General features: G+C 65.4%; 63 protein-coding genes and 1 tRNA gene (2 of these 64 running past the window's edge). 36 read left to right on the top strand and 28 right to left on the bottom strand.

Annotation, left to right across the window (positions count from 1 at the left end; genetic code table 11):
- The 3 genes in view from EJO66_RS09310 to EJO66_RS09300 are tightly spaced (at most 38 nt apart) and all read left to right on the top strand, a layout consistent with a single transcriptional unit that may run on beyond the window.
- Positions 1 to 71: the 3' portion of a hydroxymethylglutaryl-CoA lyase gene (locus EJO66_RS09310; protein ID WP_125965117.1), read on the top strand. The gene continues 877 nt to the left of window position 1, outside the view; the window shows 71 of its 948 coding nt (coding positions 878-948); the start codon falls outside the window, past its left edge; the stop codon is at positions 69 to 71.
- Positions 68 to 1,273, top strand: coding sequence for a CaiB/BaiF CoA transferase family protein (locus tag EJO66_RS09305; RefSeq protein ID WP_125965116.1), 1,206 nt, complete (start codon positions 68 to 70; stop codon positions 1,271 to 1,273). Before EJO66_RS09310 ends, EJO66_RS09305 begins: the two co-directional genes overlap by 4 nt.
- Before the next feature lie 38 nt (positions 1,274 to 1,311).
- Positions 1,312 to 2,298, top strand: a complete 987-nt coding sequence (locus EJO66_RS09300; RefSeq protein ID WP_124961434.1) for a tripartite tricarboxylate transporter substrate binding protein — start codon at positions 1,312 to 1,314, stop codon at positions 2,296 to 2,298.
- A 9-nt stretch (positions 2,299 to 2,307) separates the two neighbouring features.
- Here EJO66_RS09300 and sugE read toward each other — a convergent pair whose 3' ends face one another.
- The 5 genes from sugE to dnaG form a co-directional block, all read right to left on the bottom strand.
- Positions 2,308 to 2,628, bottom strand: a complete 321-nt coding sequence (gene sugE, locus EJO66_RS09295; RefSeq protein WP_125965115.1) for a quaternary ammonium compound efflux SMR transporter SugE — start codon at positions 2,626 to 2,628, stop codon at positions 2,308 to 2,310.
- 19 nt (positions 2,629 to 2,647) lie between these two features.
- Positions 2,648 to 3,781 carry an HPP family protein gene (locus EJO66_RS09290; protein WP_124961432.1) on the bottom strand — a complete coding sequence of 378 codons (1,134 nt, stop codon included), beginning with the start codon at positions 3,779 to 3,781 and terminating at the stop codon, positions 2,648 to 2,650.
- 4 nt (positions 3,782 to 3,785) lie between these two features.
- Positions 3,786 to 5,021, bottom strand: a complete 1,236-nt coding sequence (locus EJO66_RS09285) for a multidrug effflux MFS transporter (protein WP_125965114.1) — start codon at positions 5,019 to 5,021, stop codon at positions 3,786 to 3,788.
- A gap of 100 nt (positions 5,022 to 5,121) precedes the next feature.
- Positions 5,122 to 7,473 carry an RNA polymerase sigma factor RpoD gene (gene rpoD, locus EJO66_RS09280; protein WP_125965113.1) on the bottom strand — a complete coding sequence of 784 codons (2,352 nt, stop codon included), beginning with the start codon at positions 7,471 to 7,473 and terminating at the stop codon, positions 5,122 to 5,124.
- A gap of 296 nt (positions 7,474 to 7,769) precedes the next feature.
- Positions 7,770 to 9,749, bottom strand: coding sequence for a DNA primase (gene dnaG, locus EJO66_RS09275; RefSeq protein WP_125965112.1), 1,980 nt, complete (start codon positions 9,747 to 9,749; stop codon positions 7,770 to 7,772).
- An 82-nt stretch (positions 9,750 to 9,831) separates the two neighbouring features.
- Between dnaG and EJO66_RS09270 the strand changes: the two genes are divergently transcribed.
- A complete protein-coding gene (locus EJO66_RS09270) occupies positions 9,832 to 10,773 on the top strand; it encodes a YihY/virulence factor BrkB family protein (protein ID WP_124961428.1) in 942 nt (313 codons plus the stop codon).
- Here the strand turns inward: EJO66_RS09270 and EJO66_RS09265 are convergent.
- On the bottom strand, positions 10,721 to 11,479 hold the full coding sequence (locus tag EJO66_RS09265) for a 3-hydroxyacyl-CoA dehydrogenase (RefSeq protein ID WP_125965111.1): 759 nt from the start codon (positions 11,477 to 11,479) through the stop codon (positions 10,721 to 10,723). The two genes, EJO66_RS09270 and EJO66_RS09265, sit on opposite strands and share 53 nt — an antisense overlap.
- A 132-nt stretch (positions 11,480 to 11,611) precedes the next feature.
- Positions 11,612 to 12,163, bottom strand: a complete 552-nt coding sequence (locus EJO66_RS09260; RefSeq protein ID WP_021006486.1) for a phasin family protein — start codon at positions 12,161 to 12,163, stop codon at positions 11,612 to 11,614.
- A 189-nt stretch (positions 12,164 to 12,352) separates the two neighbouring features.
- Here EJO66_RS09260 and EJO66_RS09255 point away from each other — a divergent pair, with 189 nt between their 5' ends.
- Positions 12,353 to 13,279, top strand: coding sequence for a histone deacetylase family protein (locus tag EJO66_RS09255; protein WP_206168841.1), 927 nt, complete (start codon positions 12,353 to 12,355; stop codon positions 13,277 to 13,279).
- On the top strand, positions 13,276 to 13,719 hold the full coding sequence (locus tag EJO66_RS09250; RefSeq protein ID WP_125965109.1) for an acyl-CoA thioesterase: 444 nt from the start codon (positions 13,276 to 13,278) through the stop codon (positions 13,717 to 13,719). Before EJO66_RS09255 ends, EJO66_RS09250 begins: the two co-directional genes overlap by 4 nt.
- Before the next feature lie 68 nt (positions 13,720 to 13,787).
- On the opposite strand, the gene EJO66_RS09245 is transcribed toward EJO66_RS09250, so the two are convergent.
- Positions 13,788 to 14,195: a hypothetical protein gene (locus EJO66_RS09245; protein WP_125965108.1), complete on the bottom strand. Its 408-nt coding sequence runs from the start codon at positions 14,193 to 14,195 to the stop codon at positions 13,788 to 13,790.
- A gap of 37 nt (positions 14,196 to 14,232) precedes the next feature.
- Complete coding sequence (locus tag EJO66_RS09240; protein ID WP_124961423.1) at positions 14,233 to 14,466, bottom strand: CsbD family protein; 234 nt, start codon at positions 14,464 to 14,466, stop codon at positions 14,233 to 14,235.
- A 176-nt stretch (positions 14,467 to 14,642) separates the two neighbouring features.
- On the opposite strand from EJO66_RS09240, the gene pncB reads away from it, so the two are divergent.
- Genes pncB through EJO66_RS09215 form a run of 5 tightly spaced genes read left to right on the top strand, consistent with a single transcriptional unit; the run spans position 14,643 to position 20,863 of the window.
- Entirely contained in the window at positions 14,643 to 15,863 is a 1,221-nt protein-coding gene (pncB, locus tag EJO66_RS09235; protein WP_125965107.1) for a nicotinate phosphoribosyltransferase, read from the top strand.
- A gap of 25 nt (positions 15,864 to 15,888) precedes the next feature.
- Positions 15,889 to 17,301: a sodium:proton antiporter gene (locus tag EJO66_RS09230; RefSeq protein WP_125965106.1), complete on the top strand. Its 1,413-nt coding sequence runs from the start codon at positions 15,889 to 15,891 to the stop codon at positions 17,299 to 17,301.
- A gap of 14 nt (positions 17,302 to 17,315) precedes the next feature.
- Positions 17,316 to 18,302, top strand: coding sequence for a 2-hydroxyacid dehydrogenase (locus tag EJO66_RS09225; RefSeq protein ID WP_124961420.1), 987 nt, complete (start codon positions 17,316 to 17,318; stop codon positions 18,300 to 18,302).
- Between the two features lie 33 nt (positions 18,303 to 18,335).
- A complete protein-coding gene (locus EJO66_RS09220; protein WP_125965105.1) occupies positions 18,336 to 19,703 on the top strand; it encodes a DNA recombination protein RmuC in 1,368 nt (455 codons plus the stop codon).
- Positions 19,700 to 20,863, top strand: coding sequence for an MFS transporter (locus EJO66_RS09215; protein WP_125965104.1), 1,164 nt, complete (start codon positions 19,700 to 19,702; stop codon positions 20,861 to 20,863). The genes EJO66_RS09220 and EJO66_RS09215 overlap by 4 nt, the downstream gene beginning before the upstream one ends.
- Before the next feature lie 45 nt (positions 20,864 to 20,908).
- On the opposite strand, the gene EJO66_RS09210 is transcribed toward EJO66_RS09215, so the two are convergent.
- The 4 genes from EJO66_RS09210 to earP form a co-directional block, all read right to left on the bottom strand.
- A complete protein-coding gene (locus EJO66_RS09210; RefSeq protein ID WP_124961458.1) occupies positions 20,909 to 21,772 on the bottom strand; it encodes an LOG family protein in 864 nt (287 codons plus the stop codon).
- Between the two features lie 62 nt (positions 21,773 to 21,834).
- Positions 21,835 to 22,614, bottom strand: coding sequence for a crotonase/enoyl-CoA hydratase family protein (locus tag EJO66_RS09205; protein WP_124961417.1), 780 nt, complete (start codon positions 22,612 to 22,614; stop codon positions 21,835 to 21,837).
- A gap of 88 nt (positions 22,615 to 22,702) precedes the next feature.
- On the bottom strand, positions 22,703 to 23,257 hold the full coding sequence (gene efp / locus EJO66_RS09200) for an elongation factor P (protein ID WP_012746921.1): 555 nt from the start codon (positions 23,255 to 23,257) through the stop codon (positions 22,703 to 22,705).
- A gap of 189 nt (positions 23,258 to 23,446) precedes the next feature.
- Entirely contained in the window at positions 23,447 to 24,544 is a 1,098-nt protein-coding gene (earP, locus tag EJO66_RS09195) for an elongation factor P maturation arginine rhamnosyltransferase EarP (protein WP_240648553.1), read from the bottom strand.
- Between the two features lie 141 nt (positions 24,545 to 24,685).
- On the opposite strand from earP, the gene uvrC reads away from it, so the two are divergent.
- Genes uvrC through EJO66_RS09180 form a run of 3 tightly spaced genes read left to right on the top strand, consistent with a single transcriptional unit; the run spans position 24,686 to position 28,158 of the window.
- Entirely contained in the window at positions 24,686 to 26,647 is a 1,962-nt protein-coding gene (gene uvrC / locus EJO66_RS09190; RefSeq protein ID WP_124961415.1) for an excinuclease ABC subunit UvrC, read from the top strand.
- A gap of 60 nt (positions 26,648 to 26,707) precedes the next feature.
- Positions 26,708 to 27,274 carry a CDP-diacylglycerol--glycerol-3-phosphate 3-phosphatidyltransferase gene (pgsA, locus tag EJO66_RS09185; protein ID WP_124961414.1) on the top strand — a complete coding sequence of 189 codons (567 nt, stop codon included), beginning with the start codon at positions 26,708 to 26,710 and terminating at the stop codon, positions 27,272 to 27,274.
- Positions 27,271 to 28,158, top strand: coding sequence for a DMT family transporter (locus EJO66_RS09180; RefSeq protein ID WP_125965102.1), 888 nt, complete (start codon positions 27,271 to 27,273; stop codon positions 28,156 to 28,158). The genes pgsA and EJO66_RS09180 overlap by 4 nt, the downstream gene beginning before the upstream one ends.
- A 23-nt stretch (positions 28,159 to 28,181) precedes the next feature.
- Here EJO66_RS09180 and EJO66_RS09175 read toward each other — a convergent pair whose 3' ends face one another.
- Positions 28,182 to 29,144, bottom strand: coding sequence for a LysR substrate-binding domain-containing protein (locus tag EJO66_RS09175; protein ID WP_125965101.1), 963 nt, complete (start codon positions 29,142 to 29,144; stop codon positions 28,182 to 28,184).
- Positions 29,145 to 29,214: 70 nt separating this feature from the next.
- On the opposite strand from EJO66_RS09175, the gene EJO66_RS09170 reads away from it, so the two are divergent.
- From EJO66_RS09170 to EJO66_RS09150, 5 genes are all read left to right on the top strand, one after another.
- Complete coding sequence (locus EJO66_RS09170; protein WP_124961411.1) at positions 29,215 to 30,129, top strand: alpha/beta fold hydrolase; 915 nt, start codon at positions 29,215 to 29,217, stop codon at positions 30,127 to 30,129.
- Entirely contained in the window at positions 30,126 to 31,211 is a 1,086-nt protein-coding gene (locus EJO66_RS09165) for a tartrate dehydrogenase (RefSeq protein ID WP_124961410.1), read from the top strand. Before EJO66_RS09170 ends, EJO66_RS09165 begins: the two co-directional genes overlap by 4 nt.
- 215 nt (positions 31,212 to 31,426) lie before the next feature.
- Positions 31,427 to 31,699, top strand: a complete 273-nt coding sequence (locus tag EJO66_RS09160; RefSeq protein WP_007830705.1) for an HU family DNA-binding protein — start codon at positions 31,427 to 31,429, stop codon at positions 31,697 to 31,699.
- Between the two features lie 29 nt (positions 31,700 to 31,728).
- A tRNA-Val gene (locus EJO66_RS09155) sits at positions 31,729 to 31,804 on the top strand.
- Positions 31,805 to 31,974: 170 nt separating this feature from the next.
- A complete protein-coding gene (locus tag EJO66_RS09150) occupies positions 31,975 to 33,099 on the top strand; it encodes a site-specific integrase (RefSeq protein WP_125965100.1) in 1,125 nt (374 codons plus the stop codon).
- On the opposite strand, the gene EJO66_RS09145 is transcribed toward EJO66_RS09150, so the two are convergent.
- A complete protein-coding gene (locus EJO66_RS09145; RefSeq protein ID WP_164547800.1) occupies positions 33,064 to 33,300 on the bottom strand; it encodes a helix-turn-helix domain-containing protein in 237 nt (78 codons plus the stop codon). The genes EJO66_RS09150 and EJO66_RS09145 overlap by 36 nt on opposite strands.
- Positions 33,301 to 33,392: 92 nt before the next feature.
- On the opposite strand from EJO66_RS09145, the gene EJO66_RS09140 reads away from it, so the two are divergent.
- Entirely contained in the window at positions 33,393 to 34,058 is a 666-nt protein-coding gene (locus tag EJO66_RS09140; RefSeq protein ID WP_125965098.1) for a hypothetical protein, read from the top strand.
- A 59-nt stretch (positions 34,059 to 34,117) separates the two neighbouring features.
- Here EJO66_RS09140 and EJO66_RS09135 read toward each other — a convergent pair whose 3' ends face one another.
- The 11 genes from EJO66_RS09135 to EJO66_RS09095 form a co-directional block, all read right to left on the bottom strand.
- Positions 34,118 to 35,032, bottom strand: coding sequence for a DNA cytosine methyltransferase (locus EJO66_RS09135; RefSeq protein ID WP_125965097.1), 915 nt, complete (start codon positions 35,030 to 35,032; stop codon positions 34,118 to 34,120).
- The gene (locus EJO66_RS09130) at positions 35,029 to 35,757 is read right to left on the bottom strand and encodes a deoxynucleotide monophosphate kinase family protein (RefSeq protein WP_125965096.1); all 729 of its coding nucleotides are present in this window, start codon (positions 35,755 to 35,757) and stop codon (positions 35,029 to 35,031) included. Before EJO66_RS09130 ends, EJO66_RS09135 begins: the two co-directional genes overlap by 4 nt.
- Before the next feature lie 22 nt (positions 35,758 to 35,779).
- The gene (locus tag EJO66_RS09125; RefSeq protein WP_125965095.1) at positions 35,780 to 36,121 is read right to left on the bottom strand and encodes a hypothetical protein; all 342 of its coding nucleotides are present in this window, start codon (positions 36,119 to 36,121) and stop codon (positions 35,780 to 35,782) included.
- Positions 36,118 to 36,285 (bottom strand): hypothetical protein, encoded by a 168-nt coding sequence (locus EJO66_RS32525; RefSeq protein ID WP_164547799.1) that lies wholly within the window; start codon positions 36,283 to 36,285, stop codon positions 36,118 to 36,120. Before EJO66_RS32525 ends, EJO66_RS09125 begins: the two co-directional genes overlap by 4 nt.
- Positions 36,282 to 36,404 (bottom strand): hypothetical protein, encoded by a 123-nt coding sequence (locus tag EJO66_RS33190; RefSeq protein WP_276311966.1) that lies wholly within the window; start codon positions 36,402 to 36,404, stop codon positions 36,282 to 36,284. Before EJO66_RS33190 ends, EJO66_RS32525 begins: the two co-directional genes overlap by 4 nt.
- Positions 36,405 to 36,452: 48 nt before the next feature.
- Positions 36,453 to 36,725, bottom strand: coding sequence for a hypothetical protein (locus EJO66_RS09120; RefSeq protein ID WP_125965094.1), 273 nt, complete (start codon positions 36,723 to 36,725; stop codon positions 36,453 to 36,455).
- Positions 36,722 to 36,946: a hypothetical protein gene (locus tag EJO66_RS09115; protein WP_125965093.1), complete on the bottom strand. Its 225-nt coding sequence runs from the start codon at positions 36,944 to 36,946 to the stop codon at positions 36,722 to 36,724. The genes EJO66_RS09120 and EJO66_RS09115 overlap by 4 nt, the downstream gene beginning before the upstream one ends.
- On the bottom strand, positions 36,943 to 37,137 hold the full coding sequence (locus EJO66_RS09110; RefSeq protein ID WP_125965092.1) for a hypothetical protein: 195 nt from the start codon (positions 37,135 to 37,137) through the stop codon (positions 36,943 to 36,945). The genes EJO66_RS09115 and EJO66_RS09110 overlap by 4 nt, the downstream gene beginning before the upstream one ends.
- Positions 37,134 to 37,484, bottom strand: a complete 351-nt coding sequence (locus tag EJO66_RS09105; RefSeq protein ID WP_125965091.1) for a hypothetical protein — start codon at positions 37,482 to 37,484, stop codon at positions 37,134 to 37,136. Before EJO66_RS09105 ends, EJO66_RS09110 begins: the two co-directional genes overlap by 4 nt.
- Positions 37,485 to 37,488: 4 nt before the next feature.
- Entirely contained in the window at positions 37,489 to 37,683 is a 195-nt protein-coding gene (locus tag EJO66_RS09100; RefSeq protein ID WP_125965090.1) for a hypothetical protein, read from the bottom strand.
- A gap of 173 nt (positions 37,684 to 37,856) precedes the next feature.
- Positions 37,857 to 38,528, bottom strand: coding sequence for a helix-turn-helix domain-containing protein (locus EJO66_RS09095; RefSeq protein ID WP_164547798.1), 672 nt, complete (start codon positions 38,526 to 38,528; stop codon positions 37,857 to 37,859).
- Between the two features lie 100 nt (positions 38,529 to 38,628).
- Between EJO66_RS09095 and EJO66_RS09090 the strand changes: the two genes are divergently transcribed.
- Positions 38,629 to 38,868, top strand: coding sequence for a transcriptional regulator (locus EJO66_RS09090; RefSeq protein ID WP_125965088.1), 240 nt, complete (start codon positions 38,629 to 38,631; stop codon positions 38,866 to 38,868).
- 112 nt (positions 38,869 to 38,980) lie between these two features.
- Here EJO66_RS09090 and EJO66_RS09085 read toward each other — a convergent pair whose 3' ends face one another.
- Together EJO66_RS09085 and EJO66_RS32520 are read right to left on the bottom strand one after the other, a co-directional pair.
- A complete protein-coding gene (locus EJO66_RS09085) occupies positions 38,981 to 39,289 on the bottom strand; it encodes a hypothetical protein (protein ID WP_125965087.1) in 309 nt (102 codons plus the stop codon).
- A 277-nt stretch (positions 39,290 to 39,566) separates the two neighbouring features.
- Positions 39,567 to 39,860, bottom strand: coding sequence for a hypothetical protein (locus EJO66_RS32520; protein ID WP_164547797.1), 294 nt, complete (start codon positions 39,858 to 39,860; stop codon positions 39,567 to 39,569).
- On the opposite strand from EJO66_RS32520, the gene EJO66_RS09080 reads away from it, so the two are divergent.
- The 15 genes from EJO66_RS09080 to EJO66_RS09010 form a co-directional block, all read left to right on the top strand.
- Entirely contained in the window at positions 39,859 to 40,389 is a 531-nt protein-coding gene (locus EJO66_RS09080) for a phage regulatory CII family protein (protein ID WP_164547796.1), read from the top strand. The genes EJO66_RS32520 and EJO66_RS09080 overlap by 2 nt on opposite strands.
- Before the next feature lie 40 nt (positions 40,390 to 40,429).
- On the top strand, positions 40,430 to 41,359 hold the full coding sequence (locus EJO66_RS09075) for a helix-turn-helix domain-containing protein (protein ID WP_125965085.1): 930 nt from the start codon (positions 40,430 to 40,432) through the stop codon (positions 41,357 to 41,359).
- Entirely contained in the window at positions 41,350 to 42,135 is a 786-nt protein-coding gene (locus EJO66_RS09070) for a hypothetical protein (protein WP_125965084.1), read from the top strand. Before EJO66_RS09075 ends, EJO66_RS09070 begins: the two co-directional genes overlap by 10 nt.
- Positions 42,136 to 42,247: 112 nt before the next feature.
- A complete protein-coding gene (locus EJO66_RS09065; protein WP_125965083.1) occupies positions 42,248 to 42,760 on the top strand; it encodes a hypothetical protein in 513 nt (170 codons plus the stop codon).
- A complete protein-coding gene (locus EJO66_RS09060; protein ID WP_125965082.1) occupies positions 42,757 to 44,892 on the top strand; it encodes a phage terminase large subunit family protein in 2,136 nt (711 codons plus the stop codon). Before EJO66_RS09065 ends, EJO66_RS09060 begins: the two co-directional genes overlap by 4 nt.
- The gene (locus EJO66_RS09055; protein WP_125965081.1) at positions 44,886 to 45,188 is read left to right on the top strand and encodes a Mor transcription activator family protein; all 303 of its coding nucleotides are present in this window, start codon (positions 44,886 to 44,888) and stop codon (positions 45,186 to 45,188) included. Before EJO66_RS09060 ends, EJO66_RS09055 begins: the two co-directional genes overlap by 7 nt.
- A 275-nt stretch (positions 45,189 to 45,463) precedes the next feature.
- Positions 45,464 to 46,039 carry a DUF4145 domain-containing protein gene (locus EJO66_RS09050; protein WP_164547795.1) on the top strand — a complete coding sequence of 192 codons (576 nt, stop codon included), beginning with the start codon at positions 45,464 to 45,466 and terminating at the stop codon, positions 46,037 to 46,039.
- Positions 46,040 to 46,131: 92 nt separating this feature from the next.
- Positions 46,132 to 46,878: a toll/interleukin-1 receptor domain-containing protein gene (locus EJO66_RS09045; RefSeq protein ID WP_125965079.1), complete on the top strand. Its 747-nt coding sequence runs from the start codon at positions 46,132 to 46,134 to the stop codon at positions 46,876 to 46,878.
- Positions 46,879 to 47,038: 160 nt separating this feature from the next.
- Positions 47,039 to 47,584, top strand: coding sequence for a hypothetical protein (locus EJO66_RS09040; protein ID WP_125965078.1), 546 nt, complete (start codon positions 47,039 to 47,041; stop codon positions 47,582 to 47,584).
- Complete coding sequence (locus tag EJO66_RS09035; RefSeq protein WP_125965077.1) at positions 47,581 to 49,116, top strand: phage portal protein; 1,536 nt, start codon at positions 47,581 to 47,583, stop codon at positions 49,114 to 49,116. The genes EJO66_RS09040 and EJO66_RS09035 overlap by 4 nt, the downstream gene beginning before the upstream one ends.
- A 155-nt stretch (positions 49,117 to 49,271) precedes the next feature.
- The gene (locus EJO66_RS09030; RefSeq protein WP_206168840.1) at positions 49,272 to 51,032 is read left to right on the top strand and encodes a phage major capsid protein; all 1,761 of its coding nucleotides are present in this window, start codon (positions 49,272 to 49,274) and stop codon (positions 51,030 to 51,032) included.
- 3 nt (positions 51,033 to 51,035) lie between these two features.
- A complete protein-coding gene (locus EJO66_RS09025) occupies positions 51,036 to 51,323 on the top strand; it encodes a head-tail joining protein (RefSeq protein WP_125965075.1) in 288 nt (95 codons plus the stop codon).
- Between the two features lie 2 nt (positions 51,324 to 51,325).
- Positions 51,326 to 51,733, top strand: coding sequence for a hypothetical protein (locus tag EJO66_RS09020; RefSeq protein ID WP_125965074.1), 408 nt, complete (start codon positions 51,326 to 51,328; stop codon positions 51,731 to 51,733).
- 20 nt (positions 51,734 to 51,753) lie between these two features.
- Positions 51,754 to 52,542 carry a phage tail tube protein gene (locus EJO66_RS09015; protein WP_125965073.1) on the top strand — a complete coding sequence of 263 codons (789 nt, stop codon included), beginning with the start codon at positions 51,754 to 51,756 and terminating at the stop codon, positions 52,540 to 52,542.
- Positions 52,543 to 52,656: 114 nt separating this feature from the next.
- Positions 52,657 to 53,566, top strand: partial view of a phage tail tape measure protein gene (locus EJO66_RS09010; protein ID WP_125965072.1) — the beginning only. It continues 1,808 nt past the right edge of the window; the window shows 910 of its 2,718 coding nt (coding positions 1-910); it begins with the start codon at positions 52,657 to 52,659; its stop codon lies off the right edge, out of view.

Raw genomic sequence — 53,566 nt, 5'->3', positions numbered from 1 at the left:
CGCTGCAGGGCACCGTCTGGCGCGCGGGCTTTCCGAAGACCTTCGCGGCGACTGCCGGAGTGCCCGCATGAGCGCGGCGGCCGAAGAAAAACGCCTGCCGCTCACGGGCATCCGCGTGGTCGAGTTCACCCACATGGTCATGGGCCCGACCTGCGGCATGGTGTTGGCCGACCTCGGCGCAGAGGTCATCAAGGTCGAGCCGATCGACGGCGACCGCACACGGCACCTGCTGGGCGCGGGCGCCGGTTTCTTCCCGATGTTCAACCGCAACAAGAAGAGCATCGCGCTCGACCTGCGCCACCCGCGGGGGCTCGAAGCGGCGCTGCGCCTGTGCGCCACCGCCGACGTGGTGGCGCAGAACTTCAGGCCCGGCACCATGGACAAGTACGGCCTCGGCCATGCCGCGCTCGGCAAGCTCAACCCACGCCTGGTGTACGTGAACCACACGGGCTTCCTGCCCGGCCCCTACGAGCACCGCACGGCCCTGGACGAGGTGGTGCAGATGATGGGCGGCCTGGCCTACATGACGGGCCGCCCCGGCGATCCGCTGCGCGCGGGCACCAGCGTGAACGACATCATGGGCGGCATGTTCGGCGCCATCGGCGCCATGGCCGCGCTGATGCAGCGTGCGCAGACCGGCAAGGGGCAGGAGGTGCAGTCCGCGCTGTTCGAGAACAACGTGTTCCTGGTCGGCCAGCACATGCTGCAGTACGCGATCACCGGCCAGGCCGCCGCGCCGATGCCCGAGCGCATCTCGGCCTGGGCGCTGTACGACGTGTTCACCGTGAAGAATGGCGAACAGATCTTCCTGGCCGCGGTGAGCGACGCGCAGTGGACCGTGTTCTGCGACGCGCTGGGCTTCGACGACCTGAAGGCCGACCCGACCCTGCGCACCAACAACGACAGGGTCCGCCTGCGCCCCACGCTGCTGGCGGACCTGCGCCGGCGCCTGGCCGACCGTTCGGCCGCCGAACTGTCGGCGATCTTCGAGGCGCGCGGCCTGCCGTTCGCGCCCATCGTGCGGCCCGAAGACCTCTACGAGGATCCGCACCTGAAGGCGACCGGCGGCCTCGCCGACATTCGCCTGCCCGACGGCGAGCGCGCCGGCCAGAGCGCGCAGACCACGCTGTTCCCGATCACGCTCGCCGGCGAGCGCCTGGGCGTGCGCCTCGATCCGCCGACGCTCGGCGAGCACACGCGTGAACTGCTCGCCGAGCTCGGCTACGGCGACGCGCAGGTGGCCGCGATGCAGGCCGAATCGGCTGTCGCCTGAACGCCTTTTCCAAGAACCATAAAGAGAGAGACAAGACCATGCACACGATCCTTCCTCCGATGACCCGACGCGCCCTCCTGGGCTTCGGCACCTGCACCGCCGCGCTGGCGGCATGCCCCGCGTTCGCACAGGGCTCCGACAAGCCCGTCCGCTTCATCCTGCCGATCAGCGCCGGCTCGGGCGTGGACGCCATCGCGCGCGCGGCTTCGGTCGCGCTCGGCAAGGCCTTCGGCCAACCGGTGGTGATCGAGAACCTGCCCGGCGCGGGCGGCATCACCGGCACCTCGGTCGTCGTCAAGGCCGCACCCGACGGGCTCACGCTCGGCATGGTGTCGAACAACCACGTCATCAATCCGGCCGTGTACAAGAAGATGCCCTTCGACGCCCTCGGCGACGTCACGCCGATCAGCGTGGTGGGCGCGACGCCGCTGGTGCTGGTGGTGAACCCCAAGCTGCCCGCGAAGAACGTGAAGGAACTGGTGGCGCTGCTGCGCGCCAGGCCCGAGAGCTACAACTACGCCTCGTCGGGCAACGGCACCATCATTCACCTGGCCGGCGAGATGTTCATGGAAGAGGCCGGCGTGAAGGCGCGGCACATTCCCTACAAGGGCACGGGCCCGATGGTCACCGACATGATCGCGGGCCAGGTCGAGATGGGCGTGGTGGCGCTGCCCGCGGTGCAGCCGCACCTCAAGAGCGGCGCGTTGCGCGCCATCGGCCTGTGCGGCCCCGCGCGCTCGCCGGCCGCGCCCGACATTCCCACCATCGCCGAGCAGGGCCTGCCCAACTACGCCGTGGAAGGGTGGTTCGCGGTGATCGGGCCGCCGAAGATGCAGGCCGCCGACGTCCAGCGCGTGCACGACGCCGTGGCCGCGGCCTTCACGAGCGCCGAGGTGCGCGAGGCCATGGACAAGCAGGGCAACATCATCAAGCCCACCTCGCCCGAGCAGGCCGCGAGCTACTTCCGCAGCGAGGCGGCGCGCTATGCGGCGCTGGTGAAGAAGGCGAACGTCGTGCTGGAATGACGCACGGATTCAGGCCGGGCTCGTGAGCTTGAGCCCGAGAATGCCCGCGACGATCAGGCCCACGCAGATGAGCCGCGCCCCGTTGGCGGGCTCCTGGAACAGCACGATGCCCAGGATCACCGTGCCCACGGCGCCGATGCCGGTCCACACGGCGTAGGCCGTGCCCACGGGCAGCGAGCGCATCGCCCAGCCCAGCAGCACCACGCTGAGCACCATCGAGATCGCAGTGCCGACAGAAGGCCAGAACCTCGTGAATCCTTCGGTGTACTTGAGTCCGATGGCCCAGCCCATTTCGAGCAGGCCCGCCACCAGCAAAACGATCCACGCCATGCGCGCTCCTTGAAAGGTTTCAGTTCTCCGGCCGCACGGCACGGTAGAGGGCGCGCACGAAATCCGACTGCGTGATCATGCCGGTGAGCCGCTTTTCATGGTCGATGATGGGGATATGGTGGTGGCCGCCCTCGGAGAACAGCGGCACCAGGTCGACCACCGGGCGGTCCGCGCTGGCCACGCGCACCTGGCGCGTCATGATCTGTCCCACCACCTCCGGCTTGTTCGACACCACGGTGCGCGTGGCGCGGATCAGGTCGCGCAGCCGGCCGGCAATGCCTTCGTGGTGCTCCAGGTCGAGCTGGCGGAAGAAGTCGGCCTGCGTCACGATGCCGACCACGCGGCGCGTGCGGTCGGTGACGGGCAGCGCCTTGATGCGGCGCTGGTTCATCAGCATCCAGGCTTCCTGCAGCGGCGTGCCGAACTCCACCGACACGGGGTCGCGCGACATGATGTCGGCGCAGTGCAGGGTGCCGAGCCGGCGCTTGTACGACTCGAGCTCGGTCTGCTGGATCAGCGACTCGAGGTCGTCGCGGCTGATGTCCAGCACCTGGTTGTAGCGCGCCAGCACCGCATCGATGTCGGCCTGGCTGAAGCGGGCGTCCGCCGAGGGCGGCCGCACCACCTGCACATGCGGATAGCGCCTGCCCGTGAGCGTGTTGTAGGCCACGCCTGCCAGCACCAGCAGCAGCGAGTTCGCGAGGGTGGGGAACAGGGCCGCCGAGAAATCCGTGGTGTGCGTCAGCACCGCCAGCAGCGCCGCGGCACCGCCCGGCGGATGCAGGCTGCGCGTGGCGAACATCAGCCCGATGGCGGCGCCAACGGCCAATGCCGCGGCCCAGGCCGCATCGGGTATCCAGTGGACGCAGGCAATGCCCACCAGCGTGGACAGCGTGTTGCCGACGATGACCGACCAGGGCTGTGCCAGCGGGCTTGCGGGCACGGCAAACACCAGCACCGCGCTCGCGCCCATCGGTGCGATCAGCCAGACGCTGATGCCTGCCGCCTGCGCCATCCAGCGGCACAGCAGCGCGGTGATCACGATGCCGATGGCCGCACCGGCCACGGCGCGCATGCGCTCGCGCGCGTCGACGGTGTTGCGGCCCGGCAGCCAGGCGCGCGCGTGCGTCAGCAAGGCGGAAAGCTGGGTCATCGCGTCAGGCCTCTGCAGCCACCCGGCGGCCGATCTCGGGCCACCGCCCGTGCAGCCAGACCCAGGCGACAAGGCCGATGCCCAGCATCAGCGTCGAGGTCAGCGCCAATGCCAGCGTGGAATGCATGACCAGCGGCGCCACCACGCCGGCCACGATGCCGTTGGCGGTGGAGCCGATCACGGCCTGCAGCGACGAGGCCATGCCGCGTCGCTCCGGATGGAGGTCGAGCACCAGCAAGGTGACGACCGGCACCATCAGCGCCCAGCCGAACGCGAACACCGCCAGCGGCCACAGCGCCCAGACCGCGTGCGCGGTGAACAGCGCGTTGGCCACGACGTTGACCAGCGAGGTCACCAGCATGATCAGGAAGCCGTCGCGGATCTGCCGCTTGGGCGCCACCTTGCCCGCCATGCGGCCGCTGGCCCAGGCGCCGGACATGATGCCGCCGATGGTCAGCAGGAAGAACCAGAAGAACTGCGTTGGCGCCAGCGCCAGGTGGTCGCCGAGAAAGGCCGGCGCGGCCAGCACGTAGAGGAACATGCCGTTGAACGGAACGCCGCTCGCGAACGCGAGCAGCAGGAAGCGCGGATCCGAACACAGGTCCCAGTAGCCGCGCATCAGGTGGCGCACCTGGAACGGCTGGCGCTGGCTCTGGTGCAGGGTTTCGGGCAGCAGCTTGTAGTTGGCCGCGAACAGGATCACGCCGACTGCCACCAGGAACCAGAAGATGGCGTGCCAGCCGGCATGCACGAAGAGAAAGCCGCCGACGATCGGCGCGATGGCCGGTGCCACGCCGAAGTAGATGGTCACCTGGCTCATCACGCGCTGCGCGTCGGCCGGCGGGAACATGTCGCGGATCACGGCGCGCGACACCACGATGCCCGCGCCGGTCGAAAGCCCTTGCAGACCGCGGAACAGCACCAGCTGCGCGATGTTCTGCGACAGCGCGCAGCCCAGCGAAGCGAGCGTGAACACCGCCAGCCCCCACAGCACCACGGGCCGCCGGCCGAAGCTGTCCGACAGGGCGCCATGGAACAGGTTCATGAACGCAAAGCCGAACAGGTAGGCCGAAAGCGTCTGCTGCATTTCGGCCGGCGTGGCGCCGATGGAGCGCGCAATGCCCGAGAAGGCTGGAATGTAGGTGTCGATGGAGAACGGGCCCAGCATGCCCAGCACCGCGAGCAGCACGGCCAGTGCCCAGCGCGGGGCCTGCCAGAGTTTGTCTGCATCGGGATTCATGGCAATTGCTCCATTCTTCTTGTTTGCGTTGCACAAAAGAGAGCGCCCGCCGCCCGTATGACGGGGCGCTGCGGGCGCTTGTGGCTTCAGGGGACCCGGATTACAGAGTATCGATGAAGCTGCGCAGTTTGTCCGAACGCGACGGATGCTTGAGCTTGCGCAGCGCCTTCGCCTCGATCTGGCGGATGCGCTCGCGCGTCACGTCGAACTGCTTGCCGACTTCTTCCAGCGTGTGGTCCGTCGACATCTCGATGCCGAAGCGCATGCGCAGCACCTTGGCTTCGCGCGGCGTGAGCGAGTCGAGGATGTCCTTGACCACGTCGCGCAGGCCCGCCTGCATCGCGGCCTCGATGGGCGCGGTGTTGCTGCTGTCCTCGATGAAGTCGCCCAGGTGCGAATCGTCGTCGTCGCCGATGGGGGTTTCCATCGAGATCGGCTCCTTGGCGATCTTCATGATCTTGCGGATCTTGTCTTCCGGGATCTCCATCTTCGCGGCCAGGATGCCGGCGTCGGGCTCGAAGCCGAACTCCTGCAGATGCTGGCGCGAGATGCGGTTCATCTTGTTGATCGTCTCGATCATGTGCACCGGGATGCGGATGGTGCGCGCCTGGTCGGCGATCGAGCGCGTGATGGCCTGGCGGATCCACCAGGTGGCGTAGGTCGAGAACTTGTAGCCGCGGCGGTATTCGAACTTGTCGACCGCCTTCATCAGGCCGATGTTGCCTTCCTGGATCAGGTCCAGGAACTGCAGGCCGCGGTTGGTGTACTTCTTGGCGATGGAGATCACGAGGCGCAGGTTGGCCTCGATCATCTCCTTCTTGGCATCGCGCGAGGACGACTCGCCCTCGTTCATGCGCTTGTTGATGTCCTTGAGCTGGGTCAGCGGCACCACCACGCGCGACTGGATGTCGGCGAGCTTCTGCTGCAGTTCCTGCACCGGCGGAATGTTGCGCGCGAGCACGGCGCTCCAGGGCTTGCCGGCAGCGGCCTGCTTCTCGACCCACTTCTGGTTCAGCAGGTTCGAGGGCACGCGGTTGCCGTTCTTGTCGTAGCCCGAGAAGTCGCGGATGAACTCGTCCTGCGGGAAGCCGCACTTGTCCACGATGATGCGGCGCAGTTCGCGCTCCTTCTTGCGCACGTCGTCGACCTGGGTGCGAACCAGGTCGCACAGCTTCTCGATGGTCTTGGCCGTGAAGCGGATGGTCATGAGCTCGTCCGACAGGGCCTGCTGGGCCTTCTCGTACGCGGGTGTGCCGTAGCCTTCCTTGTCGTAGATCTTGTGGACCTTCTCGAACATCGAGGCAATGCGGTCGAAGCGCTCGAGCGCATCGCGCTTGAGTTCCTCGAGCTTCTTGGTGAGGGCCTTGGAGCCGCCCTTGCCGTCGTCGTCGTCTTCCTCGTCGAATTCGTCGAAGTCTTCCTCGGCCACGTAGTCGTCAGCCTCGTTGGGGTTCGAGAAGCCATCCACCACGGTGGAGATGACGACCTTGCCTTCACGGATGTCGGCGGCCAGGCGCAGGATCTCGGCGATGGTGGCGGGGGAGGCAGAGATCGCTTCCATCATGGCCATCAGGCCGCCTTCGATGCGCTTGGCGATCTCGATTTCGCCTTCGCGCGTGAGCAGCTCGACGGTGCCCATTTCGCGCATGTACATGCGCACCGGGTCGGTCGTGCGGCCGAATTCGCTGTCCACCGTGGACAGGGCCGCTTCGGCTTCTTCCTCGGCTTCTTCCACCGTGGTGGCGGTGGGGGCGGTGTTGTTCAGCAGCAGGGTCTCGGCGTCGGGCGTTTGCTCGTACACCGCCACGCCCATGTCGTTGAGCATGGTGACCACGACTTCCATGGTCTCGGCGTCGACCAGCTTGTCGGGCAGGTGGTCGGAGATTTCGCCGTGCGTGAGGTAGCCGCGGGTCTTGCCGAGGGTGATCAGCGTCTTCAGGCGCGAGCGGCGCTTGGCCAGGTCTTCCTCGGAGAGCACGGTCTCGTCGAGGCCGAATTCCTTCATCAAGGCGCGTTCCTTCGCCTTGCTGATCTTCATGCGCAGCGGCTTGACCTTTTCTTCGGTGGTCGCGGCGGTTGCCGGTTCGTCGCCGGCCAGGTCTTCCTCGATGTCCGACAGGTCGACGTCGCTTTCGGGCGCTTCGTTGCCGGCCTTGGGCTTGCGGCCGCGCTTGGCGCCGGTGGCGGGCGCGGCGGCGCCGGCAGCCTTGGGCGGGCGGCCTACCTTCTTGGCGGCAGGGGCGGCAACTGCCTTGGCGGCAGCTTTCTTCGGATCGTCGATGGAGGTCGATTTCGTGGGCACGGTTTTCACTTTCGTTGCGGCTGCCGATTTGGAAGCGGCGGCACCCGACTTAGTTGCCGGCATAGCGCCAGCTTTCAACGGTTTTTCTGCGACGGACTTCGCGGCGACGCTTTTGGCGAGTGAAGGAGCAGGCTTCTTTGAACTGGGCATACGACCTCGTTACAGCAAGATGGACCAAGCGGAATCACAGGCGCACCGCCACACGGCAGCGCCACCACGGTCCGCGCACAGGCACGGACGGAACAATTGGGAAAGAGGAAGAAATTCCTCGTCAGGCAAGATGTCGGGCGAACATTTGGTGTGCAGTCCTTGCGGCTATTGACCCTTTCCGACGGATTCTTTCCGTTGGAGTGCGTTGCGCTAGGGGTCGGCCCGGAGGTGCTGCTGTCGCTCTTGCCTAATTTCGCCAGTTGCGAAGCCTTACATTATAGCCTACTGCGCAAATTTCAAGCAGTTTCTGCGCCGCGCGGGTTCAATCGGTTGCGCAGTTCGAGGCGCCTGGCCTCCAGCGCCTTGTAGCGTTCGAGCGCCTTGGGGTCCTTTCCGACCGCGGCAATGGCCTCGCTCTGCTGGGCCTTCAGCCGGTCGTCGAGCATGAAGTCGAGCACGCTCGCGAGCTCCTTGGCCGCATCGGCCAGGTGCTGCTCTTCCTCGCCCTCGGGGACCGGGGCGCTCTCGGAAACGTTCATGAGGCGCTCCGCCAGGGTCTCGAAATCGAGCCCCCGCATGCCTTCGCGAAGCGCCGCCCACGGCTGCACGCCGTGCTCGTGCAGCTGGCTGTCGAGCCAGGTGAAAAGCGCCCCGTGCGGGCCCGGCAGGTCGCACAGCATCACGTGAAGCTCGTGCGACAGCGCGTCCCATTGCGCCATGTTGGACAGCAGCAGCCGCGCCGCCACATCCGGCCGGCTCGGCGGCTTGCCCCGGCCGCGCAGCGGCTCGATCGGCGCCTCGAACTTGCCGCCCCAGCGCTTGCCCTTGGTGAATTTGCGCGGCTTGCTATCGCTTTCATAGCGCGGCGGTTCGTATTCGGCCGGCGGCGGCATATCGGGGTAGTCGCTCTCGTGGCCCGGGTCGCCCTGGCGCTGGCCTGGCGCTGCGGCCGGCCAGCGCGGGCCCGGCGTGGCGGCCCAGAGCTCGGAGAGCGCCGCGGCGTCGAGCTGCACCAGCGCGGCGATCTCGCTGAGCAACTGGCGCTTGAGCGCGCCGTCGGGCATGGCGCTCCAGAGCGGGCGCACATTGCTCGTCATGTGCGCACGGCCCTCGGCGGTGCCCAGGTCGCAGCCCTCGCGCGCAGCCTCGAGCATGAAGCGCGACAGCGGCGTGGCTTCCTGGATGAAGCGCGCAAACGCATCGGCGCCGAATTCGCGGATGAAGCTGTCGGGGTCGTGCTCGGCCGGCAGGAACAGGAACTTGATGCTGCGCACGTCGGTGGCATAGGGCAGGGCGCCATCGAGCGCCTTGCGCGCGGCGCGCCGGCCGGCGGCGTCGCCGTCGAAGCTGAACACCACCGATTCGGTGAAGCGGAAGAGCTTCTGCACGTGCTCCGTGGTGCAGGCCGTGCCGAGCGTGGCCACGGCGTTCGGAAATCCGAGCTGGGCCAGGGCGACCACGTCCATGTAGCCCTCGGTCACCAGCGCGAAGCCGCGCTCACGGAAGGCGGCGCGGGCCTCGTACAGGCCGTAGAGCTCGCGCCCCTTGCTGAACACGGGGGTTTCGGGCGAATTGAGGTACTTGGGCTTTTCGTCGCCGAGCACCCGGCCGCCGAAGCCGATGCATTCGCCCTTCACGTTGCGGATCGGGAACATCACGCGGTCGCGGAAGCGGTCGTAGCGCTTGGTGTCCTCGGCGCCGTCTTCGGTGTTGACGATCACCAGGCCGCTTTCGGCCAGGAGCGGGTCGTCGTAGTCGGGAAACACGCTCGCAAGCGCGCGCCAGCCGGCGGGCGCATAGCCGATGCCGAATTGCTTGGCCACCTCGCCCGAGACGCCGCGGCCCTTCAAATATTCGATGGCGCCCGGCGCCTGCCGCAGGGCCTTGCGGTAGGCCTCGCCCGCTTTTTCGAGCACGTCGGTCAGCGTGGCCTGCTTCTGGCGCTGGCTGGCGGCGCGGGCGCGTTCGGCGGGAGAGGCGTCGTCCTCGGGCACCTGCAGGCCGTACTGGCCGGCGAGGTCGTGCACCGCCTCGACGAAGCCCATGCCCGCGTGCTCCATGAGAAAGCCGATGGCGTTGCCGTGGACCCCGCAGCCGAAGCAGTGATAGAACTGCTTGGTGGGGCTGACCGAGAAGGAGGGCGACTTCTCGCCGTGGAACGGGCACAGGCCCATGAAGTTGGCGCCGGCCTTCTTGAGCTGCACGTAGCGCCCGACGATTTCCACCACGTCGGCGCGCGCGATGAGTTCCTGGATGAAAGAGGCGGGGATGGTCATGTAGGCGAAGAGCGGCAAATCATACGCAAGCCTTCGAACGCCCGCGCGCGCAGGCCATACTGCCCGCAGCTGGAACCCACGGATGAAGACGCCCAACCCATTGCACCACGTCGCGCCGCTGCTGCGCCATCCCCTGCGCTTCGTCTGGGATGCGCTCAAGGCTTTCCGCGCCAACCAGGGGCTGCTGCTCGCAGGCGCCGTGGCCTATTACGCCCTGCTTTCCATCGTGCCGCTCCTGATCGTGAGCGTGATCGCGATGTCCCACCTGATCGAGCAGGCCGAACTGCTGCGCACCATCGGCCGGTATCTCGAATGGCTGCTGCCGGGGCAGTCGAAGGCGATCGTGGCGGAGCTGTCGAACTTTCTCCAGCACCGCGACGTGATGGGGCCGGTGCTGTTCGTGACCATGATCTTCTTCAGCTCGCTGGCCTTCAGCGTGCTCGAAAGCGCCATGGCGGTGATCTTCCATCACCGCAAGGCGGACCACCGGCGCCATTTCCTGGTTTCCGCGGTCATGCCTTATCTCTACATCCTGTTCCTGTGCGTGGGCCTGCTGCTGGTCACGCTGGTGTCGGGCGCGTTGCAGCTGGTGGGCCAGGAGAGCGTCGACCTGTTCGGGCGCAAATGGTCGCTGTCGGGCATCTCGGGCCTGCTGCTCTACCTGCTGGGGCTGGGCGGCGAGATCTTCATGCTGACCTCGCTCTACCTCGTGATGCCGGCCGGCCGCATGTCGCTGCGCCATGCGCTGCTCGGCGGCGTGACGGCCGCGCTGCTGTGGGAGGCCACGCGGCGCGTGCTGATCTGGTACTTTTCGACGCTGTCGCAGGTCAACGTGGTCTACGGCTCGCTCACCACGGCCATCGTGGTGCTGCTGAGCCTGGAGATCGCCGCCACGCTCGTGCTGCTGGGGGCCCAGGTGATCGCCCAATACGAGCGGCTGGACCGTACCGGCAGCACGGCGGTACCGCCGCTTACCGGGGCGGAAGCCGAATCGCTCCGTCGAGACGAATCACCTCCCCGTTGAGCATGTCGTTCTCGATGATGTGCTTCGCGAGCTTGGCGTAGTCCTCGGGCGTGCCCAGTCGGGAGGGGAAGGGCACGCTGGCGGCCAGCGCGTCCTGCACCTCCTGCGGCATGCCGAACAGCATGGGCGTGCCGAAGATGCCGGGGGCGATGGTCATGTTGCGGATGCCGTTGCGCGCCAGGTCGCGCGCAATGGGCAGGGTCATGCCGACCACGCCGCCCTTGGAGGCGCTGTAGGCGGCCTGGCCGATCTGGCCGTCGTAGGCCGCCACCGAAGCGGTCGAAATCAGCACGCCGCGCTCGCCCGTGGCTTCGGGCTCGTTCCTGCTCATGGCATCGGCCGCGAGGCGGATCATGTTGAAGCTGCCGATCAGGTTGACCGTGACGGTCTTGCTGAACACCGCGAGCGCGTGCGGGCCGTTCTTGCCCACGGTCTTCTCGGCCGGCGCAATGCCGGCGCAGTTGACCAGGCCCACCAGCTTGCCGAGCTTCTGCGCCGCGGCAACCGCCGCCTGGCCGTCGGCCTCCTGGCTCACGTCGCACTTGACGAACACGCCGCCGATTTCCTTGGCGACGGCTTCCCCCTTGTCGGCCTGCATGTCGGCAATCACCACCTTGCCGCCGTTGGCAGCCAGCATGCGCGCCGTGCCTTCGCCGAGGCCCGAAGCGCCACCGGTCACGATAAAAACCTTGCCGTCGATCTGCATTGAGAGTCTCCTGAAATGAGGCAGGCATTATCGAAGACGGGCGCGGGCGAAAAAAAAAAGGCCTCATCCGAAGATGAGGCCCTGAATTGGATCCGTGAGGACCCAAGGAGACAACTGGTGGTGGCCGGCGGCTCAGCGCTTGCGCGAGGTGGTCGCGGTCTTCGCGGCGGCAACGGCTTGCGTCGACACGGCGTTGAAGTTGGCTTCGGCAACGTCCGACGCTTGCTTGACGGCCTTCTGGACCGATTCGAAAGCGTTGTTGGCAGCAGCCACGGCGCTCTTGAGCACGGCAACGGCGGTTTCCGAGCCGGCGGGTGCATTCTTGGAAGCGCTGTCGACCAGGCCGACAAAGGTTTGCTGGGCTTCAGCAGCCTTGGCTTCGAAAGCCTTGGTGAACTCGGCGCCGGTGCCCTGGGCGATGTCATAGAGGTGACGGCTGTAGGCAGCGGTCTTTTCGGCCAGGGGCTGGAACAGGCTGGCTTGCAGCGTCAGCAGTTCCTGTGCGTCCTTGACGTTCAGGGCGGCTTGGGCGGTGCTCTGTGCTTCGGTCAGGGCAGCCTTGGAAGCGGTCACGTTGAGTTCGACGAGCTTCTCGACGCCTTCGAAGGCCTTGGTGGTCAGGCCGAACAGGGTTTCGAGGTTTGCTTTCTGGGCGGCGAGGATTTGGTCAGCGGTCAGGGCCATTTTGGAATCTCCGGTAAGGATGAAAGGTGGTCGGTTCACGTTGCGCTGCCTCGTCGTCCATGTTTTATGTTGCGGTGCAGCATGGCCTCAAGTATAGGCAGCGCAGCTTTTCGATCAAGGGGGTTTTGCTGCTTTGCAGCAATTTAGAACGCACTTTCTAAATTCGCTCCGGCATCCAGAATGCGGGCCATGCGCGCGTTCTATTCCGGCCAGTTCGTCCTGCCCCTGCCCCCGGGCCACCGCTTCCCCATGTCCCGCTATGCCTTGCTGCGCGACCGCCTGCTCGAGCACCTGCCGGCGGTGGACATGGACCAGGCCCCGCGTGCCACCGATGGCGAACTGGCGCTGGCCCACACCCCGCAGTGGATCGCCGCCATCAGCGACGGCAGCGTGAGCCCGCAGGCCATGCGCGAGATCGGCTTTCCCTGGAGCGAGGCGATGGTCGAGCGTTCGCGCCGGTCCACAGGGGCGACGATCGCGGCCTGCCGCGCGGCGTTCGCGGGCGGCGTGGCGGCCAACATGGCAGGCGGCACGCACCATGCGTACGCCGACAAGGGCGGCGGATTCTGCGTCTTCAACGACGCCGCGGTGGCCGCGCGGCTGATGCAGGCGGAGCATGGCCGCGGCGGCCGGCAGCTCAAGGTCGCGGTGATCGACCTGGACGTGCACCAGGGCAACGGCACGGCCAGCATCTTCCGCAGCGACCCGAGCGTCTTCACGCTGTCGCTGCACGGGCAGAAGAACTTTCCGTTCCGCAAGGAGGCGAGCGACCTCGACGTCGAGCTGCCGGACGGCTGCGGCGATGCCGACTACCTCACCGCCCTCGAGCACGCGCTCGACGAGCTGGACCGGCGCTTCTCGCCGGGCCTGGTGATCTACCTGGCGGGCGCCGACCCCTTCGAGCGCGACCGGCTCGGCCGGCTCAAGCTGAGCTTCGACGGCCTGGAGGCGCGCGACCGGCGGGTGTTCGACTGGGCCTGGCAGCGCCGCATTCCCCTGGCCTTCGCGATGGCAGGCGGCTACGCCAGCGACATTGCTGAGACGGTGCAGGTGCAGCTGGGCACCTTCAAGGTGGCCTTCGACTACTGGCGCCGCTGGCAAAATGCCGCGCGATGAGCTCCGCCCCCAAACCCACGCCGCATTCCCGTAGCAGCTATCGCGCGTTCCGCAGCATTCCCACGCGCTGGATGGACAACGACATGTACGGCCATGTCAACAACGTCGTCTACTACAGCTGGTTCGACACGGCGGTGAATGCGCTGCTGATCGAACGCGGCGCTCTCGACATCCACCAGGGGCAGACGATCGGCTTCGTGGTCGAGACGCAATGCAACTATTTCGCCCCGATCGCCTTTCCCCAGACGGTGGAGGCCGGCGTCCGGGTGGCCCAGGCCGGGCGGTCGAGCGTGCGCTACGAGATCGCACTCTTTGCGGAAGGCGCGGACACCGCGGCCGCGCAGGGCCACTTCGTGCATGTGTATGTGGACCGGGCGACGCAGCGGCCGGTGCCATTGCCCGAGGCGCTGCAGCGCGTGGTCGACTCGCTGAAGGCCTGATCCGGACAAACGGCGCCCGAAGGCGCCGTTTTGTCTTTTGCCGTGCGGCCCCATGAGCCACGTCGGTCCTACATGGTCTTCTTCATGGCCTTGACGTCGGCCTTGCCCTGGGCCTCGTCGGCCTTGGCCTGCTTCACGCAGGCGGCCTTGGCATCGCCGGACTGGTCGTCGCATTTTTCCTTGGCGACTTCGTACGTCGCCTTGACCTTCTCCTCGGCCACCTTGCGGGCATGGGCGTCGCTCGGCTTGTACTGCTGTTCGAGTTCGGCCTTCGCCACGTCTTCCTTGCCCTTGGCTTCCTTCTGGCAGACGTCCTTCGCGTTGTCCTTCATCGAATCGCACTGGGCCTTGGCGACCTTGTAGTCGGCTTCGATCTTTTCCTTCTCGACCTTGTACTCGTCCTTGGTCATCGCGCCGGCCTGGGTGGCCATGAAGCAGGTGGAGGCAAGAGCGAGCATGAGCAGATGTTTTTTCATTGTTTTCTTTCTTTGCGGTTCAGAGGAAATCGGGGGCTCAGTATTTTTCGTACCAGAGGGCGTCCGGCGTACGGCCGTCGCGCGATTCCCAGTCCTTGACCTGCTTTTCGGCCTCGTCGCGGCTGATGCCGTGGCGCTCCTGGATGCGGCCCAGCAGCTGGTCGCGCTTGCCTGCGATGACGTCGAAGTCATCGTCGGTCAACTTGCCCCATTGCTCCTTGACCTTGCCCTTGAGCTGTTTCCAGTTGCCTTCGATGGTGTCCTTGTTCATGCGAGTCTCCTTGAAAAAAATGATTCGGCGGGCTCGTTGGCTGCCGTGAACGAACTGTCGCGGGGGCCATTCACCCTGGCGGTAGGACGCCCTGTGCTGGCGCCGTAGGCACAAGCCGACGGCGCCCGTGATAATCGGACGCACGCCGAAAAGCTTGGGACAACGCGCGCCGCACCATGATCATTCACAGCCTGCTCGACACCGACCTCTACAAGTTCACCATGATGCAGGTCGTGCTGCATCACTTCCCGGGAGCCCGGGTCGAGTACCGGTTCAAGTGCCGCAACCCCGGCATCGACCTGGCGCAGTTCGCCGGGCAGATTCGCGAAGAGGTGCGAAGCCTCTGCTCGCTGCAGTTCCGGGACGCCGAGCTGGCCTACTTGCGCTCGATGCGCTTCATCAAGAGCGACTTCGTCGACTTCCTGGGCCTGTTCCGGCTCAACGAAAAGTACATCAGCATCACGCCCCAGCCTTCGGGCGAGCTCGAGATCCGCATCAAGGGCCCGTGGTTGCACACCATCCTGTTCGAGATTCCCGTGCTGGCCATCGTGAACGAGGTCTACTTCCGCAACACGCAGAAGAAGCCCGACTTCGAGGAAGGCCGGCGGCGCCTGGAGACCAAGATCGGGCAGCTGCAGGATGCCGGCCTGTCCGACCTGAAGATTGCCGACTACGGCACGCGTCGCCGCTTTTCCAAGGACTGGCATGAAGAGGTGCTGCGCACGCTGAACGCAAGGCTCGGCGCCGTCACCTCGCCGCCGGTGCAGGCCGAGCCCGGCGCGCGGCTGCCCCAGCTCGCGGGCACCAGCAACGTGCTCTATGCCATGAAGCTCGGCCTGATCCCGCTCGGCACCATGGCGCACGAATACCTCCAGGCCTGCCAGGGGCTCGGCCCGCGGCTGCGCGACAGCCAGATCTTCGGCTTCGAGAGCTGGGCCCGCGAATACCGCGGCGACCTCGGCATTGCGCTGTCCGATGTCTACGGCATGAGCGCGTTCCTGCGCGACTTCGACCTTTACTTCTGCAAGCTGTTCGACGGCGCGCGCCATGACAGCGGCGATCCGTTCCAGTGGGGCGAGCGCATGCTGGCCCACTACATCGCCAACCGGGTCGATCCACGCACCAAGACGCTGATCTTCAGCGACAGCCTCACGGTGCCGCGCACCATCGAGCTCTACCAGCAGTTCCGCGGCCGCTGCCAGCTGGCGTTCGGCATCGGCACCAACCTCACCAACGACCTCGGCTACGAACCGCTGCAGATCGTCATCAAGATGATCAACTGCAACGGCCAGCCGGTGGCCAAGCTGTCGGACACGCCTTCCAAGAACATGTGCGAGGACGAAAAATACCTGGCGTACCTGCGCCAGGTGTTCGAGATCGAGCAGCCGCCGGCCTGACGCGCGTCTGGTACGGTACCGCTCCATGAAAAAAACAGTCCGCCTCGCGGCAGCCGCAGCGCTGCCGATCATGTTCCCCGCGCTTGCCATGGCTGCCGAATTCGACGGCAGCAAGCTGTCCCCGCTCTGGGGCGTTCCGTTCGCGGGCATCCTGCTGTCGATTGCGCTGATGCCGCTGCTTGCGCCGGCGTTCTGGCATCACCACTACGGAAAGGTTTCCGCGGCCTGGGTGCTGGCGTTCCTGCTTCCGTTTGCCGCGAGCTTCGGCGTGCCGCTTGCGGGCGCCCAGTTCGTGCATGCCCTGGTAGAGGAATACATCCCTTTCATCATCCTGCTCACGGCGCTGTTCACGGTGGCGGGCGGCATCCACATCCGCGGCAACCTGCACGGCGCGCCCGGCCTCAACATGGCCATCCTTGCCATTGGCGCGGTGCTGGCAAGCCTCATGGGAACCACGGGCGCCTCGATGCTGCTGATCCGACCGCTGATCCGCGCCAACGACAACCGCGTGAACAAGGCGCACGTGGTGGTGTTCTTCATCTTCATCGTCTCGAATGCTGGCGGTTCGCTCACGCCGCTCGGTGATCCGCCGCTGTTCCTCGGCTTCTTGAAGGGCGTCGATTTCTTCTGGACCGCGCGCAACATCCTGCCCGAAACGCTGTTTCTCGTCGGTACGCTGCTTGCGCTGTTCTATGCCATCGACCGCCATCACTATCGCAAGGAGGGCGTGCTGCCGTTCGACCCCACGCCGGACACCCCGCGCATCGGCTTCGACGGCGCCGCCAACTTCTGGCTGCTGGGCGGGATCATCTTCTTCGTGCTGCTTTCCGGCGTCTGGAAATCGCCGGCCGGCTTCGAGGTGTTCGGCACGCACGTCGGATTGCCGGGGCTCGTGCGCGACGCCGGGCTCATCGCCATCACGCTGCTCTCGCTCAGGATCACGCCCGACAAGGTGCATGCCGACAACCAGTTCGAATGGGGCCCGATGGTCGAGGTGGCCAAGCTGTTCGCGGGCATCTTCCTGACCATCATCCCGGTGATCGCAATGCTGAAAGCCGGCGTCCTCGGGCCCTTCGGGGCGGTGGTGTCGGCGGTGACGCGGGCCGATGGCCAGCCCGATCCGGCCATGTACTTCTGGGCCACCGGCCTCCTGAGCTCGTTTCTCGACAACGCACCCACCTACCTGGTGTTCTTCAACACCGCGGGTGGCGATGCGGCCGCGCTCATGACCACTTACGCCACCACGCTGGCCGCCATCTCGGCCGGGGCCGTGTTCATGGGCGCCAACACCTACATCGGCAACGCTCCCAACCTCATGGTCAAGGCCATTGCCGAGAGCCGCGGCGTGCGCATGCCGGGCTTCTTCGGCTACATGGCGTGGTCCGTGGGCATCCTGGTACCGCTGTTCGTCCTCATCACCTTCATCTTCTTCCGCTAGGCGCAGACATCATCATGAGCAAGCCCAAGATCCTGGTCGCACGCGCGATCTTTCCCGAAACCATCGAACGCCTCTCGCAGCATTTCGACGTCGAGTCGAACCAGGCCGACGAGAGCTGGAGCAAGGAGCAGCTGATCGCCAGGCTGCAAGGCAAGCAGGGCGCCTTCACCACAGGCAGCGAGCGCATCGACGCCGCGCTGCTCGACGCCTGCCCCGACCTGAAGATCTGCGCCAACATGGCCGTCGGATACAACAACTTCGACGTCGATGCCATGGCCGCGCATGGCGTGCTCGGCACCAACGCACCCGACGTGCTCACCGAGACCACGGCCGACTTCGGTTTTGCGCTGCTGATGGCCACGGCCCGCCGCATCACCGAGAGCGAACACTTCCTGCGCGCGGGCAAGTGGCAGAAGTGGAGCTTCGACATGTTCGCAGGCTCCGACATCCATGGTTCGACGCTCGGCATCATCGGCATGGGCCGCATCGGGCAGGGCATTGCCAAGCGCGGCGCACACGGCTTCGGCATGAAGGTGGTCTATCACAACCGTTCGCGGCTCGATGCGGCCCTGGAGGCCGAATGCAAGGCCAGCTACCTGAGCAAGGAAGAACTGCTCAAGACCGCAGACCACGTGGTGCTGGTGGTGCCGTATTCGCCGGCGTCGCACCACACCATCGGCGCGGCCGAAATCGCGCTGATGAAGCCGACCGCCACGCTGGTGAACATCGCGCGCGGCGGCATCGTCGACGACGCGGCGCTGGCCGTTGCGCTGCGCGAGAAGCGCATCGCCGCGGCGGGGCTCGATGTGTTCGAGGGCGAACCCAAGGTCCACCCCGACCTGCTGACCGTGCCCAACGTGGTGCTGACGCCGCACATCGCGAGTGCCACCGTGCCCACGCGCCGCGCGATGGCCGATCTCGCGGCCGACAACCTCATCGCCTGGTTCGGCGGCAAGGGGGCGCTGACGCCCGTCACGCCCGTTCCGCCCGCCGCCAGCTAGATCGACAGACAAACACGGACCCTCATCGCCACCTTGGACACTTTCCTGATTCTTCTTCTGCTGGCCGCCCTTGCGGTGGTCCAGCTGGTGCTCGCGGTCTGGCTGCTGGCACGCCGCCAGCCAGCGCCCGACCACAGCGAACTGCTCTCGGTGCTGTCCGCCATGGGTGCCGCCAACGAACGCACCGAACGCGAGCTGCGCCACGAAATCGGCGAAAGCTCGCGCGGCGCGCGACAGGAAACCGCGCAAGCCTTCGCCACCTTCCAGCAGGCCTTGGTGCAGCAGGGCGCCGAAGCCACCCGCACGCAGAACGCCCAGCTCGATGCCTTCTCGCTGCAGCTCGCCTCGTTGCAGAAGACCCTGGCCGACACGCTCAACACCCAGCTGCAGGGCCTGAGCGAATCCAATGCGCGCCGCCTGTCGGAAGTGCGCGCGACCATGGAAGCGCAGCTGGCGCAGCTGCAGCAGAGCAACACCGCCAAGCTCGACGAGATGCGCAAGACCGTCGACGAGAAGCTGCAGAGCACGCTCGAAGCCCGCCTGGGCGAGAGCTTCAAGCAGGTGGCCGACCGGCTCGAGCAGGTGCACAAGGGCCTGGGCGAGATGCAGACGCTGGCCGTCGGCGTCGGCAGCCTGCAGCGCGTGCTGACCAACGTCAAGACGCGCGGCGTGTTCGGCGAAGTGCAGCTCGAGGCGCTGCTCGAGCAGGTGCTCACGCCCGAGCAGTACGCCAAGCAGATCGAGACCAAGCCGCGCAGCGGACAGCGCGTGGACTTCGCGATCCGCTTCCCGGGCCGCGGCGACGACGGCGCCCCGGTGTGGCTGCCGATCGACGCCAAGTTTCCACGCGACGACTACGAGCGCCTGATCGATGCGCACGAGCGCGCCGATGCGCCCGGCGCCGAGCTGGCGGCCAAGGCGCTCGAGGCGCGCATCCGCGTCGAGGCCCGTTCGATCGCCGAGAACTATCTGGCGGCGCCGCACACCACCGACTTCGCCATTCTTTTCCTGCCGGTCGAAAGCCTCTATGCCGAGGTGCTGCGCCGCCCGGGCCTGATGGACGCCATCCAGCGCCAGCACCGCGTGACGCTGGCCGGCCCCACAACCCTGCTTGCCATGCTCAACAGCCTGCACATGGGCTTTCGCACGCTGGCGCTGGAGCAGCAGGCCTCCGAGGTGTGGAAGGTGCTGGGCGCGGTCAAGACCGAGTTCGAGCGCTACGGCGAATGGGTCTCGCGCATCAAGGAGCAGGTGGCCAAGGCCTCCGACACGCTCGACAAGGCCGACACGCGCGCCAAGCAGATGCGCCTGGCGCTGCGCAAGGTCGAGGCGCTGCCCGAGGCCCAGTCGCAGGTGCTGCTGCCTCCCACGGCCGACAGCGAGGGCGACGACACCCCGTGAAAGGCTCCGAACTGCTGCGCGTGATCGGCGCCCAGGTCTGCCTGCACGCCACCATGGCCGGCATGCGGCTCGCGACTCCGCTGCTGGCGCTGCAGCAGGGCTACAGCGCAGCAGCCGTGGGCGTGCTGATCGCGCTGTTCGCGCTCACGCAGGTGTTCCTGGCGCTGCCGGCAGGGCGCTTTGCCGACCGGCACGGGTTCAAGCGGCCGCTGTGGCTGTCGGTCATTGCGGCTTCGGCCGGCGCGGGACTCGTGCTCGTCTTTCCGACCTTTGCGATGATGTGCATCGCGGCGCTGCTGACCGGCGGCGCCACGGGCGCGACCGTCATTGCGCTGCAGCGCCACGTGGGCCGCTCCGCGACCAACGCCACGCAGCTCAAGCGCGTGTTCAGCTGGCTTGCGATTGCGCCCGCGGTTGCCAATTTCGTCGGCCCGTTCGTCGCGGGCATGCTCATCGACCATGCGGGACGCGCACCCGCGGACATGCTGGCGTTCCGGGTCTGCTTTGCGGTGATGGCGGCTTTTCCCGTCGTCTGCTGGCTGCTTGCGCGCGGCGCGCACGAGCCGCCGCCTGTCGCACCCGCCGCCGGCGCCGTGCCCACGCGGGCCTGGGACCTGCTGCGCGAGCCGATGTTCCGCCGCCTGCTGTTCGTGAACTGGCTGCAGTCGTCGAGCTGGGACGTGCATGCCTTCGTGCTGCCGGTGCTGGGGCATGACCGCGGCATCGGCGCGTCGGTGATCGGCTCCATCCTCGGCGCCTTTGCTATTGCCGCGGCGGCCATCCGGGTGGTGCTGCCGCTGGTGGCTTCGCGCGCTTCGGAGCGCAGCGTGATCCTGAGCTCCACCCTCGTCACGGCGGCGGTGTTCGCGGTCTATCCGCTGCTCGACTCGGCCTGGACCATGGGCCTGTGTTCCGTGATCCTCGGCTTCGCGCTCGGCGCGGTGCAGCCGATGGTGATGAGCATGCTGCACCAGATCACACCGCACGCGCGGCACGGCGAGGCGCTGGGCCTGCGGCTCATGACCATCAATGCATCGAGCGTGGCCATGCCGATGCTGTTCGGCTCGATCGGCGCGCTGATCGGGATCGCGGGCGTTTTCTGGGTGGTGGGCGGTGTGGTTGCGCTGGGGGCGCGGGCGACCTGGGGCTTGAAGGTCTAGCTGCCCCGCCGAGGCAGGGCGAGGCCGCCGGAGCCTGGAACCGGGCTAAAGTTTGTAGAACCGCTTGATCGCGTCCCACGCGTCTTCGGGGGCGTCGACGTATTCGAAGAGCTTCACGTCGGCCGGCGAGATCACGCCTTCTTCGACCAGGAAGTCGAAGTCGATCAGCTTCTTCCAGTAGGCCGAGCCGAACAGCACGATCGGCACCGGCTTCGACTTGCGGGTCTGTACCAGCGTGATCACCTCGAACAGCTCGTCCAGCGTGCCGAAGCCGCCCGGAAACGCCACCAGCGCCTTGGCACGCATCATGAAATGCATCTTGCGGATCGCGAAGTAGTGGAACTTGAAGCTTAGCGCCGGCGTGACGTAGGGGTTGGCTTCTTCTTCCATCGGCAGCGCGATGGCCAGGCCGACCGAGAGGCCGCCGCCTTCGTGCGCGCCGCGGTTGGCCGCCTGCATGATGCCGGGGCCGCCGCCGGTGCAGACAAAGAGCTTGTCCTCGGGTTCCTTGCCGTTGCTGTACTCCGCCACCAGCTTGCCGAAGGCGCGCGCCTTCTCGTAGTAGTGCGAACTGCGCGCCAGGCGGCGCCAGCGCTCAGCGGCCACCGCGTCGCCGGCGGCTTCGGCCTGCGCGACCAGCGCGGCTGCTTCTTCTTCGCTGCGAAAGCGCGCGCTGCCGAACACCACCACGGTGTTCTCGATGCCGTGGGCGCGCTGCTCCAGGTCGGGTTTCATCAGCTCGAGCTGCATGCGGATGCCGCGGGTTTCGCGGCGCAGCAGGAATTCCGGATCGGCAAAGGCGAGGCGCGAGGGATCGGGATCGAGCGGAAGGCCTTTTTCGGAGTGTGCCTTGAGGGTGGCCCAGGCGTCCGCGAGGCGCTTGTCGTGAAGGTCGTGCGTGTTGTTCATGGGGAAATCGGGCAGGAAGACTTGCAGCATTGTGCAGCCTCGGGGACGCGGTGCCCCGCGGCTCAGAAAGTGCCGTGCCGCCCCGCGCCGCGAACGAAGCGCTCGGCGCCGGCCGCGCCCTCGGCCGCGACGATCGGCACGCCGAGCCGGCCTTCCTGCCGCAGCGCATCGGCCTGCGGCAGGTTCCACTGGGCGTAGGCGGAATGGCGGTCCACCAGCATGCACTGCTGGGGGAACGACGCGATTTCGCGCGCGAGCGCTTCGGCCGCGTGGCGGGCCTGGCCGAGCGGCACCACGCGGTCGACCAGGCCCATGGCCTGCGCTTCCGGGGCGCTCACGGGCCGACCGGTCAGGATCAGGTCGAGCGCGCGGCCCATGCCGACGATGCGCGGCAGCCGCACCGTGCCGCCATCGATCAGCGGCACGCCCCAGCGCCGGCAGAACACGCCGAGCACGGCATCTTCCTCGGCCACGCGCAGGTCGGCCAGCAGTGCGAGTTCCAGGCCTCCGGCCACCGCATGGCCGCTGATGGCGGCGATCAGGGGCTTGGCGAGCACCATGCGGGTCGGGCCCATCGGGCCTGAGCCGCCGCCTTCGGGGTCGAGTTCATTGCGGCGCGCCGGGTCGCCGACCGCGCCCAGGTCGGCGCCCGCGCAGAAGGTACCGTGCTCGCCCCAGAGCACGGCAACGCGCTGGCTTTCATCGGCTTCGAAGCTTTCGAAGGCGGCGCGCAGCGCCTCGGCCATGGGCCGGTCGACGGCGTTGCGCTGCTTCGGGCGGCTCATGACGATGGTGCTGACCGGCCCATCGATCTCGGTGCGGACGCTGGCGGATGTCTTCATGGGCAAAAGGGTAAACCCATCAACGGAAAAAGGCTCCTTGCGGAGCCTTTGTCGTCGGGGCTGCTGGCCAGCCAGCAGGGTGCAGGGCTTAGACGCGCTTGCGGTATTCGCCGGTGCGGGTGTCGATTTCGATCTTGTCGCCTTGCGACACGAACAGCGGCACCGGCACTTCGAAGCCGGTGGCGATCTTGGCGGGCTTGAGCACCTTGCCCGAGGTGTCGCCCTTGACGGCCGGCTCGGTCCAGGTGATTTCGCGCTCGACGCTGGTCGGCAGTTCGACCGAGATGGCCTTGCCGTCGTAGAACACCACTTCGACCGGCATGCCGTCTTCGAGGTAGTTGAGGGCGTCGCCCATGTTCTCGGCTTCGACTTCGTACTGGTTGTACTCGGTGTCCATGCAGACGTACATCGGGTCGGCGAAGTAGGAGTAGGTGCACTCCTTCTTGTCGAGCACGATCTGGTCGATCTTGTCGTCGGCCTTGAAGACCACTTCGGTGTTGAAGTTGGCGATCAGGCTCTTGAGCTTCATGCGCACGGTGGCGGAGTTGCGGCCGCCGCGGCTGTATTCGGTCTTGAGGACGACCATCGGGTCCTTGCCGTGCATGATGACGTTGCCGGCGCGGATTTCTTGAGCGATTTTCATATCAGGTTCTCTGGATGTTGGCCGCTCGGTGCGCGGAGCCATCGGCGACGTTTGCAATGTGGTTTGCAAGGTCTTGCCGGCGTGTCTTGCCGGCCTCATTGGCCCCACGGTACATGTCCCGCGGCAGGTTTGGCGGAGAGCATCTCGGATCTGTGTAGATCCGGGCCGAAATCCGCAAAGCCCACTATTTTAGCTTTTTCCGGCGACCAGATGCCGCAATTGAGTGACCAAGTCCTCTTGCGCGTACAACCTTTCGCGGGCGGCCCGCACGGTGTCGTGCCATGGGCCCTGCGTTTCGAGAGGAGGCAGGGGGCTGCTGTCGAACCCGTTCCAGGCATGGTGGAACTGCCGCAGCGACGGCGGGGCGCCCAGCCAGTCGAGCCAGGCGCCGAGCTTGACGTGGTGCGCGTCGTCGTCCTGCGGGTAGATCTGCCAGACCAGCGGCGCGCCGGCCCACAGGCCCCGGACGAGCGAATCCTCGCCGCGCACGAAATTCAGGTCGCAGGCCCACAGGAGGTGGTCGAAATCGGTCTGCGTGAGATAGGGCAGGTATGAAATTGATAGCGCGCCCAGTCCCGAGAGCCCCTGGTCCGCTTGTTCGCGGCCGGAAAAAAACGCCCTGACCGCATGCGCGGCGCGGCCCGAGGTGACCAGGAGCCGGGTGGGCTGCGAAGCTGCTGCCAGTTGCTCGAGCAGCGCGGCCAGCGCCGGAGGCTCGTAGCAGAACAGCGAAACCAGACGTTCGCCATTGCGCCAGGGGATTTGCTGCGACGCGAGCCACTGCGCGCGGTCGAAGCGCGCTCTTCGCTCCAGCAGGCCGGGCTCCCGAAGCAGCCCCCCCGTGGCGGGCGTGAAGCCCGGATAGAAAAAGCGCTTCGTCAATCCCGTGCCGGGCCCCTTGAACACGGGCGAGGGCAGGCCATGCAGGCGTTCGACATACGGCTCGGCCGACAGGTATTCGAGATTGATCCACGCCCGGCGCGGTCCGCCCGGGGCCTGCGGCCCGGCAAAGCGCGCGATCAGTTCGGGCGCCGGTTCGCAGCCGAAGGCTTCGATCAGCACATCGGGCGGCGGGGCTGCCACGGCTTGCCGGATGGCGTCGGGCTCGAGCCAGTCGACCACGCTCACGCCTTCGCAGCCGGTGGGCGCCATCCAGTGCAGGGCGGTGGCGTCGTCGATCCACAGGCGCACGCGCTCGCCGAGTGCCGCCAGCTGGGTGGCCAGCCGCCAGCACACGCCGAGGTCGCCGTGGTTGTCGATGACCCTGCAGAAAATGTCCCATTGCATGGGCGCCAGTGTGCCTGTCTTCGGCGGGGCGAGGCAGCCGTGCCTGCCTGGAATGCAGGGTCGGCCTGCGGGGAATGCGCGTCGGCAACGGCAAGACCATGGTGCGCGCCCGCACCATCCGTGCGCGCCACAATAGCCGCCATGTCAGACGTGCATTCCGATCAATTGCTCAGCGAAGTCGCGGCCCTGCCGCAACTGCCGGGGGTCTACCGCTATTTCGACGCGGCTGGCGCGGTGCTCTACGTGGGCAAGGCGCGCAACCTCAAGAAGCGGGTTGCCAACTATTTCCAGAAGAGCCATGGCGGCACGCGCATCGGCCACATGATCAGCAAGATCGCGCGCATGGAGACCACCGTGGTGCGCTCCGAGGCCGAGGCGCTGCTGCTCGAGAACAATCTCATCAAGACGCTCAAGCCGCGCTACAACATCCTGTTCCGCGACGACAAGAGCTACCCCTACCTGAAGATCGCCTCGCACGAGTTTCCGCGCCTGGCCTACTACCGCGGCGCGGTCGACAAGAAGCACCGCTACTTCGGACCCTACCCGAGCGCCTGGGCGGTGAAGGAGTCGATCCAGCTGCTGCAGAAGGTCTTCAAGCTGCGCACCTGCGAAGACACGGTGTACGCCAACCGCACGCGTCCCTGCCTGCTGTACCAGATCAAGCGCTGCACAGGCCCCTGCGTGGGCTACATCTCGCCCGAGGCCTATGCGCAGGACGTGGCCAGCGCCGAAGCCTTCTTGATGGGCGACACCCAGCTCGTGCTCTCGAAGCTCGAGGCGCGCATGACCGAGCACGCCGAGAAGCTCGAGTTCGAACAGGCGGCCGAGCTGCGCAACCAGATGTCGGCGATCTCGCGCGTGCTGCACCAGCAGTCGATCGAGATCGCTTCCGACAAGGACGTGGACATCCTTGCCGTCAAGGTCCAGGGAGGCAAGGCCTGCGTCAACCTGGCGATGGTGCGCGGCGGCCGGCACCTGGGCGACCGCGCCTATTTTCCGGTGCATGTGGAAGACGCCGCGCAAATCCACCATGGCGAGCTCGATGCGGAAGAGGGCGCAGTGCCCGCCGCGGCCGATCCGATCGAGGTGCAGGTGCTCGAGGCCTTCATTGCCCAGCACTACATCGACGTGCCCGTGCCCGCCACGCTGGTGCTGAGCCACCTGGTGAGCCGCGAGCTGATCGAGGCGATTTCGCAGCAGGCCGGCGCGCGCGTGACGGCGGTGTTCCAGCCGCGCGAGCAGCGCCGGCACTGGCTCGAAATGGCCGAGACGAACGCCGGCCTGCAATTGGCCCGGCTGCTGGCAGAAGAAGGTTCGCAGCAGGCGCGCACCCGCGCGCTGGCCGATGCGCTCGAACTCGCGCCCGACGACCTCGACAACTTCCGCATCGAGTGCTTCGACATCTCGCACACCGCGGGCGAGGCCACGCAGGCTTCGTGCGTGGTGTTCGAGCGCCACACGATGCAGAACCGCGAATACCGTCGCTACAACATCGAAGGCATCACGCCCGGCGACGACTACGCCGCGATGCGCCAGGTGCTGCACCGCCGCTACGGCAAGCTGGCCGAGGCCATGGCGGCCGAGACCGACGCACCCCCCATGGGCGATGCCGGCGGCGCGGGCAGCGATGCGCCCGCCAGAACCCGCGCTGCGCGCATGCCCGACCTGGTGCTGGTCGACGGCGGCAAGGGCCAGGTATCGATGGCGCGCGAAGTGTTCAGCGAACTGGGCCTGGCGCTGTCGCTCATCGTGGGTGTCGAAAAGGGCGAGGGGCGCAAGGTCGGGCTCGAGGAACTGGTGTTTGCCGATGGCCGTGAGAAGGTCTACCTGGGCAAGGACTCCGCGGCGCTCATGCTGGTGGCGCAGATCCGCGACGAGGCCCACCGCTTCGCCATCACCGGCATGCGCGCCAAGCGCGCGAAGGTGCGCGTGGGCGGCAGCCAGCTCGAGGACATTCCGGGCATCGGGCCGAAGCGCCGGGCGCGCCTGCTGCAGCGTTTTGGCGGAATCCGCGGCGTTGCGGCGGCCAGCGTCGAAGACATTGCATCGGTCGAGGGCATTGCCACGGACCTGGCCGAGGAAATCTACAAGGCCCTGCGTTGAAGGCCGATACCGAGAGATGAGCAAGACGGCGAGGTCGTCCCGCCGTGACACAATCAAGCGATGTTCTGGACCTTACCGACCATCATGACCTGGACGCGCATTGTCGCGATCCCTTTGATCGTCGGCGTGTTCTACCTGCCGATGGCCGAGCCGATGCGCAACCTGATCGCCACGGTGATGTTCATCGTCTTCGCCGCCACCGACTGGCTCGACGGCTATCTGGCGCGCAAGCTGAACCAAACCTCGGCCTTCGGCGCCTTCCTCGATCCGGTGGCCGACAAGTTCCTCGTGTGCGCCGCGCTGCTGGTGCTGGTGCACCTGCAGCGCGCCGATGTGTTCGTGGCGCTGATCATCATCGGCCGTGAGATCGCCATCTCGGCGCTGCGCGAATGGATGGCGCGAATCGGCGCCGGCAAGAGCGTGGCGGTCCACATGATCGGCAAGGTCAAGACGACCGTGCAGATGATTGCGATTCCCTTCCTGCTCTATGACGGGCATCTGTTCAAAGTCATCGACACGGGCCTCTGGGGCCAGTGGCTGATCTGGATCTCGGCGGTGCTCACCGTGTGGTCGATGGTCTATTACCTGCAGAAGGCCATTCCCGAGATCCGGGCCCACAGCAAATGACGATGGTGGCCACGGCACGCGGCTCGGGATGGCTGCGGGCCATGCCGGCGGTCTTCGTGCTGATCTGGAGCACGGGCTTCATCGTTGCGCGCTACGGCATGCCTTACGCGCCGCCGCTCAAGTTCCTGGCCGTGCGCTTTGCGCTTTCTCTCGTGTGCTTCTGCCTCTGGGTCGCGCTTGCGCGGGTCGCCTGGCCGAAGGAGCGCGCGCAGTGGGGGCACCTAGCGGTCACGGGCGGCCTGATGCAGGCCGGCTACCTGGCCGGCGTCTGGGCCGCCGTGCATGCGGGCATGGGCGCGGGGCTGGTGGCACTGCTGGTCGGCATCCAGCCGGTGCTGACCGCCGTCTGGCTGTCGTTCAACGGCGGACGCATTTCGCAGCGCCAATGGGCCGGGCTGGTGCTGGGCTTTGCGGGCCTGGTGCTCGTGGTGTCGCGCAAGTTCGGCCAAGGCAGCGAGGTTAGCGCGCTGACAATGGGGCTTGCAGTGATGGCGCTCCTTTCGATCACGGCGGGCACGCTGTACCAGAAGCGCTTCGTCGCGCCCTGCGACGTGCGCAGCGCGAGCGCCGTGCAGATGGCGGCGGCATTGCTCGTGAGCTTGCCCTTTGCGGCGATGGAATCGCAGGGCATCGAATGGAATGCATACTCGACCGGCGCCATGGCCTGGTCGGTGCTGGTGCTGTCGCTCGGCGGCAGCTCGCTGCTCTACATGCTGATCCAGCGCGGCACGGCCACCGCCGTCACGAGCCTGCTCTACCTGGTGCCGCCGTGCACCGCGGTCATGGCCTGGCTGCTGTTCGCCGAGCCGATCACCCTGGTGACCTTGCTGGGCATCGGGCTCACTGCGGCCGGCGTGAGCCTGGTGGTGCGCAGCGAGCGCTGACCGGGCGCTCCTTTTACTCCTTTTCAGCGCGGCGAACCGGCCTTGCCGGGTTTCCAGGGCTCGCCGCGGAACTGTTCGGCCAGGTGGTCGAGCAGCAGCCGCACGCGGCGCGGCGTCTTGGGGCGCCAGGGCGCAATCCAGTGGATGTCGGCATCGGGCATGGCGTAGTGGGGCAGCACGCGCACCAGCTCGCCGGAAGCCAGTTGCGGCGCAATGTCCCACAGGCTGCGCAGCATGACGCCGTGGCCGGCCAGGCACCAGTCGCGCACCATCTCGCCCGAATTGCTCGTCAGCGGACCCTGGACGCGCACGCGCGCCGTGCTGCCGTCGCGCGCGTGGCGCAGGGTCCACAGGGCGAACTGGTGCTGGTTGACCTCGCCGTTCTCGCGCGCGACCAGGCAGTCGTGCGTCGCCAGCGCATCGACAGTGGCCGGCATGCCGCGCTGTTTTATGTATGCAGGAGAGGCAGCGAGCACGCGCTGGTTGCGCGCAATGCGGCGCGTGACCCAGTCGGCCGCGCGGCGCTGCTGCACGGCCCAGAGCCAGAGCGCGCCGTCATAGCCTTCGGCGCCGAGGTCGGGCAGCCGCTCGGTCAGCAGCAACTCGATCTGCAGCCCGGGATGACGCGCCTGAAAGCTGGCCAGGGCAGGGCCGAGCCAGCGCCGGCCGAAGCCGAAGGTCGCAGCCAGCCGGATGGTGCCGACCAGCTCGTTCTGCCGCTCGCCAAGCTCGCTTTCGAGCGCCGCAAAACCTTCGAGCAGCGCTCTGGCGTGCAGGCAGACGGCTTCGCCCTCGGCCGTCACGCTCAGCCGGCGCGTGGTGCGTTCGAACAGCCGCTGGCCCAGCCGTGCCTCGAGCGCACCGAGCCGCTTGGTCACGACCGAGGGCACCACGTCGAGCGTGGCGGAGGCGCCCGCCAGGCTTCCCTGGTCGCGGATGGCCAGCACCAGTTCGAGATCGCCTCGGTCCATCGACAATGGATTCATGCCAGATTGGAAAGTATGAATTGGTCGATTGTTGCTTGATGATCGATGAGGCGCAACGCACAATTGCCGCGTGACTGTTTCCTTCTTCGACTTTCCCGAATTCAACATCGAGCGCAACGGCGTCCGCGTGCATGGCCGCATCGGCGGGCGCGGCGCGCCCTTGCTGCTCCTTCACGGCCATCCGCAGACGCATCTGATCTGGCATCGCGTGGTGCCGGCCCTCGCCGAGCAATTCACGGTGGTGGCAGTGGACCTGCGCGGCTATGGCGATTCGGGCCGCCCCGCGGACGATACCGACCACGGGGTCTACAGCAAGCGCGAAATGGCGCTCGACGCACTCGCCGCCATGCGCCATCACGGCTTCGAGCGCTTCGGCGTGCTGGCACACGATCGCGGCGCGCGCGTCGCGCACCGGCTGGCCGCCGACCATGCGGCGGCCGTCGACCGCATGCTGCTGCTGGACATCGCACCCACGCTCTCGATGTACGAGAACACCACCGAGGCCTTTGCGCGCGCCTACTGGCACTGGTTCTTCCTGATCCAGCCGCCACCGCTGCCCGAGGCGCTGATCGCCTCCGATCCGGTGCGCTACGTGCGCAGCGTGATGGGCGGACGCCACGCCGGGCTCGCGCCCTTCGCGCCCGAGGTGCTGGCCGAATACGAGCGCTGCGCGGGCATTCCGGGCACGGCCGAATCCATCTGCGGCGACTACCGCGCGTCCGCCACCATCGATCTGGTGCACGACCGCGTCGACATCGCCGCCGGCCGCAAGCTTGCGCAGCCGCTGCGCGTGCTTTGGGGCGAGCATGGCGCGGTGGGCCGCTGCTTCGACGTGCTCTCGCTCTGGCGCGAATGCGCTGTCCAGGTTTCGGGCCGCGCGTTGCCGTGCGGCCACTACGTACCGGAGGAGGCCCCGGGCGAACTGCTCGCCGAGGCGCTCCAGTTTTTCACTTCCCCTCTCCAGCAAGAAGGAACCAGACCATGACCACCCACAGAATCGCAGTCATCGCCGGCGACGGCATCGGCAAGGAAACCATGCCCGAAGGCCTGCGCGTGGTCGATGCCGCGGCGCGCAAGTTCGGCATCGACCTGAAGTTCGACCACTTCGACTTTTCGAGCTGGGACTACTGCGAGAAGCACGGCAAGATGCTGCCCGACAACTGGAAGGACCAGATCGGCGGCCATGACGCCATCTATTTCGGTGCGGTCGGCTGGCCCGAAAAAATTGCCGACCACGTGTCGCTCTGGGGCTCGCTGCTCCTGTTCCGCCGCGAGTTCGACCAGTACATCAACCTGCGCCCGGCGCGGCTGATGCCCGGCATCACGGCGCCCGTGGTGCGTCGCGACGGCACGCCGCGCGAGCCCGGCGAGATCGACATGTACATCGTGCGCGAGAACACCGAAGGCGAATACTCGAGCATCGGCGGTCGCATGTACGAAGGCACGCCGCGCGAGATCGTGGTGCAGGAAACCGTGATGTCGCGCGTGGGCGTCGACCGCGTGCTCAAGTTCGCTTTCGAGCTTGCGCAATCGCGCCCCAAGAAGCACCTGACCAGCGCGACCAAGTCGAACGGCATCTCCATCACCATGCCGTACTGGGACGAACGCGTGGCCGAAATGGCGAAGAACTATCCGGGCGTGAAGCTCGACAAGTTCCACATCGACATCCTCACGGCCCACTTCGTGCAGCGGCCCGACTTCTTCGACGTGGTCGTGGCCAGCAACCTGTTCGGCGACATCCTGTCCGACCTGGGCCCAGCGTGCACCGGCACCATCGGCATTGCGCCCAGCGCCAATCTCAACCCCGAGCGCACCACGCCCTCGCTGTTCGAGCCGGTGCATGGCTCGGCACCCGACATCGCGGGCAAAGGCATCGCCAACCCCATCGGACAGATCTGGTGCGGCGCGATGATGCTCGAGTTCCTGGGCCACAAGAAGGCGCACGACGCGATCCTTGCCACCATCGAAAAGGTGCTCGCGCCCCAAAGCGGAGCGCCGCGCACGCCCGACATCGGCGGCAAGGCGAGCACCAGCGACCTTGGCAAGGCCATTGCCGAGGCCCTTTGAAATTCGACTTCACGAAACGCCCCTAAAATCGCGCGCTCCGCTGTTCTGCACGGCCTCGTGTCGTATTGACACCCTGCAGACCAGTGGTTGTAATCCTCGCTGGCAGCGCGCTGCCGAGGCGTCAGTCCTGCCAGGCTTGTCGAGCCGCGTCATTTCGCGGCCAGCTCGCAGCTGACGAAAGCCGACCAACTTTATTTCTTCTACAAGGGGCCCTTGTGAACAAGACCGAACTGATTGAGCACATCGCAAAGAACGCCGATATTTCCAAGGCAGCCGCCACCCGCGCGCTGGAATCCACCATCGGCGCCATTCGTACCACGCTCAAAAAAGGCGGCTCGGTGTCGCTGGTCGGTTTCGGCACTTTCGCAGTCGGTAAAAGGGCCGCCCGCACCGGCCGCAATCCACGCACCGGTGACGCGATTAAAATCAAGGCCGCCAAGATTCCGAAGTTCCGTCCGGGCAAGGCGTTGAAAGACGCGCTGAATTAAGACGTAGACTACGGAGAGTATTCCCGGTGGGGTGCTTAGCTCAGCTGGTAGAGCGGCGCCCTTACAAGGCGTAGGTCGGGGGTTCGAGCCCCTCAGCACCCACCACCCGAAACTCAATGAAATCAAGGGCTTAGAGCGATCTAAGCCCTTTTTCTTTGTCTGTTTGCCAGCTTTTATCGCAGTCTAGAACAGCCTTTGCCAACCAAAAACAGTGATCTGCCACCCGTCCTAATCGCGTAAAGTGCGTAGCTTCGCGGTTGAAAATTGGAGCAGATATGGCGGGAAAAAGGCAGCGGCCGAACGGGTGGGAATACGTCATCAAGCGGGCTGGGCTTCTCGACAAGCCGATCTATCTCACCTTCGCCGATGAAAAAGAGGGTGACGCCTTCGTCGCCAAGGTCGAGAAGCTGCTCGACAAAGGCATCGTGCCAACCGAACTGCAGGCTCCTTCCCGCATCGTCACTATCGCCGACCTTGTGCGCGAATATGAGCGCGACGCGCATCCGAAGGAGAAAGATCGTGCTGCGCTCGGAACCATCATCAAATCGAGGGGAACCACACGGCTGACCAGCATCGACGCGGGTTGGGTCGATGACTGGATTTCCGAGATGAAGCGCATCGACAAGTTAGCGCCGGCTACGATCCGCGCGAAGGTTGGTGCGCTGGCGCGTTGCACTGACTGGGGAATGCGGAAAGGACATGTCCTGCTGCCCGACCATCCCCTGCGCACCCTCCCGGAAGGCTACGCGCAGTACACGAAGACCGATGCGGCTATCGCCGGCGAGGCGCGCGTCGATGTGGAGCGGGATAGGCGGCTTGAACCAGGCGAGTTCGAAAAGGTGTCGGCCGTCATCGTGTCGGGCGTGCTGCCCCGCAAGCAGCGTCCTCTTTCGCTCGATGACCCTAAGGCCCTGTGGTGCATGTTCGTGCTAGCCGTCGAATCGGCCATGCGGATGCGCGAGATGTATACGCTGACGCTGGATCAGGTCGACCTCGCAAAGCGCACCGCGTTTCTCGACAAGACGAAGAACGGAGACAAGCGACAAGTTCCGTTGTCGAGTGTCGCGGTGGCGACGCTGACGGCATACCTCGAACTACGGACCGCCGCGGGCGCGAAGGGGCGGGATGTTCTTTTTCCGTGGTGGGACGGCGACACTAGTCCCAAAAAACTTCACAAAACCACGGACTATCTTTCGAAGCTCTATGTCGGAATTTTCGAAGCAGCCGAGTGCCCGAATCTAACTTTTCATGATCTACGGCATGAGGCGACGAGCCGGCTCTTCGAGAAGACGACGCTTTCAGAAACGCAGATCATGAAAATCACCGGCCACAAGTCGCACCGCATGATGATGCGGTACGCCAATCTACGAGGTAGCGACCTGGCGACGCGCCTTTGGTGATTTCGACGGTCGGCGCATCCGAGCGGCGGTCTCGCGAATCACGGCGTTCTCGATGAATTCGAGCACGTCCTTTGTCATCATCACGTAGGCGCGGCCGACCTGCGCGGCGGGCAATTCACCCTTGTGGATCATCTTTTTCACCGTCTCCGGGTGGATTTTCAGCAGCTCGGCCGCGCCGGGCACGTCAACTGTAAGGCTCATCGTTTCAGCCCTCCGTTCGCCGTTCGGCGCCCTGGCACACCCCCGGAGGCAGTTGGGACCTTCCTGCATACTTCTCCGCTGGAGGTGAAGCATTGAAAAAGTTCTATTACTTTGCGGCCGGTGGCGCACTGCTTTGTGCAACAGCGCTTGTTGTGGTCTTCTTCAGGCACCGACCGAGCACGCCTAGTGACTGGGCGGCATGGGCCCAAGCTGGAACTGCGGCCGTTGCAATCGTCGCTGCCGCTATCGCGGTTGTTTGGCAACAATTGCAGCAGAAAGTGCATCAAGCGGAAGCGGCCCGTCTGGAGCAAATTCGGCGTCTGCAGATCATTGGCGGGGCGCTCTTCAACTGCCGTGTCATTGTTGAGTATTTGCTGCACGAATTCGTGCAGCTGGCGGGCGTCCCCGTGCGAAAGGAGCTTGCGGACTTTGACTCTCAACTCAAGAGCTTGATGCGAATCGCTCCTTTGGATTTCCCCGATTGGCCATCCTTTCATGCGGTCGAGACGTTGGCGCAGACATTCCGTACGCACGAAGAAACGATTGCGAGGGCTGCTGAAACTCTGTCCGAGCGTGCGTGGGACACTCGCGAGAAATATCTGAACGTGCTCCTTACTGCTGTTGAGCATGCGGAAGAAATTGTCGAGGGCTCGCTCGGAAGCATCGGTGGTCACTTCATGTTGGTGACCAACACGTTTCAGAGCGGGCGTGTTGTCTATTCGCGCGGGCACCCGGACCTTAAAAGGCGTGCGGGGTAGGGCGCTGGAGTAGCGCCGATGTTCAAGCATCTGTGTACTGGTGCGACGGCTGATGCGGTTCACACTGTCTCCAAGACGGCGGCGATCACGTCTCGCGCGACGGGCGGGCAAACGGCATTGCCGAGCATGTGCACCGCCTGGCGGTGCTGTGCGGGGAGCTGGTAGGTTTCGGGGAATCCCATGGCATCGCGGTTCTCGGCCGCCGTGAGCATCCGCATGCGTGGGCCATCGACCACCGCCCAGCGGTCTACGGTCGTAACGGTTCCCAGCGGACGCGACAGGCAGCGACCGGTGAGGCCCGAGCCACTACCGTAGTACGGCATCAGGAATCGCTCGCCGAAGCGAGCCCGGCCGGCGGCGACGCGCGCGAGAGTCGCGGCAGAACGGCCCGGCCGTTCGATGTCGGACCACTTGCCCGAGCCAAAGTTGATGATCTTGTCGGCGCCGATATGGGCGCGCGGCGCAAGGCGAAGCTGCAGAGGATTTTTGCTGCGGGAGCAAACGATGAAGGCCCGGCGGCGATGCTGCGGCACGCCGTGGTCCGCGGAATCAATGATGTGCGGAGCCAGCGAATAGCCGAGGGCTTCCATTGCGTGGCGCCACGCCGGGAACAGTGCCCAATTCAGGAATTCGATTACGTTCTCAGCGACTGCCACCGGCGGGCGGTGGTACTCGAGTGCAGACACCACGGCCCACGCCGTACTGCGTTGGGCATCGTGGTGTGGCTTTTCCTTCCCGCGCGCCGACGTGTGGCCCTGGCATGCCGGCGAGGCGAGCAATATGTCGTGTGCCGGCACATCCCGCCAATCGGCCTGCTGCAGATCCTGGCATGCGTGGGCGGTTTCGGGATGGTTGGCCGCGTGGATGTCTACAGCGGCCCGCCAGTGATTGGCCGCCCATACAACGGTGCAACCTGCCTGCTTGGCGCCGGTCGAGAAGCCGCCCGCACCTGCGAAAAGGTCAACAGCTCTCATGCGCTCACCGTCAGTTGAACGGTTGCACGGTCGAGGCCGAAGTCTCGCGCTACAAACTCACTGAGCACCAGTCCTTGAAGATGGCGCACATCGCCGGTGTTGGCGACAACCACCTCGGGATTGAACCGGCTCCCGTCCGTGGCGCTGATGTGCGCACCCTCTGCGCCGCCGGTGTGGCCGGGACGGACCACTTGCCAAAGCACGGCGCCCGCCATGCGCAGCGCATGCGCTTCATTGTCGAAGCGCACATCGGTGACAGCAAAGCGTGTTTCTCCTTCCCGGCGGTAGTAGATGAGCCGCTTCATCAGCTGCTCGGTCCAGTAGCGCGGCGACTGCGCGCGCCGATACTCAGTGCCCCACCATTGCATGATCTGCCGTGGGCTGCGCGGCTCGTCGAGCCATGCATCGCTGAGCGGAGTGCGATGGTCGGGTGCCGCCGCGGACAGCGACAAGACCACGGCCGCGAGGAAGTCGCGCGGTGCATGTCGCATGCGCAGCGCGACGGTCGGAACGTTCTTCAGATTCGGGTTCGTGAGGTCGTCGTGTGAGAGATTGAAGGCGTGGGAGATCTCGCCGCGCAGTGCGTCCGCGAATGCGAGTTTGCGAAAGCGCGCATGCGCGACGAGCAAGTCGGCCACGGTGTCTTTGCCGACGCCGGCATGGCCAGTGAGGGCGATGAGATGGTGAAGGGCAGGGCGCTTCACCGGGGGCGGAACGAGGGTCATGGTTGCGGTGGTGGGGAGGTGGCTAGGCGGCTTGTGTGGCCGCTGAGGCGCGCGCCGGCAGCAGCTCGCACGAAGAGATGGCGGCGTGCGTTTCAGGCGACATGGCGCCGGGCATCGCGCGTGGATTGGTGAGCACCAGGCGCAGCGCGTCGCCGGCCTTTAGGTCGCGATGCTGAGCGCGCCACGCTGCGGCGGCCTGGCCGACCCAGCGAGTCACATAGACCTCGACGGCGCGCGGCCCTTGGTTGTCGACGACTCGCATCTTCAGGACGAATTCGCCCGCGTCGGACTTGTGTTCGCTGACTGCGGGACGGCCTGGGCGGTCCTTGCCGACGAAGAAAACGCCGGTGGTCGTGGTCGTCATGGCCGCGCACCTCGCTGCTCGGCGCGGATGCGCTTGAAAGTCTTGCGGATGTCGGTGGCGACGCTCGGCGTGTAGTGGAAGCGGCTGTCGGCAAGGCCGCCGATGGGTCCGGTTTGTTGCGGCTGCTTGGGGCGCCGCGGGCGAGGGGAAACGATCACGATCATGGTGTGCTCCAGCCGTAGACACACATCGCGGCAAGCACGATGGGTAGGACGATGAAGACCGCCAGCGCGGCAGCGGTCGCGAGGAAGCCCGAGATGGGCCTGACGGGCGAAGTCCTCATGAGGCCAACGCCGGTTTCTTGGAATGAGGTCGAGCGCATGCCGGCCTTTCAGAAAGGGCAGTGCAGGGCACTGCGCCTGCGTGTGGTCAGAACGACTTCGAGCGCAATGTCGGTCACCTCTTCGTCAGAGGCTCCATAGCGACTCGCGAGTAGCGCCACACTCATGGGATTGCGCTCGCAAAACGGAGAACCCGGGCGGTGCTCGTAGTGGTAGCCGCCGCACCGGCACAGACGATGGCCGGTTTCGCGCAGATGTTGCGTGAACAGGCCGTGGCTGCGGCGACGCGTGCGGCATTCGGGGCAGCGGAACAGGAACGTCATGCCGCTTCGTCTCCCCCGTTGCCGAGGACCGGACCGCTCGCGGTTTGCTGGGCCACTGAGTCCTTTGCTGCCGCCTTCTTCGCTGCACCCGATTGCAGATCGCGAAGGCCCTTGGCGTAGCCGCGCCAAAACGCCCGCACCGACTCCGAGGCGCCGTCTTGGTCTTTGAGGGCGTCAGCCCTCCGCAGGAGCGCGCCGATTTCTTCATTCGACACGCTCACGGCTTCACCTCGCGGATCGAGTGATTGACGTGTGCCAGAGCCTCATGGAGCGGCTGAGTCACGAGAGAGCCGTAGCCGGCTGCTTGGTAGGCAGCGATGGCCTGCGCGATGGCTGCGGCTGCTTGCGCTGCCGCCAAGTTCGCCTTTGTCTCGGCGATGCTGAGTGGGCTCGCTTTGAATGCCGCGTTCATGCCGCACCCCGCGCCGAGAGGTTGAGCGTGTCGATTTCGCTACTGAGCGCGCGTGCGCGCTCGCCGAACTCGGCCGCCATCGGGTGCGCGAGTGCGTCCTCCGTGTAGGCCGCGACGGTCGCGTCAGAGATTCCAGGCAGGCTGATGCTGCCGAGCTTCAATGCCTTGTTGGCGAGCGGCACGCCCATGGCTTGCCAGTTCGCAACGCCTGCGGCGCTGCAGCGATAGAACGCCTGGCGGCGGCGGCCGATGGTGCGAATCCAGATGTCCACGCGCGCCGAACTGGTGGCAGCGTGGCGCGATGCGGCGCGGCTGTCGGTGGCGTGGTTGATTTGAGCGCGGGCCACTGCGTCAGCCTTCGATGCGCTCGACTTCCGAAACCGGGCACCCGGTGACGTGTTGTGCGCTTATGAGGGCGGCTTCGGCATTCGCAGCCTTCAATTGGACGAAGGGGTGTGCGCCGGTGTCTGAGGGGGCAAGGTGGCCGAGGCCATCGCGGGGAACGAAGAAGCAGCGGTAGCTGCGCGTCGCGGGAAGTTTCGCCATCGTCATCTCCAAGGTGGCTGCGGGATGCAGCACTTGGATCAAAGTCTAGAATAACTAGACTTATAGAGTCAAGTAAAACTAGCTAATCGGGCAAGTATTTCTTGACGTAGTGACTTGTGGCGAGAAAAAGCCGCCTGATGGCGGCTCAAAAAATTGGTGCTGAGTTGTCGCTGCTACCAGAGGGAAGTGATCTTTCGCCGTGGCACCGGATGCGCGATGTAGTAGACCCAGTCCACATCCTCAAACCGATAGTGAAGCACCACCGAAGTGTTGTAGCTGCCAAACCGGTAAGCGCCGCGCTGCGAAAGCAGGCGCTTAATCATCGTGACGCCGGAGGTCAGCCGCACCAGGACATCGTCCTCCAGTTCAGGCGCGGTCCCTGGCTCCACCAGCGCGAAATCGCCAGGGGTGTACTTTGGAACCATGCTTTCTTCGGAAACCTCCACGAGGAAGGCGTGCGGGTCTGTACTTGCAACAAGCCCGTATTGATCCGTTGCTCCCACTGGATGGTCTCCGTCGCTCCAAATTCGCTCTGATAAGCCACCGGCGCCTTTGCCGACAACCCATATGCGTTGCGGCTTTGTCGGGTCGACTGGGATTGCTCCATCAGGCATTTGGGGGGCGAGCTCGTTAGGCGGCGGCGGCGTGCCGGCGCTCTCCCGGCCGAACGGATGGGGGTATCCGGTGACCTCTGCGATCTTCTGGATCTGCACAAAGCTGGGAGCGGTTTTCCCGTTCTCCCAAAACCCTGCCGTTGCCTTGCTCCGACCCATGGCGTCGCCAAGCTGCTCAAGCGTCCAGCCTTTGTGTTTTCGCGCAGCGCGCACCCAGTCTTTCAACTCCATTTCTTGATCGTAAAGAAAAACTTGACCCCGTGAGGCAAGTAATACTTGAACTGATTGTCTAGAAATACTAGACTCTGCGGAAACTGCCAAAGGATCAAGCATGGAACACCCCGTCGACAGAGCTGCAAAGGTTGTTGGCTCCAAAACCGCACTTGCGAATGCGCTGGGCGTTACCAAGGCTGCCGTTGGTCAATGGAAAGACGAAGGGCGGCGCGTGCCCGCTGAGCATTGCCCGTCCATTGAGCGCTTGACCTCTGGTGCCGTGCGCTGCGAAGAGCTTCGGCCTGACGTCGCATGGGATGTGTTGCGGGCGGCTGCCGGGGAGGGCGCCTATGAATAGGGTGCACAGCTCCCACGACGCTTCGCGCCGCTCGCTGCACTCGGGGCTGATGTCACTCGTGGTGGCCGATGAGGTCGAGCACTTTCCCGGCAGTCCTGACAGGCAGCCCGAGCTAGTTCTGACTGCGTGCGAGCCAGTCGGCCTGTTCTCGAATGGACGAGAGCAATCGATAGCGCATCTCCTGCATGACACCGGCGGCGCCCCCTTGCTCACTGGCATGGCGTCGAGCACTGAAGTAGATCGCGGCGCGAGATGCCAAGCGATTCGCCTTCTCCCGGATGTAGGAATCCGTGCCCAAGTATCCGCACAAAAAGGTGATCCGGTTGAGACGCGCCGAGTCTGCGACCGGTGCGGCCCCGTCGAGCAACCGTTCAATTTCATCGCACGTCGAAAGGATCTCGGGCCATGAGTTCGTTGCCATGCGCAATGCCGCCTTTGTCTGTGAGGGTGGAAAAAGTCGTGCTTGTCCAATGTCAGCGCGGCGAGGGTGAGTCTCGGCGTGACGTGCTGCAGATTTTCCACCTGAATGGTGCCCTGTTGGCCGAGCATGACTGCATCCATGACGATCCGGAATTCGCGTCGCATCACTTGCGCCAAACGCTTGCAAACGGTGCGGCCCCGAGGCGAAGCCGCGACAGAGCGGGAAAGTCCGACCGAAGCGCAGGGGAGGCACATGAGTGATGGAGCCTGGCGGCCACTCACGACAACCACGTCGCAGTGGGCCTTATCACGTCAACGGAAGGCGCGAGCACGCGCTCGCACAGTTGCGCCATCGCGGCGCGTTGACGCAGCGCCGCAAGCCCTTGGGCGCCTGCGCTTGCCGTCGTTATCTCTATCCACGCCGCGATGCTCTCTCGGTTCAGGTCTGGCTCGACTTCCAGCAGTTGCACGAGCTGCTGCAGGAATTGCTCGATGGCGTCGATGCGCTCCGCCAGCGTCGGAGCAGGACTCGCTTCCGCGAGGCGTTGGCTGTTTCTCTCTGAGGTCTGCATGAGAACGAATATCTCAATTGACGCGGCGCACGGCTATGGCGCCGATGAGCCCGTGCCCAACAAGCTGCGCGGCCACGATGCGGCGGTCGCTGCCTATGACACCGCGCATGGCTGCCAGGGCGGCATCGTTGCCCTCGCCAAGCGCATGGGCCACAACCCCAACACGTTGACGCACAAGGTCAACCCGCAGAACACGACCCATCACCTCACGCTGCGCGACGCCATCGAGATGCAGTGGCAGAGCCGGGACTACCGCATCTTGCACGCCATGGCCGGCGAGCTGGACCACGTTTGCATCCGGGCCACGCCGGCGCATTCCGAGGGCGATCCGCTCGATGCCTTGATGCAGCTCCAGATGGCGTTCGCCGACTACGTGCAGGCGCTCGGCGAGGCGCTGACGCGCCGCAAGGACGGCGTGTCGCGCAATCAGATGCGCAAGGCGGAGCACCACGCGGCGGAACTGGTCGCGAACGTCGGCCACTCGCTGGCGATGCTGCGCGGCCTGATGCGGGAGGAACCGAAGGCATGAGCGCAGCGGATCGACCTGGCCGGGGAGGGTGCGCGACGCCATGAGCATCAAAGTGATGTCGATGGTCTTTGATCGCTATCCAGCGGGCGGCATGGAGCGGTTGCTCGCGCTCGCAATGGCCGACCATGCCAGCGATGACGGCCGGCGCATCTGGCCTTCGGTGGATGAGCTGGCCCGCAAGACCATGCAGAGCCGCAGCAGCGTGCAGCGGCAGATTCGCCGAATGGTGGCGACCGGCTGGCTGATTCAGGTCAAGACGGCGACCGGGCGGCCCGGCGTGACCAACGAATACCGCATCTGTCCCGAGTGGATCGAAGGCGGCGACGTGCCGGTTCCGGAGAGGGGTGTCAATTTGACACCCCTCGATGACGCGCCCCCACCTGAAGTTATGCACACGGGTGTCAATCTGACACCCGTCTCGACACCCGAGAGGGGTGTCACCACGGACGAGAGGGGTGTCACCAGAGACGAGAGGGGTGTCACAGCTATGACACCCGAATCTTCAGAACCATCAATGAACCAATCCCCCCTACCCCCCGGCGGGGGGGCGACCGGGTTCGATGAGCTTTTTGCGATCTACCCGAACCACGACAACAGGCTGAAGGCCGAACGCCGATACCGGCGGATGGCGCCAAGCGCCGCGCTGCAGCAGACGATGCGCTCGGCCATCGAGGCCCAAAGGCTTAGCAAGAGGTGGACAAAGGAGGACGGAGAGTTCGTGCCCGAGTTCGCCAACTGGCTTCGGAACGAACGGTGGCGGGATGTGCCTCGTGCGCCTGGCGCTGGCCCTGCCGTCGCGGCCGGGGCATGGCACGAGACGCGCAGCGGCATCGACTCGAAGGCGCGTGCGCTCGGCTTGGCGCCGTGGGACGAAGCGGCCTTCTCGGTGGGCCGTGGTGAAACCTATCTCGCCTTCACCGCAAGGGTGAGGCGTGCGGCCGAGCAGGCAGGGGAGGCGGTATGCGCGTGACGGTGGGCTTCAGCGGTGCTGGCCTCGCCAGCGTGCAGGCGCAGCTCGCCAAGTTGTCGGGGCAGCAGGCCAAGCAAGCCTATGCGAACGGGCTGAGCGATGGCGGCTTCCTCGCGCGGCGCGAGTGGCAGCGCGAGATGCGCGACCAGTTCGACCGGCCAACGCCCTACATCCTCAAGAGCGTGTATGTCCGCAAGGCCACGCCCGAGCGGCTGAGCGTGGACATCGAGCCGACTTACTTCGGTGGCAAGGGCGTGGACCCGCAGAAGATCCTGCAGGCGCAAGAGTTCGGCGGCGCCCGTCGAGACAAGCGCAGCGAGGCGGCCCTGCGCCGCATCGGCATCCTGCCCGCCGGCTATCAGACGGCCATTCCCGACACGCCATTCCCCGGCAGCGATGACGGGCGCGGCAACGTGCGCGGCGGCTTCCTCGTGCGCCTGCTGTCCTACTTCCAGGCCATGGGCGAGCAGGGCTACAAGGCCAACATGACGGACAAGCGCAAGGCCCGTCTGCACAAGGGCGGCAAGGGCCGCGAGGGCGTGCGATTTTTCGTTGCCTATGGTCATCTTCGCAGTGGCCCGACGCAGCACCTCGCGCCTGGCATCTGGGCGGCGACTGGGCAAGACGGATTCATCGTGCGGCCCGTGCTGATGTTCGTGCGCGATGGCATGTACGAGTCGCGGATCAGCCGCCAGCGCGTGGCCGAGCGCGCGGACCTTGAGCCCTACATCGAGCGGCGCATTCGCTACCACGTCCGAAAGCTGGTGGGCCAATGAAGAACAGCGTCACGGGTCCTTCCGCAGAAGCGTGGGTTACGGGTAATTCGAACCCCGACTTCGGACTGTTCGGCGATGCTGCTAAGGGGGTTAAGTGAAGGCAGTCGAAGCGATGAGGCAGGCCATTTCGCAGGCGGAGTTCGGCGCGTGGGTCGGAATCAGCGAGGCGCGCGTGAGCCAACTCATGGCCGAGGGTGTGCTGACGCGCGGCGAGTCGGGCCATGAGTGGCTGATGGCCTACTGCGACCGGATGCGCGACATCGCTGCCGGCCGGGCGTCGTCGGAGACGGGCGGCCTCGACCTCGTGCAAGAGCGCGCGGCGCTCGCGCGCGAGCAGCGCCTCGGCATCGCGATCAAGAATGCCGTGGCCCGCGGCGAGTACGCGCCGATCACGCTCTTGGCCGAAGTGCTCGCGACCGCGAGCCAATCCGTCTCCGAGCGCTTCGAGCAATTGCCCGGCCTGCTGCGCAAGGTGTGCCCGGAGCTGCCCGACACCGCGCGCGACAAACTGATGTCGGCCATCGCCGATGCGCGCAACCAATGGGTGCGCGCCACCGCCCGGCTCGTGACTGAGGCCGTCGTGCAGCCTGAGGACGGCGACGAAGAAGAGGGCGAGCCGCTGTGAGCCTGGCACCCAACGAAACGCAGCGCGCAGTCATCAGTGCCGTGGTGAAGGGCCTCGTGCCGCTCAAGATGGAGCGACCGCAGCCTCTGAGCACCTGGGCCGAAAACAATTTCTACTTGTCGCCCGAGGCCAGCCACACGCAGGGTGAATGGAAGGCCTACCCGTTCCAGCGCGGCTGGATGGATGCCTTCAGCAATGACGACATCGAAGAAGTGACGGTGCGCAAGGCGAAGCGCGTCGGCTACACGAAGACGCTGCTCGCCTTCATTGCCTACAACGCGGCGCACCGCCGGCGCAAGCAGGCGCTTTGGATGCCGACCGACGACGACCGCGACAGCTTCGTGAAGTCGGAAATCGAGCCCATGCTGCGCGACGTGGATGCCTTGAAGGCGGTCATGGTGCCGGGCAAGGAAGACACGATGAAGCTGAAGAGCTTCTTCGGCTCCGTGTTGCATCTGCTTGGCGGCAAGGCCGCGCGCGCCTACCGCCGCATCACCGTGGCGGTCGCGGTGCTCGACGAAGCTTCGGCCTTTGATCAGAAGATCGAGAAGTCCTCCGATCCGATCACGCTCGCACGCGGCCGGCTCGAAGGGGCGCCGTTCCCGAAGCTGGTCGCCGGCAGCACCGTGCGCATCAAGGACTTCGACCACATCGAGACGCGCGAGAAGAATGCCGATGCGCGCATGCGCTACAACATCGTGTGCCCGCACTGCGATGCCGAGCATCCGCTCATCTGGGGCAACAAGAAGGTACGGCACGGCTTCAAGTGGGATGGCCACGACTACAACACCGTGCGGCATGTCTGCCCGCACTGCCACGAGTCGATCACGCAAGCTGACTACCTGAAGATCTGGGACGACCGGGCAATGTGGATCAGCGAGTGCGGCCGGTATCGCTACGACCACAATCTGCACGTCTGGACCGATGCGCAAGGCGTGGTCATCCGCGCGCCGCGGCATGTGGCCTTTGTGGAGATGTGGAGCGCCTACAGCCCGCAGCGCGCATGGTCCGACATCGTGCGCGAATTCCTTGAAGCCACGATCAAGGCCAAGGCAGGGGACACCGCGCCGCTTGAAGGCTTCGTGAACGAAACGCTCGCGCAGTATTGGGAGGCCGTGGTCGAGCGCGCCGACGAGCACGCGCTCTCAAGACGTGCGGAGAAATACCGCCGCTTCACGGTCCCCTATGGTGGCCTCGTGCTGGTCACGGGCGTGGACGTGCAGGACAACCGCTTTGAAGTCGTGACGTGGGCCATCGGTCGCGGCGAGGAAATGTGGTGCGTGGATTACAGCGTGATCTATGCGAATCCGGCCGACGAGCGCGATTGGTCGCACCTCGATGCCTACCGCAAGACCATCTTCCAGCACGAGAGCGGCCAGGCGATGAAGATCGAAGCGATGGCCGTGGACACCGGCGGCCACTTCACGCACCAGGCCTACAACTACTGCCGCCAGCGCGAGCGCGAACGGGTGTTCGCCGTGCGCGGCGATCCGCAGCCGAGCAAGATGGTCAAGAGCAAGGCCACCGTGCAGGACGTGAACTGGGGCGGCAAGATCATCAAGCGCGGCGTTCGGCTCTGGTATGTCGGCACCGACACCGCCAAGGATCTGCTGTACGGGCGCCTGTGCGTGGAGAAGCGGGGCGCCGGGTTCGTCCACTTCTGCGCGGATCTGCCGCGCGAGTTCTACACGCAACTGACCTCCGAAGCGCGCGTGCCGCAGCGCGTGGCCGGCGGCGAAGCCTACAAGTGGATGAAGTCGCCCGGCGTGCGCAATGAAGCGCTGGACTGCACGGTCTACGCGATCTTCTGCACGCACATGCTCGGGCTGCACCTCTACACCGGGAAGATGTGGGAGCGGTTGGAGTCCATCGTGCAGCCACCGAATGGTGATCTGTTTCGCGTGGAACAGGCGGAAGAGGTTTCACCGGCTGATGTTCCACGCGAAACGCACACGGTCGAGACACGCTCCGCGCAAACAAGCGAAGTGCCAGTCACAGAGCCGGCAAGCCCGCCGGAGCCGCCGCCGATGGTGGCCTCGCCACCGGCCCCGGCCACGCCTCCAAAGGCAGTGCCACCTCGCCGAACCTTTCAACGCCCGTCCCGTCAATCCCATTCCGCTAGATCATGGTGACCAACAACAACCGAAATGACATCGTTCTCGACATCCTCGTCCGGGTGCAGGAGGCCCTTGCAGAGGCAAAGGGCGAGCTGACGCCCGAGCTTGTGAAGAGCGTAGAGGCGGGAGTTCGCGCCGACTGGGGCGGTGACCGCGTCTTTATTGCGAAGCGCCGCGGCGAGGGGCACAGCAATCGGAACAGCCGCATCTTTCGCGACTACCTGGCGGGTGAGCGCGTGAAGCTGCTCTCGCGGCGCTATGAGCTTTCCGAGCGACAGGTTTTGCGAATCATAAAGGCGCCTGCGAAATGAATATCCCGCCGGCAAGTTGAGCGTTACTATGTGTATCCCACTCAGAAATACTACCCATCATGGCTAGCGATACGCTCCACGCAAACTATGCGGTTGGCAAGGAACTAGAAGTGCAGTGTCAGCGGTGCGTCGGAAGCACAGCACACCGAGTCGTAGCTGACGCAAGAGTGGTGGGTTCTGATCATCACATGGATTGGGAGACTGAGTACCAGATCTTGCAGTGCATGGGATGCAAAGCAATCTCATTTCGATCGGCGGCTTCCAATTCAGAAGATGTGGATCACTACTACGACGAGAACGGGGAGTTGCAGACCGTGTACTCGGTCGCGGAAAAGCTTTATCCATCGCGGATCGCCGGATACATTGGCCTGAAAGACGGCGTTTGGCTTCTGCCGGACAAGCTGCGACGCATCTATCAGGAAACGACCAACGCTCTGACATCCGATCAACATGTTCTCACGGGAATAGGAGTTCGGGCGATCCTTGAGACTCTGTGCAAGGACCAGGCCGCCAAAGGGCGCACTTTGTTTGAGCAAATTGACGACTTGGTTCAGCAGGGCGTTCTGACGCCGGGTCGAGCTGCTGTGCTGCATCAACTCCGGACGCTTGGCAATCTAGCGGCACACGAGGTTGAACCCCATAATCCCCAACAACTGGGCCTTGCGATGATAGTTCTTGACCATCTTTTGGAAGAGGTTTACATCCTCCCGGCTAAGGCAAAGAAATTGTTCCCGCCGATTTCAGGTCCGACCGTGACTGCACCAGTCATTGCTGCTTTGCCGCCGCTTCCTCCCGGCACAGTGTCTGTATTTCCGCCCTTTCCTGGTGTTCCACTTCCTCCTTCGAGCTGACGCGCCGAATCAACTGGGACTGTGGATGCGCGGCGAGGACACCACGCGGAAACCAGCCGCATCTTTTTGGCTTACCTGATAGGTGACTACCTGTGGCAATTCCCAAGGCGTTTATTTCGTACTCTCATGACTCGCAAGATCATAAGAAATGGGTTCTCGACTTTGCTACGAGACTGCGCAATAACGGCGTTGATGCCGCGCTCGATCAGTGGGATCTCGGACCCGGAGCTGATCTGCCGAGCTTCATGGAGAAAAATCTTGCCGTTGCAGATCGCGTCCTGATGATTTGCACTGAAAACTACGTTGCGAAGGCCAACTCAGGGACTGGTGGCGTTGGCTACGAAAAGATGATTGTGACGGCTGACTTGATGAAGTCCGTGGACTCCACGAAAGTTATCCCACTGATCCGTCAAAACGGAACTCATTCGGTTCCTACGTTTCTCAGTTCAAAGATGTACTTGGATTTCTCACGGGAGGACCAGTTCGAGTTTTCCTATGATGAGCTGCTTCGCTCGTTGCACGGTGCACCGCTGTTCATCAAGCCTCCTGTTGCAAGCAACCCATTTACTCCGGTCTCGGCGACGCCACCAGAGAAGACCGGTGACGGGGTGCTTCAGACGATGCGCGTCATAGTGAAGACCTTTGAAGCAACTTTGGAGGGTGACATTCTGATGTATGCAACGTTGTTGGGAAAGGCGTCGATGTCGAGAATCATGTTCGACATTTATCTCGGCCAAGCCGCGGAGCAAGGTCTGATTAGCCGAACAAGTCAGGGAAATATCAAGTTGACGTCGAAGGGAAAGACGTACGCGGTCGAGCACAAGCTGATCCGTACGTAACACCGCAAAGTAGTTCGCGAGATGGCCTGCTGGTTGCCCGATGAATGTCTGCAAGCCATAACCCCCGAATCGGGGTGTTCGCGGGAAGTGACACACCTCGCCTTGTTAATGTCAGCTCCCCGCTTCGATAGTCCGGTCAACACTGACCAAAGGCCTGACTGTGGCTATCGACACTTCCAACTCCGAGCCCATCTCCATCATTCCCGGCGATACCGTCAAATGGACACGGTCGCTGCAGGACTTTCCGGCCTCTGCCGGCTGGGCACTGAGCTACGAACTGCTCAACTCGCAGCACCGCTACCAGATCGCGGCAGTTGCTGCCGGCGACGCGCACCGCGTCGTCATCTCCGCGCAGGCTACCGATGGCTATGCGCCCGGCTCCTACGACTGGCGAGCGCGAGTCACCAATGCCGATGAGGTCTACACGGTCGGCACCGGGCGCCTGACCGTCGCGCCATCGTTCGGCACCGCCGGTGATGTCCGCTCCCATGCAAGACGCACGCTTGACGCCATCGAGGCGGTGCTCGAAGGCCGGGCCACCAGCGCGACAGCCGAATACGAAATCAACGGCCGGCGCCTGAAGTACATCCCGCTCAACGAGTTGCACGCGATGCGCTCGAAGTATCAGCGGGAGGTCGCGGCAGAACAAGGCAAGAGCGGGCCGCGCGGCGTGTCCGGCCGCATCATGGTGAGGTTCGGCCAATGAAGGCGCCTGCATTCCTCCGCCGCCTCTTCCGCGGCGGCCCGGCGCCGAAGAAAACCCAGACGCGCCGCTTCCAGGCCGCGCGCATCGATCGCCTCTCGGCCGACTGGATCGCGACCTATTCGAGCATCAATGAAGAGCTCCGCGGCGACCTCGACCGGCTTCGCGCGCGTGGGCGGGAGCTGCGCAACAACAACGACTATGCGCGCAAGTTCTGCGGCATGGTCGAAACCAACATGGTGGGGCCGGCCGGATTCGTCATGCAGGCACGTGTCGAGAATGCGCCGGGCAAGGCCGACAAGCTCGCGAACGATGCCATCGAAGCGGCGTTCGTGCGCTGGCAGGCCGTCTGCGATGTCACCGGCCGGCAGTCGTTGCGCGACATGTGCGAGACGCTGGTCGGCGGCCTGCCGAGCGATGGCGAGTTTCTGGTGCGGCTGGTACGCGGCGCCGACGCGCGCAACGAATTCAACTTCGCGCTGCAGCTCATCGACGTGGACCGCATCGATACCACCTTCAACGGCGTCGAGCCTTCAACAGGCAACACCGTCATCATGGGCGTGGAAGTGGACGCGTATCGCCGGACGGTCGCGGTCCACATCTTCGAGGCGCATCCGAACGATGGTCCGCGCACCTCCCGGCGCCGCGTGCGCTTGCCCGCGGAAGACATCATTCACAGTTTCAAGGTGGAGCGGGCCGAGCAGGTGCGCGGCATCCCGTGGATGGCGCCCGGGATGCTGAGCCTGCACCACCTGGGCGGCTTCATGCTGGCCGCGGTGCTGGCCGCCGAGCATGGCGCGAATCACTTCGGCTTCTTCACCCAGAACCAGGACGCCGCGCCGGGCACCTTGCCCATCGGCGAGCGCGACGACGGCGGCGACACGATCACCACGAGCCAGCCTGGCGTGTACGACACGCTGCCGCCTGGCTACGACTTCAAGCCGCACGAGAGCAAATATCCGAACGAGGTCTTCGGCCCGTTCGTGAAGACCGCGCTGCAACGCGTGGCGAGCGGCTGGCGCGTGTCGTACCACGCGCTCGCGAACGACCTCGAAGGCGTCAACTTCTCGAGCATTCGCAGCGGCACGCTCGACGAGCGCGACCGTTGGGCCTCGGATCAGCAGTGGTTCATCGACTCCTTTCTCCGGCGCGTGCGCGCCGAGTGGATGGTGATGTCCCTGCTGTCCAACGCGATCACCATGCCGAACGGCAGTCCGTTGCCCGCGGCGAAGGTTGCGAAATTCGCTGCCCACGATTGGCTCGGCCGCCGTTGGGAGTGGGTGGACCCGCTCAAGGACATGAACGCGCGCATTGCGGGGGTAGGGGCGGGTCTGGTCGCGCCGCAGGATCTCAGTGCGCAGATGGGTCGCGACTTCTACGACACGATGGTGAAGATCAAGGAAGCGCAAGACCTTGCGAAGCAGCTCGGCATCGTGCTGCCCGCCTACGCGACGAAGGTCGCGGCACCTGCGCCGAAGAGCCGGCCCGCAGCCGCCGACGAAGAGGCCGAAGAGGAAGAAGAAACCGCAGCCTAGTGACATCGCGCGCCTTATGAATGTCAGTGCCGCGAAGTTGCAATAGCGGCATGACTTCAAGTCTTCCTCAAGCACTTCGCGCGCATCTGCCCTCCGGCCAACTGAAGCGCGCCTTCGTTGTAGACCGCTCTTCCATCGACGAAGAAGCGCGCACCGTGAAGCTCGCCTTCGCGAGCGAGACGCCGGTGGATCGCGGCTGGTTCATCGAGGTGCTGGACCTCAGTCGCAAGTCAATGCGCATCGGCCGTCTCACGGCCGGCGCCAACCTCCTTTGTGACCACGACACACGGGATGTCGTCGCGGTCGTCGAGTCTGTGGAAATCGGTTCGGACAAGGTAGCCCGTGCCGTGGTGCGCTTCGGTCGAAGCGTGCGCGCAGAGGAAGTCTTCCGCGACGTGGTCGACGGCATCCGCGTCAACGTTTCGGTGGGCTACATCATCCACGAAGCCATTCTGGAAGGCACGAAGGACGGTTCTGACACCTACCGCGTGACCGACTGGGAGCCCTTCGAGTTGTCTCTGGTCAGCGTGCCAGCGGATGCGACTGTCGGTGTCGGCCGCAGCCTCGCCGCCGCGCCGCCGGCCCTTCCTTCCCTTCCTTCCATTTCCCCATCTTCTACGGAGAACCGCGCCATGACGACGCCCGAAACCAAGCCTGCCGGCACGCCGGCCCCCACCATCGAAACCCCCGTGCAGCGCAACCACGCCGCCGAAATCAGCAAGATCGCCGCGGCCATGCCCGGCGGTGCTGACCTGGCAATGCGCTCCATCCAAGCCGGCCACACGGTTGAGCAGTTCCAAGCCGAGGCGATTCGCGCACTCGCATCCAAGCCCGTGCCCACCGCCGACATCGGCCTGACCACGAAGGAAACGCGCCGCTTCAGCATGGTGCGTGCGCTCAATGCGCTGGCGAATCCCGGCGATGTCGCCGCCCGCAATGCTGCGGCCTTCGAATTCGAGTGCTCCAACGCGACGGCGACCAAGCTCGGCAAGACTTCGCGCGGCATCCTGATTCCGTTCGAAGTGCAGAAGCGCGACATGAACATCGGCACGCCAGCCGCCGGCGGCAACCTCGTGGCCACCGACCTGATGTCGGGCGACTTCATCACGATCCTGCGCGATGCGATGGTGCTCAACACGCTCGGCGTGCGCTTCCTGTCGGGTCTGGTCGGCAACATTGCCATCCCGAAGCAAACCGGCTCGGGCAGCGCCTATTGGGTGGCCGAAGGCCAGCCGCCGGACGAGAGCGGCGCGGCCATCGGTCAAGTCGCGATGTCGCCCAAGACGGTTGGTGCCTTCACCGACATCAGTCGCAAGCTGTTGCTGCAATCGAGCATCGACGTGGAGAGCTTCGTCTCGACCGACCTCGCGATGGTGCTCGGCCTGGCGATTCAGCGCGCAGCCATCGCTGGCGGCAGTGTGGCGAACGAGCCGAGCGGCATCCTCGCGAAGATCGCGGCGGGGGTCGTCGGCGGCGTCGATGGCGGCGCGCCGGACTGGGATCACGTCGTGGATCTGGAAACGGCCGTGTCGGTCGCCAATGCCGACGTGGGCACGCTGGCCTACCTGACCAACGCCAAGGTGCGGGGCAAGCTGAAGAAGACCTTCGTCGATGGTCCCGGCACCGGCGAGCGGGTCTGGCAGAAGGGTGGCGAGCCGCTCAACGGCTACCGCGCTGCCGTCACCAACGCCGTGCCGAGCAACCTCACGAAGGGTGCTGGCACCGATCTCTCGGCACTCATCTTCGGCAACTTCGCCGACCTCGTGATCGGCATGTGGGGCGGCCTTGACCTGATGGTCGATCCGTACACGCACAGCACGACCGGTACGGTGCGCGTGACCGCGCTGCAGGACGTGGATGTCGGCGTGCGCAACGTCGAGAGCTTCGCCACCATGGAAGACGCGAAGACCGCCTAAGCCATGAGCTTCGCCGAAGACCTGTCCGTTTTCTTCAGCGACTTCGCGGTGAACGCTTCGTTCACCGTCGAAGGCATGCAGAGGACCGCGCGCGTCCTCTTTGACCGTCCCTATGCGGCCCCCTTCGGGGTGCAGGTCGATGCGGATGCCCCGTCGTGCCAAGGCGCGACGGAAGCCCTCGCCGGCCTGCAGCGCGATGACGCGATCACCGTCGATGGCAAGCCGTTCGAAGTGGTGCGCGCGGAGGCGGATGGGACCGGCGTAACGAACCTCATTCTGCGGAGCGCCTGACCATGTTCCTGCTCGAACCCAACATCGTGGAACGGCTGCGCGAGGTGCTGCCGGCCTGGGAAGTCATGGGCTTCTCGACCGGCAAGGGCAACCGCGATGCCGGAGCGTTGGTGTCGGTCATGTTCGCCGCCGGCGCCTTGGCCGATGTGAAAGAGGGCGCTGTCGGCCTGTCGCCGGGCTGGAGCGTCCTGCTCTCGGTCAAGCGCGGCCCCGCGGCCGCGGCCCTGCTCGACACGGCGATTGGCACGGTGATCGAGCGGCTTCACAACTGGGCGCCTGGCGCGGCCGGTGGCCGGAACTGGGGCGCGCTGAAGCTCGCGCGCTTCTCGGCGCCGGACTTCCCGGACAGCGGACTCATCGGCATCGAGCTTCTCTTCTCCACGACGGGCCGTTACTTCGGCCAAGAGTGAACCCAACCTACGGAGCCAGCATGGCAAACATCTACGAAAAGTCTCAGTACATCATCCCGCGCGGTCGCGTCTTCTTCGACGTGCTCGATGCGGCCGACCAGCTCACGGGCGAGCGCCACCTCGGCAACTGTCCCACCGTCACGCTCAACATCGCGACGGAGAAGGCGCCGCACTACAGCGCCGAAGCGGGCCCGGGCGTCAAGGACGCGAATCGCGTCGTGCGCATCGACCGCACCGGCAAGATCACCTGCGACAACATGAGCGCCGACAACCGCGCCATGTTCATCTCGGGCGAGAAATCCACGGTCACGCAGGCGACCGGCAACGTGGCCGCCGAAGAGATCACCGTCACGCCTGGCCGCTTCTACCAGCTCGGCCGCACCGACGCGAACCCGGCCGGCGCACGCAAGGTGTCGGACGTGGTCGTCACGCCCGATGCCGGCGGCGAGCCTTACGAGCTGGGCGTCGACTACACCGTCGATGCCGCCCTCGGCCGCCTGCAGATCCTCGCGAGCGGCAGCATCCCGCCCGGAAAGATCAAGGTCGCGTACGCGAAGCCGTCCACCACCTGGCTGCGCATCAAGTCCGGCGACAAGGCCGAGCTGCGCGGCGCGCTGCGTGTGCTTTCCAACGTGGCCGAAGGCGAGCAGATCGACACCTATTGCCCGCTGGTGACGCTGGCGCCCACCGGCGACATGTCGCTCATCACCAGCGACGACGCCTATGTGCAGATGGAGTTCGACATCGAGGTTCTGACGCCGCCCAACGGCGTGGCGATCTTCGAGGACGGCCGCCCCATCGAGATCTGACCACTTCGCCTCGCTGCCGCTCCCCCCGAGCGGCGGCGACGCCTGGCGCTTCGCTGGAGGCGCCAACCGTCGCCGGACCGATTCCACCTCACCACACGCCCTAAAGGTTCTCCATTGGCCTTCAAGCCGATCCAAATCGTTATCAATGCCAAGGACGATGCGTCCAAGGTCTTCGACAAGCTGCAGGCGCGCCTTGCCGCGTTTGCGGCGGTCGTGCTCGGCTATTTCGGCATCCAGGCATTCGCCGGGTGGGTGAAGGGCGGCGCGGACTTCGAGCAGGCGCTGAGCCGCGTGCAGGCCGCCACCGGTGCGACCGCGGCCGAGATGCGCGCGCTGCGCAAGGCGGCGCAGGAAGCCGCCGCCGATGCCCGGTATGGGTTCACCGAACTGGAAGCCGCCGGCGCGCTGGAAAACCTCGCGAAAGCCGGCCTCAGTGTGCGCGATGCCATCGCCACTCTGCCGGCCGCGATGCAGCTCGCACGCGCCGGCGATGTCGAGTTGGCGACCTCGGCCGAGTACCTGACGAAGATCGTCAATGGCCTGGGCCTTTCCTTTGCGGATGCGGGCCGCGTGGCCGACGTGCTCGCGCTCGGCGCGAACGCGACGAACACCAGCGTGGCGGGATTGGCGCAAGCGCTGAGCTATGCGGCCCCGCTGGCAAACACGCTCGGGCTGAGCCTTGAATCCACGGTCGCCATCGTGGGCAAGTTCGCCGATGCCGGCATCGACGCGAGCCGCGCCGGTACGGCGCTGAACAGCATCTTTGCGCAGTTCTCCGACCCGGCCAGCAAGTTCCGCACGGAGCTGGCTGCCGCCGGCATCACGTCGACCAATTTCGAGAAGGCGCTGCACGAACTGGCCGCGGCCGGCCCGGCGGGGCAGCGCGCTATTGCGGCAGTGGGGCAGGAAGCCGGGCCGGCATTGCGCGCGCTGCTGAATCAGGGCGTGGTTTCGCTCGATGCGCTGACCAAGAAGCTGGAGAACGCCAAGGGCAGCGCGGCCGAGACGGCCGCCGTCATGCAGT

The organism is Variovorax beijingensis (assembly GCF_003951285.1).
Lineage (GTDB): Bacteria > Pseudomonadota > Gammaproteobacteria > Burkholderiales > Burkholderiaceae_C > Variovorax > Variovorax beijingensis.
The sequence above is the reverse complement of the archived record's forward strand: the minus strand, read 5'-3'. Positions and strand labels throughout refer to the sequence as shown.

What these genes read in the sequence shown, in the direction of transcription:
- EJO66_RS09305 (WP_125965116.1), top strand. Translation starts at nt 68, where the DNA reads ATGAGCGCGGCGGCCGAAGAAAAACGCCTGCCGCTCACGGGCATCCGC.
- EJO66_RS09300 (WP_124961434.1), top strand. Translation starts at nt 1,312, where the DNA reads ATGCACACGATCCTTCCTCCGATGACCCGACGCGCCCTCCTGGGCTTC.
- sugE (WP_125965115.1), bottom strand. Translation starts at nt 2,628, where the DNA reads ATGGCGTGGATCGTTTTGCTGGTGGCGGGCCTGCTCGAAATGGGCTGG.
- EJO66_RS09290 (WP_124961432.1), bottom strand. Translation starts at nt 3,781, where the DNA reads ATGACCCAGCTTTCCGCCTTGCTGACGCACGCGCGCGCCTGGCTGCCG.
- EJO66_RS09285 (WP_125965114.1), bottom strand. Translation starts at nt 5,021, where the DNA reads ATGAATCCCGATGCAGACAAACTCTGGCAGGCCCCGCGCTGGGCACTG.
- rpoD (WP_125965113.1), bottom strand. Translation starts at nt 7,473, where the DNA reads ATGCCCAGTTCAAAGAAGCCTGCTCCTTCACTCGCCAAAAGCGTCGCC.
- dnaG (WP_125965112.1), bottom strand. Translation starts at nt 9,749, where the DNA reads ATGACCATCCCCGCCTCTTTCATCCAGGAACTCATCGCGCGCGCCGAC.
- EJO66_RS09270 (WP_124961428.1), top strand. Translation starts at nt 9,832, where the DNA reads ATGAAGACGCCCAACCCATTGCACCACGTCGCGCCGCTGCTGCGCCAT.
- EJO66_RS09265 (WP_125965111.1), bottom strand. Translation starts at nt 11,479, where the DNA reads ATGCAGATCGACGGCAAGGTTTTTATCGTGACCGGTGGCGCTTCGGGC.
- EJO66_RS09260 (WP_021006486.1), bottom strand. Translation starts at nt 12,163, where the DNA reads ATGGCCCTGACCGCTGACCAAATCCTCGCCGCCCAGAAAGCAAACCTC.
- EJO66_RS09255 (WP_206168841.1), top strand. Translation starts at nt 12,353, where the DNA reads ATGCGCGCGTTCTATTCCGGCCAGTTCGTCCTGCCCCTGCCCCCGGGC.
- EJO66_RS09250 (WP_125965109.1), top strand. Translation starts at nt 13,276, where the DNA reads ATGAGCTCCGCCCCCAAACCCACGCCGCATTCCCGTAGCAGCTATCGC.
- EJO66_RS09245 (WP_125965108.1), bottom strand. Translation starts at nt 14,195, where the DNA reads ATGAAAAAACATCTGCTCATGCTCGCTCTTGCCTCCACCTGCTTCATG.
- EJO66_RS09240 (WP_124961423.1), bottom strand. Translation starts at nt 14,466, where the DNA reads ATGAACAAGGACACCATCGAAGGCAACTGGAAACAGCTCAAGGGCAAG.
- pncB (WP_125965107.1), top strand. Translation starts at nt 14,643, where the DNA reads ATGATCATTCACAGCCTGCTCGACACCGACCTCTACAAGTTCACCATG.
- EJO66_RS09230 (WP_125965106.1), top strand. Translation starts at nt 15,889, where the DNA reads ATGAAAAAAACAGTCCGCCTCGCGGCAGCCGCAGCGCTGCCGATCATG.
- EJO66_RS09225 (WP_124961420.1), top strand. Translation starts at nt 17,316, where the DNA reads ATGAGCAAGCCCAAGATCCTGGTCGCACGCGCGATCTTTCCCGAAACC.
- EJO66_RS09210 (WP_124961458.1), bottom strand. Translation starts at nt 21,772, where the DNA reads ATGAACAACACGCACGACCTTCACGACAAGCGCCTCGCGGACGCCTGG.
- EJO66_RS09205 (WP_124961417.1), bottom strand. Translation starts at nt 22,614, where the DNA reads ATGAAGACATCCGCCAGCGTCCGCACCGAGATCGATGGGCCGGTCAGC.
- efp (WP_012746921.1), bottom strand. Translation starts at nt 23,257, where the DNA reads ATGAAAATCGCTCAAGAAATCCGCGCCGGCAACGTCATCATGCACGGC.
- earP (WP_240648553.1), bottom strand. Translation starts at nt 24,544, where the DNA reads ATGCAATGGGACATTTTCTGCAGGGTCATCGACAACCACGGCGACCTC.
- uvrC (WP_124961415.1), top strand. Translation starts at nt 24,686, where the DNA reads ATGTCAGACGTGCATTCCGATCAATTGCTCAGCGAAGTCGCGGCCCTG.
- pgsA (WP_124961414.1), top strand. Translation starts at nt 26,708, where the DNA reads ATGTTCTGGACCTTACCGACCATCATGACCTGGACGCGCATTGTCGCG.
- EJO66_RS09180 (WP_125965102.1), top strand. Translation starts at nt 27,271, where the DNA reads ATGACGATGGTGGCCACGGCACGCGGCTCGGGATGGCTGCGGGCCATG.
- EJO66_RS09175 (WP_125965101.1), bottom strand. Translation starts at nt 29,144, where the DNA reads ATGAATCCATTGTCGATGGACCGAGGCGATCTCGAACTGGTGCTGGCC.
- EJO66_RS09165 (WP_124961410.1), top strand. Translation starts at nt 30,126, where the DNA reads ATGACCACCCACAGAATCGCAGTCATCGCCGGCGACGGCATCGGCAAG.
- EJO66_RS09150 (WP_125965100.1), top strand. Translation starts at nt 31,975, where the DNA reads ATGGCGGGAAAAAGGCAGCGGCCGAACGGGTGGGAATACGTCATCAAG.
- EJO66_RS09145 (WP_164547800.1), bottom strand. Translation starts at nt 33,300, where the DNA reads ATGAGCCTTACAGTTGACGTGCCCGGCGCGGCCGAGCTGCTGAAAATC.
- EJO66_RS09135 (WP_125965097.1), bottom strand. Translation starts at nt 35,032, where the DNA reads ATGAGAGCTGTTGACCTTTTCGCAGGTGCGGGCGGCTTCTCGACCGGC.
- EJO66_RS09130 (WP_125965096.1), bottom strand. Translation starts at nt 35,757, where the DNA reads ATGACCCTCGTTCCGCCCCCGGTGAAGCGCCCTGCCCTTCACCATCTC.
- EJO66_RS09125 (WP_125965095.1), bottom strand. Translation starts at nt 36,121, where the DNA reads ATGACGACCACGACCACCGGCGTTTTCTTCGTCGGCAAGGACCGCCCA.
- EJO66_RS32525 (WP_164547799.1), bottom strand. Translation starts at nt 36,285, where the DNA reads ATGATCGTGATCGTTTCCCCTCGCCCGCGGCGCCCCAAGCAGCCGCAA.
- EJO66_RS33190 (WP_276311966.1), bottom strand. Translation starts at nt 36,404, where the DNA reads ATGAGGACTTCGCCCGTCAGGCCCATCTCGGGCTTCCTCGCGACCGCT.
- EJO66_RS09120 (WP_125965094.1), bottom strand. Translation starts at nt 36,725, where the DNA reads ATGACGTTCCTGTTCCGCTGCCCCGAATGCCGCACGCGTCGCCGCAGC.
- EJO66_RS09110 (WP_125965092.1), bottom strand. Translation starts at nt 37,137, where the DNA reads ATGAACGCGGCATTCAAAGCGAGCCCACTCAGCATCGCCGAGACAAAG.
- EJO66_RS09100 (WP_125965090.1), bottom strand. Translation starts at nt 37,683, where the DNA reads ATGGCGAAACTTCCCGCGACGCGCAGCTACCGCTGCTTCTTCGTTCCC.
- EJO66_RS09095 (WP_164547798.1), bottom strand. Translation starts at nt 38,528, where the DNA reads ATGGAGTTGAAAGACTGGGTGCGCGCTGCGCGAAAACACAAAGGCTGG.
- EJO66_RS09090 (WP_125965088.1), top strand. Translation starts at nt 38,629, where the DNA reads ATGGAACACCCCGTCGACAGAGCTGCAAAGGTTGTTGGCTCCAAAACC.
- EJO66_RS09085 (WP_125965087.1), bottom strand. Translation starts at nt 39,289, where the DNA reads ATGGCAACGAACTCATGGCCCGAGATCCTTTCGACGTGCGATGAAATT.
- EJO66_RS09080 (WP_164547796.1), top strand. Translation starts at nt 39,859, where the DNA reads ATGAGAACGAATATCTCAATTGACGCGGCGCACGGCTATGGCGCCGAT.
- EJO66_RS32520 (WP_164547797.1), bottom strand. Translation starts at nt 39,860, where the DNA reads ATGCAGACCTCAGAGAGAAACAGCCAACGCCTCGCGGAAGCGAGTCCT.
- EJO66_RS09075 (WP_125965085.1), top strand. Translation starts at nt 40,430, where the DNA reads ATGAGCATCAAAGTGATGTCGATGGTCTTTGATCGCTATCCAGCGGGC.
- EJO66_RS09070 (WP_125965084.1), top strand. Translation starts at nt 41,350, where the DNA reads ATGCGCGTGACGGTGGGCTTCAGCGGTGCTGGCCTCGCCAGCGTGCAG.
- EJO66_RS09065 (WP_125965083.1), top strand. Translation starts at nt 42,248, where the DNA reads ATGAGGCAGGCCATTTCGCAGGCGGAGTTCGGCGCGTGGGTCGGAATC.
- EJO66_RS09055 (WP_125965081.1), top strand. Translation starts at nt 44,886, where the DNA reads ATGGTGACCAACAACAACCGAAATGACATCGTTCTCGACATCCTCGTC.
- EJO66_RS09035 (WP_125965077.1), top strand. Translation starts at nt 47,581, where the DNA reads ATGAAGGCGCCTGCATTCCTCCGCCGCCTCTTCCGCGGCGGCCCGGCG.
- EJO66_RS09025 (WP_125965075.1), top strand. Translation starts at nt 51,036, where the DNA reads ATGAGCTTCGCCGAAGACCTGTCCGTTTTCTTCAGCGACTTCGCGGTG.
- EJO66_RS09020 (WP_125965074.1), top strand. Translation starts at nt 51,326, where the DNA reads ATGTTCCTGCTCGAACCCAACATCGTGGAACGGCTGCGCGAGGTGCTG.
- EJO66_RS09015 (WP_125965073.1), top strand. Translation starts at nt 51,754, where the DNA reads ATGGCAAACATCTACGAAAAGTCTCAGTACATCATCCCGCGCGGTCGC.